General features: G+C 63.0%; 53 protein-coding genes, 1 tRNA gene and 1 riboswitch (1 of these 55 cut by a window edge). Of the genes, 27 read left to right on the plus strand and 27 right to left on the minus strand.

Going from position 1 to position 56,101, the window contains the following annotated elements:
* Nucleotides 1-889 (minus strand): tetratricopeptide repeat protein (locus tag B7G52_RS11605; protein WP_141397435.1); only part of this gene is annotated, 889 nt, incomplete at its 3' end.
* Nucleotides 890-982: 93 nt separating this feature from the next.
* Complete coding sequence (locus B7G52_RS11610; protein ID WP_096697755.1) at nt 983-1,765, minus strand: DUF4189 domain-containing protein; 783 nt, start codon at nt 1,763-1,765, stop codon at nt 983-985.
* Nucleotides 1,766-1,988: 223 nt separating this feature from the next.
* On the opposite strand from B7G52_RS11610, the gene B7G52_RS11615 reads away from it, so the two are divergent.
* The 5 genes from B7G52_RS11615 (at nt 1,989) to B7G52_RS11635 (ending at nt 5,775) form a co-directional block, all read left to right on the plus strand.
* On the plus strand, nt 1,989-2,684 hold the full coding sequence (locus B7G52_RS11615; RefSeq protein ID WP_240523416.1) for a ProQ/FINO family protein: 696 nt from the start codon (nt 1,989-1,991) through the stop codon (nt 2,682-2,684).
* A gap of 47 nt (nt 2,685-2,731) precedes the next feature.
* Nucleotides 2,732-2,965, plus strand: coding sequence for a hypothetical protein (locus tag B7G52_RS11620; RefSeq protein ID WP_096697809.1), 234 nt, complete (start codon nt 2,732-2,734; stop codon nt 2,963-2,965).
* Nucleotides 2,966-3,028: 63 nt separating this feature from the next.
* Nucleotides 3,029-4,753, plus strand: coding sequence for an ABC transporter ATP-binding protein/permease (locus tag B7G52_RS11625; RefSeq protein ID WP_096697757.1), 1,725 nt, complete (start codon nt 3,029-3,031; stop codon nt 4,751-4,753).
* A gap of 165 nt (nt 4,754-4,918) precedes the next feature.
* Entirely contained in the window at nt 4,919-5,281 is a 363-nt protein-coding gene (locus B7G52_RS11630; protein WP_096697758.1) for a hypothetical protein, read from the plus strand.
* A 62-nt stretch (nt 5,282-5,343) separates the two neighbouring features.
* Complete coding sequence (locus B7G52_RS11635) at nt 5,344-5,775, plus strand: GNAT family N-acetyltransferase (RefSeq protein WP_096697759.1); 432 nt, start codon at nt 5,344-5,346, stop codon at nt 5,773-5,775.
* 98 nt (nt 5,776-5,873) lie between these two features.
* Here the strand turns inward: B7G52_RS11635 and B7G52_RS11640 are convergent, their stop codons facing one another.
* From B7G52_RS11640 to B7G52_RS11690, 11 genes are all read right to left on the minus strand, one after another.
* Nucleotides 5,874-6,740: an alpha/beta fold hydrolase gene (locus B7G52_RS11640; RefSeq protein WP_096697760.1), complete on the minus strand. Its 867-nt coding sequence runs from the start codon at nt 6,738-6,740 to the stop codon at nt 5,874-5,876.
* Between the two features lie 46 nt (nt 6,741-6,786).
* Nucleotides 6,787-7,929, minus strand: coding sequence for an ABC transporter substrate-binding protein (locus tag B7G52_RS11645; RefSeq protein ID WP_096697761.1), 1,143 nt, complete (start codon nt 7,927-7,929; stop codon nt 6,787-6,789).
* A 29-nt stretch (nt 7,930-7,958) separates the two neighbouring features.
* Complete coding sequence (locus tag B7G52_RS11650; RefSeq protein ID WP_096697762.1) at nt 7,959-9,050, minus strand: branched-chain amino acid ABC transporter permease; 1,092 nt, start codon at nt 9,048-9,050, stop codon at nt 7,959-7,961.
* Nucleotides 9,051-9,061: 11 nt separating this feature from the next.
* Entirely contained in the window at nt 9,062-10,045 is a 984-nt protein-coding gene (locus tag B7G52_RS11655; RefSeq protein WP_096697763.1) for a branched-chain amino acid ABC transporter permease, read from the minus strand.
* On the minus strand, nt 10,042-10,767 hold the full coding sequence (locus B7G52_RS11660; protein WP_096697764.1) for an ABC transporter ATP-binding protein: 726 nt from the start codon (nt 10,765-10,767) through the stop codon (nt 10,042-10,044). Before B7G52_RS11660 ends, B7G52_RS11655 begins: the two co-directional genes overlap by 4 nt.
* Entirely contained in the window at nt 10,764-11,609 is an 846-nt protein-coding gene (locus B7G52_RS11665; RefSeq protein WP_096697765.1) for an ABC transporter ATP-binding protein, read from the minus strand. The genes B7G52_RS11660 and B7G52_RS11665 overlap by 4 nt, the downstream gene beginning before the upstream one ends.
* 184 nt (nt 11,610-11,793) lie before the next feature.
* Nucleotides 11,794-12,978, minus strand: coding sequence for a substrate-binding domain-containing protein (locus B7G52_RS11670; RefSeq protein WP_096697766.1), 1,185 nt, complete (start codon nt 12,976-12,978; stop codon nt 11,794-11,796).
* Between the two features lie 151 nt (nt 12,979-13,129).
* On the minus strand, nt 13,130-14,623 hold the full coding sequence (locus B7G52_RS11675; RefSeq protein ID WP_096697810.1) for a sigma-54-dependent Fis family transcriptional regulator: 1,494 nt from the start codon (nt 14,621-14,623) through the stop codon (nt 13,130-13,132).
* A gap of 143 nt (nt 14,624-14,766) precedes the next feature.
* On the minus strand, nt 14,767-16,269 hold the full coding sequence (locus B7G52_RS11680; protein WP_096697767.1) for a tripartite tricarboxylate transporter permease: 1,503 nt from the start codon (nt 16,267-16,269) through the stop codon (nt 14,767-14,769).
* 3 nt (nt 16,270-16,272) lie between these two features.
* The gene (locus tag B7G52_RS11685) at nt 16,273-16,794 is read right to left on the minus strand and encodes a tripartite tricarboxylate transporter TctB family protein (RefSeq protein WP_096697768.1); all 522 of its coding nucleotides are present in this window, start codon (nt 16,792-16,794) and stop codon (nt 16,273-16,275) included.
* A 141-nt stretch (nt 16,795-16,935) separates the two neighbouring features.
* Nucleotides 16,936-17,895: a tripartite tricarboxylate transporter substrate binding protein gene (locus B7G52_RS11690; RefSeq protein WP_096697769.1), complete on the minus strand. Its 960-nt coding sequence runs from the start codon at nt 17,893-17,895 to the stop codon at nt 16,936-16,938.
* Nucleotides 17,896-17,993: 98 nt separating this feature from the next.
* Here B7G52_RS11690 and B7G52_RS11695 point away from each other — a divergent pair, with 98 nt between their 5' ends.
* Genes B7G52_RS11695 through B7G52_RS11705 form a run of 3 tightly spaced genes read left to right on the plus strand, consistent with a single transcriptional unit; the run spans nt 17,994 to nt 20,581 of the window.
* Nucleotides 17,994-18,686: a response regulator transcription factor gene (locus B7G52_RS11695; protein ID WP_240523417.1), complete on the plus strand. Its 693-nt coding sequence runs from the start codon at nt 17,994-17,996 to the stop codon at nt 18,684-18,686.
* On the plus strand, nt 18,683-20,125 hold the full coding sequence (locus B7G52_RS11700; RefSeq protein ID WP_096697770.1) for a sensor histidine kinase: 1,443 nt from the start codon (nt 18,683-18,685) through the stop codon (nt 20,123-20,125). Before B7G52_RS11695 ends, B7G52_RS11700 begins: the two co-directional genes overlap by 4 nt.
* A 48-nt stretch (nt 20,126-20,173) precedes the next feature.
* Nucleotides 20,174-20,581, plus strand: a complete 408-nt coding sequence (locus tag B7G52_RS11705; RefSeq protein WP_096697771.1) for an RNA-binding S4 domain-containing protein — start codon at nt 20,174-20,176, stop codon at nt 20,579-20,581.
* Nucleotides 20,582-20,725: 144 nt separating this feature from the next.
* On the opposite strand, the gene B7G52_RS11710 is transcribed toward B7G52_RS11705, so the two are convergent.
* From B7G52_RS11710 to B7G52_RS11730, 5 genes are all read right to left on the minus strand, one after another.
* Nucleotides 20,726-23,311, minus strand: a complete 2,586-nt coding sequence (locus tag B7G52_RS11710) for a TRAP transporter permease (RefSeq protein WP_096697772.1) — start codon at nt 23,309-23,311, stop codon at nt 20,726-20,728.
* Nucleotides 23,312-23,404: 93 nt separating this feature from the next.
* Entirely contained in the window at nt 23,405-24,391 is a 987-nt protein-coding gene (locus B7G52_RS11715) for a TAXI family TRAP transporter solute-binding subunit (RefSeq protein WP_096697773.1), read from the minus strand.
* 31 nt (nt 24,392-24,422) lie between these two features.
* Entirely contained in the window at nt 24,423-25,763 is a 1,341-nt protein-coding gene (locus B7G52_RS11720) for an aspartate aminotransferase family protein (RefSeq protein WP_096697774.1), read from the minus strand.
* Nucleotides 25,764-25,768: 5 nt separating this feature from the next.
* The gene (locus B7G52_RS11725; RefSeq protein WP_096697775.1) at nt 25,769-26,677 is read right to left on the minus strand and encodes a MurR/RpiR family transcriptional regulator; all 909 of its coding nucleotides are present in this window, start codon (nt 26,675-26,677) and stop codon (nt 25,769-25,771) included.
* Nucleotides 26,678-26,759: 82 nt separating this feature from the next.
* Complete coding sequence (locus tag B7G52_RS11730; protein WP_096697776.1) at nt 26,760-27,083, minus strand: I78 family peptidase inhibitor; 324 nt, start codon at nt 27,081-27,083, stop codon at nt 26,760-26,762.
* 316 nt (nt 27,084-27,399) lie between these two features.
* On the opposite strand from B7G52_RS11730, the gene B7G52_RS11735 reads away from it, so the two are divergent.
* The 11 genes from B7G52_RS11735 (at nt 27,400) to B7G52_RS11785 (ending at nt 36,504) form a co-directional block, all read left to right on the plus strand.
* On the plus strand, nt 27,400-28,638 hold the full coding sequence (locus B7G52_RS11735) for a site-specific integrase (protein ID WP_096697777.1): 1,239 nt from the start codon (nt 27,400-27,402) through the stop codon (nt 28,636-28,638).
* A gap of 306 nt (nt 28,639-28,944) precedes the next feature.
* Nucleotides 28,945-29,163, plus strand: coding sequence for a helix-turn-helix transcriptional regulator (locus B7G52_RS11740; protein ID WP_141397436.1), 219 nt, complete (start codon nt 28,945-28,947; stop codon nt 29,161-29,163).
* 83 nt (nt 29,164-29,246) lie between these two features.
* Complete coding sequence (locus tag B7G52_RS11745; RefSeq protein WP_096697779.1) at nt 29,247-30,647, plus strand: hypothetical protein; 1,401 nt, start codon at nt 29,247-29,249, stop codon at nt 30,645-30,647.
* A gap of 124 nt (nt 30,648-30,771) precedes the next feature.
* Entirely contained in the window at nt 30,772-31,626 is an 855-nt protein-coding gene (locus tag B7G52_RS11750) for a hypothetical protein (protein WP_096697780.1), read from the plus strand.
* A gap of 144 nt (nt 31,627-31,770) precedes the next feature.
* The gene (locus B7G52_RS11755) at nt 31,771-31,995 is read left to right on the plus strand and encodes an AlpA family transcriptional regulator (RefSeq protein ID WP_096697812.1); all 225 of its coding nucleotides are present in this window, start codon (nt 31,771-31,773) and stop codon (nt 31,993-31,995) included.
* On the plus strand, nt 31,995-32,366 hold the full coding sequence (locus B7G52_RS11760) for a hypothetical protein (protein ID WP_096697781.1): 372 nt from the start codon (nt 31,995-31,997) through the stop codon (nt 32,364-32,366). The genes B7G52_RS11755 and B7G52_RS11760 overlap by 1 nt, the downstream gene beginning before the upstream one ends.
* Nucleotides 32,363-32,692: a hypothetical protein gene (locus B7G52_RS11765; protein ID WP_096697782.1), complete on the plus strand. Its 330-nt coding sequence runs from the start codon at nt 32,363-32,365 to the stop codon at nt 32,690-32,692. The genes B7G52_RS11760 and B7G52_RS11765 overlap by 4 nt, the downstream gene beginning before the upstream one ends.
* On the plus strand, nt 32,689-33,045 hold the full coding sequence (locus B7G52_RS11770) for a hypothetical protein (RefSeq protein ID WP_141397437.1): 357 nt from the start codon (nt 32,689-32,691) through the stop codon (nt 33,043-33,045). The genes B7G52_RS11765 and B7G52_RS11770 overlap by 4 nt, the downstream gene beginning before the upstream one ends.
* Nucleotides 33,035-34,966 (plus strand): AAA family ATPase, encoded by a 1,932-nt coding sequence (locus B7G52_RS11775; protein WP_240523418.1) that lies wholly within the window; start codon nt 33,035-33,037, stop codon nt 34,964-34,966. The genes B7G52_RS11770 and B7G52_RS11775 overlap by 11 nt, the downstream gene beginning before the upstream one ends.
* A gap of 175 nt (nt 34,967-35,141) precedes the next feature.
* Nucleotides 35,142-35,348, plus strand: coding sequence for a hypothetical protein (locus tag B7G52_RS11780; RefSeq protein ID WP_141397438.1), 207 nt, complete (start codon nt 35,142-35,144; stop codon nt 35,346-35,348).
* Between the two features lie 568 nt (nt 35,349-35,916).
* Nucleotides 35,917-36,504 carry a hypothetical protein gene (locus B7G52_RS11785; RefSeq protein ID WP_141397439.1) on the plus strand — a complete coding sequence of 196 codons (588 nt, stop codon included), beginning with the start codon at nt 35,917-35,919 and terminating at the stop codon, nt 36,502-36,504.
* A 123-nt stretch (nt 36,505-36,627) separates the two neighbouring features.
* On the opposite strand, the gene B7G52_RS23320 is transcribed toward B7G52_RS11785, so the two are convergent.
* The 7 genes from B7G52_RS23320 to cysS all read right to left on the minus strand — a co-directional run bounded on the left by B7G52_RS23320 (nt 36,628) and on the right by cysS (nt 43,816).
* Nucleotides 36,628-37,491, minus strand: a complete 864-nt coding sequence (locus B7G52_RS23320; protein WP_141397440.1) for a hypothetical protein — start codon at nt 37,489-37,491, stop codon at nt 36,628-36,630.
* Nucleotides 37,492-37,997: 506 nt separating this feature from the next.
* A tRNA-Ser gene (locus B7G52_RS11795) sits at nt 37,998-38,090 on the minus strand.
* Nucleotides 38,091-38,142: 52 nt separating this feature from the next.
* Entirely contained in the window at nt 38,143-39,417 is a 1,275-nt protein-coding gene (locus tag B7G52_RS11800; protein ID WP_096669822.1) for an aspartate kinase, read from the minus strand.
* Between the two features lie 228 nt (nt 39,418-39,645).
* Nucleotides 39,646-40,593 (minus strand): tRNA lysidine(34) synthetase TilS, encoded by a 948-nt coding sequence (gene tilS / locus B7G52_RS11805; protein ID WP_096697786.1) that lies wholly within the window; start codon nt 40,591-40,593, stop codon nt 39,646-39,648.
* Between the two features lie 91 nt (nt 40,594-40,684).
* A complete protein-coding gene (locus B7G52_RS11810; protein WP_096669818.1) occupies nt 40,685-41,662 on the minus strand; it encodes an acetyl-CoA carboxylase carboxyltransferase subunit alpha in 978 nt (325 codons plus the stop codon).
* 23 nt (nt 41,663-41,685) lie between these two features.
* Nucleotides 41,686-42,384 (minus strand): DNA-3-methyladenine glycosylase, encoded by a 699-nt coding sequence (locus B7G52_RS11815; RefSeq protein ID WP_096697787.1) that lies wholly within the window; start codon nt 42,382-42,384, stop codon nt 41,686-41,688.
* A gap of 55 nt (nt 42,385-42,439) precedes the next feature.
* Nucleotides 42,440-43,816, minus strand: coding sequence for a cysteine--tRNA ligase (cysS, locus tag B7G52_RS11820; RefSeq protein WP_096697788.1), 1,377 nt, complete (start codon nt 43,814-43,816; stop codon nt 42,440-42,442).
* 276 nt (nt 43,817-44,092) lie between these two features.
* Between cysS and B7G52_RS11825 the strand changes: the two genes are divergently transcribed.
* The 6 genes from B7G52_RS11825 to B7G52_RS11850 all read left to right on the plus strand — a co-directional run bounded on the left by B7G52_RS11825 (nt 44,093) and on the right by B7G52_RS11850 (nt 49,512).
* Nucleotides 44,093-45,172, plus strand: a complete 1,080-nt coding sequence (locus B7G52_RS11825; RefSeq protein WP_096697789.1) for a tetratricopeptide repeat protein — start codon at nt 44,093-44,095, stop codon at nt 45,170-45,172.
* Between the two features lie 68 nt (nt 45,173-45,240).
* Nucleotides 45,241-46,506, plus strand: a complete 1,266-nt coding sequence (locus B7G52_RS11830; RefSeq protein ID WP_096697814.1) for a L,D-transpeptidase family protein — start codon at nt 45,241-45,243, stop codon at nt 46,504-46,506.
* Nucleotides 46,503-47,111 carry a peptidylprolyl isomerase gene (locus B7G52_RS11835; RefSeq protein WP_096697790.1) on the plus strand — a complete coding sequence of 203 codons (609 nt, stop codon included), beginning with the start codon at nt 46,503-46,505 and terminating at the stop codon, nt 47,109-47,111. Before B7G52_RS11830 ends, B7G52_RS11835 begins: the two co-directional genes overlap by 4 nt.
* Before the next feature lie 6 nt (nt 47,112-47,117).
* A complete protein-coding gene (locus tag B7G52_RS11840) occupies nt 47,118-47,627 on the plus strand; it encodes a peptidylprolyl isomerase (RefSeq protein ID WP_096697791.1) in 510 nt (169 codons plus the stop codon).
* Between the two features lie 35 nt (nt 47,628-47,662).
* Complete coding sequence (locus tag B7G52_RS11845) at nt 47,663-48,454, plus strand: UDP-2,3-diacylglucosamine diphosphatase (protein ID WP_240523419.1); 792 nt, start codon at nt 47,663-47,665, stop codon at nt 48,452-48,454.
* 275 nt (nt 48,455-48,729) lie between these two features.
* Nucleotides 48,730-49,512 (plus strand): zinc-dependent peptidase, encoded by a 783-nt coding sequence (locus tag B7G52_RS11850; protein ID WP_096697792.1) that lies wholly within the window; start codon nt 48,730-48,732, stop codon nt 49,510-49,512.
* 98 nt (nt 49,513-49,610) lie between these two features.
* Here the strand turns inward: B7G52_RS11850 and B7G52_RS11855 are convergent, their stop codons facing one another.
* Both B7G52_RS11855 and B7G52_RS11860 read right to left on the minus strand, forming a co-directional pair.
* Nucleotides 49,611-52,436: a DUF349 domain-containing protein gene (locus B7G52_RS11855; RefSeq protein ID WP_096697793.1), complete on the minus strand. Its 2,826-nt coding sequence runs from the start codon at nt 52,434-52,436 to the stop codon at nt 49,611-49,613.
* 395 nt (nt 52,437-52,831) lie between these two features.
* Nucleotides 52,832-53,845, minus strand: coding sequence for a DUF748 domain-containing protein (locus tag B7G52_RS11860; protein ID WP_240523421.1), 1,014 nt, complete (start codon nt 53,843-53,845; stop codon nt 52,832-52,834).
* Between the two features lie 1,015 nt (nt 53,846-54,860).
* On the opposite strand from B7G52_RS11860, the gene B7G52_RS11865 reads away from it, so the two are divergent.
* A complete protein-coding gene (locus tag B7G52_RS11865) occupies nt 54,861-55,703 on the plus strand; it encodes a lytic transglycosylase domain-containing protein (RefSeq protein WP_240523422.1) in 843 nt (280 codons plus the stop codon).
* A gap of 56 nt (nt 55,704-55,759) precedes the next feature.
* A riboswitch (ZMP/ZTP riboswitch) is annotated at nt 55,760-55,891 on the plus strand.
* 44 nt (nt 55,892-55,935) lie between these two features.
* Nucleotides 55,936-56,101 carry the 5' portion of a serine hydroxymethyltransferase gene (glyA, locus tag B7G52_RS11870; RefSeq protein ID WP_096697795.1) on the plus strand. It continues 1,094 nt past the right edge of the window, so 166 of the gene's 1,260 nt are visible here — the first part of the coding sequence; the start codon lies at nt 55,936-55,938; its stop codon lies off the right edge, out of view.

Raw genomic sequence — 56,101 nt, forward strand, 5'->3', positions numbered from 1 at the left:
CAAGGTCTTGCAGCAGTGTCTTGAGCGCCGGCTGCACTTCCAGCACCACCCGCGCGCCCAGTGCCGCCACTTGCCGGACGTAGCGGCAGAACTGCAGGGTGTCGCCTAGACCTTGCTCGGCGTGTAGAAGTATGGTCTTGCCTTGTAGCTGCTCTTTCCCCAGCCACAGCGGCTGGCTGAAGTTTCTCGCCGCCGACAGCCCGGGCTCTTTTTTCCAGCGCCATTCGTACTTCGCCCACCCTCCGGCAAAGTCGCCCAGTATCAGGCGGCACAGCGCTTCGTTCACGTGGGCTTCGGCATGGTCGGGCTGGACCTGCAGGGCGCGGCCAAAATTCTCCAGCGCCTCCGCATGACGGTTCAGGTCCTGCAAGGCGGCGCCCCGGTTGTTCAGTGCCTGGGCATAGGCCGGCCGGAGCCTGAGCGCGCGGTCATAACTGTCCAGCGCCTCGGCATGGCGGTTCAGTGCCCGCAAGGCAGCACCCCGGTTGCTCAGGGCCTCTGCGTAGTCTGGCCGAACCAGCAATGCGCGATCACAGCTGTCCAGCGCTTCCTGCGGCCGATTCAGTTTCAGCAAGGCGGACCCACGGTTGCTGAGCACGCTGGCATTCGCAGGATGGATCTTCAGTGCCAGCTCAAACAGGACAATGGCTTCAGCCGCATGGTTTCGTTGCACGGCCATCGTTGCCAACAATTGCAGTGCATCAAAGTGCCGTGGCTGCGCCTGCAGGATTTCCTTGTACAGCACTTCCGCCTGATCGAGCTGCCCCTGCTGATGCAGGGCCACGGCCGACCGCAGCTTGACGCCCAGGGACTGGACCACCCTGCCGGACGGGTCCATGGGCGCAGGCGCAGGCCTGGCCTGCGGTAGGGGGGCTCTGCCGTGTTTCATTCACCCGGATTTTAAGTCGGGCCAGATGTGCGGGCGCTGGCACGCGGCGCAAGGCAATAAAAACCAACACCCGACCGGGCGCCCCGGCGGGTTTTACCGCCTGCTGATCACCACAGAACCGCCGGCACCCCCGGCGTCGTTGTTCTGGCCACGCATGACACTGGCATTGCTGATGGTCATGGTGTAGTTGTCGGGATCGTATTTGCCCGAACCCTGCAGGTAGACAGGATTGCTGCCCTTGATCGTGACGGTGTTTCCGCGAACCGTGATCAGCATGTTCTGCTGAATCTTCTTGGCTTGGCCCTGGTTGTTGGTGTAAGCCAGAACCATCACACCGCGATAGACGCCGTTGCCGGACTTCTCATTGACTCGCAAGGTTCCACTGTAGGGGAATCCGGCTGAGCCGGCATAGTCCACCTGCCAGTCGCCCTGCATCTGGAATTCCGTGCTGGCGGTGTTGTTGTCCTTGGACCCGGCATCCTGGTCGGACGAGGCCTTCGTGGCATCACAGCCCCATGAACGGACCTTGCAGCTTGACCCGCCCTTGGCCCGGCATTCCGACAATGCGCGCTGCTGGACGATGGAACTCGTCGCACCTGTTCCCCAACCGTAGGCATTGGAGCCCTTGGCCTGGTCTGCGGCATAGGCGCCGCATTCGGCACGGAAGCGCAGCACCACGGCACAGTCTGAACCACACTCCCGCATCGCACGCTGCTCGGCCTGGTCTGATGTCGGGTGGTTGAACGAGAATCCGTATTTTTCACCCTGCAGGCTGTCAATGGCCAGCGCGCCCGCAGCCATGGCCTGGCTACCGCCCAATGAAAGCAGCAAGGCAAAAGCGAGTCTGGCTGAGACAGCCTTAATTCCAGAAATCATGGTTGTTTCCTGTCAGAAATATTTTGAACACAACGCGCAAAAAAACGGGGTGCGCGGCAGGCCTGGCATGGGGAGATCCCTTCCGCATGACAGATCAAATTATCGATGCCCGAAGCAGTCAGAAACCGGCAACCGACAGCAATTCAGACCCCATGAACATGGGGTTTACACAGCGGCCGGGCCGTTTGGTTGACAATCACGGGTTGATCCAAAGATGACCTCCATGACCATGACCCCTTCAGAAACAAGCGCAGCCCCCGTTGAAACCGTCCTGGCGGACGAGATCACGCCAGCCGGGCAGCCCTCCAGCGCGCCGGCAGGCGAGCCCACCCCCGCAGCGGGTCGTTCGCGTTCCGTGCAACCCGTGCTCGAAAAGTTGTTCGAGCTTTACCCGCACCTCTTCGGCGCCAATTTCCTGCCGCTCAAGCTCGGCATTTTTCAGGAACTGCTGGCCGCCCACCCCGAACACTTCCAGCGCGACAGCCTCAAGGCGGCGCTGGGCATCCACACACGCTCCACGCGTTACCTGCAATGCGTGACCGCCGGCAACAAGCGCCACGACCTGCAGGGCAATGCGGGTGACGACGTGGCGCCCGAACATGTCTACCTGTCATTGCTGGAACTGTTCCGCCGCCGCCAGGCCCGCGCCCGCGAGGATCTGCGGCCCAAATTCCGTGCGCAGCTGATGGCCGCGTTCGAAGCCAGCGGCCTCACCCGCCAGGACTACCAGGCCCGGGTCCAGACCAATGACCTGGAGGCCACCGCCCTGCTCGAGGAAGCCTTTGCCGAGCGCGACCAGAGGCTGGCCAAACGCGAAGCACTGCGCCGCACGTTTGAAAGCAGCGGCAAGACCGCCGAGGAGTTTGCGGACATGTACGGCCTCGACAAACGCGAGCTCTTCGCGGCCATCAAGGTCTGACGATGGCTGGCCCCCGGGCAGGTCCGCTCGAGCGAAGGTGAATGACCATGGAAGCCCTGACGCTCAGCCGGGTCAATGACGGTGTGTACCGCGTACTCGCCGGCCAGGGTCTCCATGTGGGCAACCTCAAGCTGATTGGCGGGCAATGGAAGTTCAAGGCGATCGGTTATGGCGCCGGGGGTGAAGTCATTCCGGGCGGCGGCCCGCTGACCGAACGGCACAACACCGCCTTCGCAGCGCCCGACGAGGCCGTGATCACTGCCGTGCTGGCCCCGCCCTGAATTCATGTCCAATAGGGGCATGGACCGCCCCTCCGACATCGGCCAGCAGGCCTTGCAGCACCCATGAGCACAGAAGCACCCGGCTTCAATGCCCACCTGTGGCGACGTTTCGTTGCGATCGCCCGGCCCTACTGGCTCTCGGATGAACGCTGGCGTTCCCGGGGCCTGCTGGCCCTGCTGATTTTGCTGCTGCTGGCGCAGACGGCCGCCAGCGTGCTGTTCAACCACGAGACCGGCGAGTTCACCTCGGCCCTGGCCGCGGGCGACACCGAACGCTTCTGGGCCTCGATCTGGCGCTACACGGCCATCCTCATCGCGGCGGTTCCGCTCTACGGCCTGTACTACTTCGTGCGCGACACACTGGGCCTGCGCTGGCGCCGCTGGCTGACACACCACTTCCTGGCACGCTATTTTCATCAGCGCGCCTACTACCGGCTCAACGCCGTCGCCGGCATCGACAACCCCGACCAGCGCATTGCCGAGGACATCAACACCTTCACCCAGCAGTCGCTGTACTTCTCGATGATCGTGCTGGGTTCCCTCATCCAGCTGATCGCTTTTTCCGGCGTGTTGTGGTCCATTTCCCAGGGACTGGTTTACTTCCTGATCGGTTATGCCGTGTTCAGCACCTGGTTCACCGGCTCGGTCTTCGGCAAGCGGCTGATCGGCCTGAATTTCCGCCAGCTGCAGCGCGAGGCAGACTTCCGTTTCAGCCTGGTGCGGGTGCGCGAACATGCGGAGCCGATCGCCTTCTACGACGGAGAAGCGCGCGAGATGTCGGCGCTGCAACGCATCTTCCAGGCGGCCTACGCCAACTTCCAGCAGGTGCTGCGCTGGCAGTTCAAGCTCAACCTCTTCCAGTTCGCCCACAGCTTCCTGACGGTGGTGCTGCCCACCGTGATCATTGCAAGCGATGTGCTCTCCGGAAAGCTGGAGGTCGGCCGGGCGATCCAGGCCGCTGGCGCGTTTGCCGCCATCCTGAGTGCGCTGACGGTGATCGTCGAACACTTCGAGGGCCTGAGCCGCTTTTCCGCCGGGGTGGACCGGCTGCATGCCTTCTCGCAGGCGCTGGATGCCCAGGCCGACCAGCCCGCGGGGCCTGGCAACAACGCCCCGCCGCAGATCCGCACCACACCGGGCTTTGAGCTGGCCCTGGACCGCCTGACGGTACTCACGCCCAACCAGGAGCACCTGCTGGTTCAGGGGCTCACGCTGGCTGTTCCCCCGGGCGAAGGGCTGCTGATCGTCGGCGCCAGCGGCGCAGGCAAAAGCTCGCTGCTGCGGGTGATGGCCGGCTTGTGGAACACGGGTTCGGGCGAGGTGGTGCGCCCGGCCGGGCCGGACATGTTGTTCCTGCCCCAGCAGCCCTACCTGCCGCTGGGCGATCTGCGCTGCCAGCTGACCTACCCCCAGACCGGACGCGAGGTCTCGGACGAAGAACTGCTGTCATGGCTGGACCGGGTGAACCTGCCGACGCTGGCGGAACGATTCGGTGGTCTGGAAGCCGAGCTGGACTGGGCCAAGCTACTGTCCGTCGGCGAGCAACAGCGGCTGGCCTTCGCCCGCGCCCTGCTCGCCAAGCCGCGCTACCTGCTGCTCGACGAGGCCACCAGCGCGCTGGACGCAAGCAACGAGGAGCGCCTGTACGGCCAGCTCGCCGGCCTGTCGATCACCCCCATCAGCGTCAGCCACCACCAGGCGCTTCTGAAGCACCACCACCGGGTGCTGGAGCTGCCCGGCGACGGCAGCTGGACGCTGCATGCGGCAGCCACCTACCACTGGGCTTGAAACCCAGAATCTTGCGAGGTTTGATGTCTGGTTTGTGTATCTGAGAAAAACTCCTCTACAACAACTCTTGGCCGAATAGCAATTGACAAGGAGTCCAGCATCAAGTTAAGCCGCAGTGACTGATATATGCTGCGGTTCTTGTTGCATACATCACCTTGGACCACAATGAACCTGACGCTGAAGCTCGTGGCACTCTCATTCATTGCGATTTTTTCCTCTGCCGTTTGGCTACTGGTCGGCAGCTATGTTGGAAATTGGGTGCCTTTTTCAGAAGGAACAGAATTTGACTGGTGGGGGGCGGCCACAGGGTCGGCTGGGTCTGTCGCCGCCGCAACCGTGGCGTCGCCATTCCTGGTAATTCTCTTCGACCGGTATCGGTGGCTCGCCGCGTTGGTCGTGGTTGCGCCGTTGCTTGCCATGCAGGGCGCAAGCAACTTTTCCCTGATGGGCGCCTATTCCGCCTTCTTGTATTTTTCCTTGCTCATGATGGGCATGCGGCTATCGTCACACATTTTGAACTCGGATTGACTCATTGCTCCACTCGCCCGCTTTCGGTGTCAGCTGAATATAAACCGCGCAAAGATGACAACATGCCGCTCGCCTGGACCCAACTCATCGACAACGTCGACTGGAACGAACTCTCCGCCCTTTACCTCGCGGCGCCGCTGGGGAACAAAAATCCGGCCGACCTGAAAACTGTCTTCACGAACAGCATGTTTCGCTGCTTCGTTCATGAGGGCGGAAAACTGGTGGGAGTTGGCCGGGCGCTTGCCGATGGTGTGGACTGCGCCTACATCTGCGACATCGCCGTCCTGCCGGGTCATCAAGGCACGGGCCTGGGCAAAGAGATCGTCGCCAAACTCGTGCATCTCTGCCGTGGCCACCGCAAAATCATCCTCTACGCGGTTCCCGGCAAGGAAGGCTTTTACCGAAAACTGGGTTTCAGGCGCATGCGCACGGCCATGGCGATCTTTGAAAACCAGGCCTTGGCCATGGAGCGCGGGTATCTCGATGAGCCGTGATCCGCGCAATCTCGTTTGCGTCGGGAGCATGCATAAAATCGGGCTCCAGCCCTTTCCTCACGGGCGCCACCAGCTATTGAATCAATAGCAATCCAGACTCAGGCCGCCGCGTCGATGAATGCCGCCACCCGCTCCAGCTGGTCGGGCACGTTGAGCGCCGGCGCATGGCCGCAGCCCTCAATCTCCACCACTTGCGTCAAGCCGGCCGCACCCGGTCCTCGAGTCAGCATCTCGGCGGTGGTGTCCCGCAACACGAGGTCGGAGTCCGCGCCGCGCAGGCACAACACAGGAATTTCGAGCGCGTCGTAATGGTTCCAGATCAGGTAGTCGCCCGGGTGGTGGGTGAACTGCTGCACCATGGCCGGGTCGTAGTGCGGCGTCAGGCGGCCATCGGGCAGGCGGCGTGCCGAGGTCTCTGTCATGCGGCGCCACTGGGCGTCGCTGAGCCAGCCATAAGGCTTGTAGACCTGCCGGAAGAAGGCTTCGAGCGCCAGCATGGTTTCAAAGGCCGGCGGGTTGCCGGCGTAGGACTTGATCCGCTCGACGGCCGGGGCGGCAATCTGCGGCGCGGTGTCGTTGAGAACGAGGCTCTGGATGCGCCCCTTCATGGCGGGCTCGAACAGGCCGGATGCGCAAACCGTGCCGATGGCGCCGCCCATGGAGGTGCCGACCCAGTGCGCCTTGGCGATGTGCAGTTGCTCAAACAGGTCTGCCGCAATGCGCGCGTAAAACGCCAGCTGGTATTCACCTTTCGGGTCCGGGCTCCACTGGCTCAGGCCGCGTCCGATGGTGTCGGGACAGATCACGCGGTAGCGGTCACTCAGGTGCGCCGCCAGCTCGTCCATGTCGCGCCCGGTGCGGGCCAGTCCGTGCCAGGCGATGACGGTGGCACTGTGCTGGTGGCCCCATTCGGTGTAGTGGATCTCGCGCCCGGCGCAGGTCAAATACTCTGACGTGAATTGCATGAAGCGGACTCTCTTGTTTAATCTGTTCTCTGGGCGCGCGCCGCGGCTATTTGAGCAGCTTGCCGGTGCTGCCGATCACGGTCACTTCCACATAACGTGAGCCGATGCGGTTGGCGGGCGAATAGTTGACGACAACACCGCCAGTGTCGAAGCTGTTCATCGACTCCAGCGCCTTGACGACCTTGGCGCGTGTCGGGTTGGGGCCGGCGCGCCGCAGGGCTTCGACCAGCACCTTGGCACCGATAAACTCTTCAAAACTCGTGTAGTTGACGACTTCGGCAGGCGCGTATTTTTTCAGCAGCGCATGGTATTCACGCACCACCGGCGTGTTCGGCATGAAGGGGTAAGGCACCACCTGGCTGATGCCCAGCCCGTGGGCATTTTTCAGGCCGGCGAGCCGGACGAGTTCGGCCGGGTCCACCACCGAGATGTTGTAGAGCTGCGCGCCGCCGCCGGTCTCGCGGTAAAGTTTGACAAAGGCAGCCGTGGACTTGTTGACCGAAATCATGATGATGGCCTGCGCGTCCGACGCCTTGATCTTCTTGACCGCCTCTTCGACCTTGTCGGTGTTGCGCTCATAACCGGCTGCCACGGCCAGCTTCAGCTTGCGTTTGGCCAGCGCGTTTTCGACGCCCAGCAGGCCGGCCTTGCCGAAGCCGTCGTCCTGGTACATCACCGCGATGCGGCTCATGCCCAGCGTCGTCACCTGCTGCACCATGTGTTCTGCTTCGTCGGCGTAGCCGGCGCGCACATGAAATATCCAGGGGTTGAACGGGTTGCGCAGCGACTCGCCGCCGGTGTAAGGTGCCATCAGCGCGGCGCCTCCGACATCAAGCACGCCGTCGGTCAGCAGTTGCGTCACGTTGGCCGTGCCAGCAAAGCCAAAAAGCGCCACCACCTCGGGTTTGGCCAGCATCTCGCGCGTAAGGCGCACGGTCTCGGCCACCTTGTAGCCGTCGTCCACTACCTCGTGGCGGATCTTTGCGCCGTGTACCCCGCCCTGCGCATTGATGTGGTCGAAATAAATCTTGCCGCCCACCACCATCTGGTGGCCGGTGCTGGCCAGCACACCCGAGAGCGGCGCAACCTGGCCAATGACCAGATCAGCCGCCTGCGCGAAACCGCCCAGCCCGCACATCGCCAGTACGGCCAGTGTCTGGCGGCACCAGGTCTTCAAGCTTGTCTTCATTTTTTTGTCTCCTGCTGGTGGCCTGGTGTTCAGGTCCGGTGGGTGGGTCCCTGACTACGCACGGCCCTGAGCCGCCCCACAACGCCGGTGGGAAAGTAATACACCGATAAAACAAACAGGACGCCGAGCCAGAGCAGCCAGCGGTCGGGTGAGAGCAAGGCCGCCAGCCACGGCAGGCCGGCAGCGGCTTCGCTGCCCAGGCGCAACAGGTCCTGCAGGTAGCTCTGCGCCACCAGGAACAGGGCCGCGCCTATGGCTGCGCCGTAAATCGTGCCCATGCCGCCTATCACGACAATCAGCAACACGTCGATCATGATTTCGAACGAAAGCGAGGTGTCCGGGCCGTTGTAACGCAGCCAGAGCGCAAGCATGGCGCCGGCCACGGTGGCAAACAGGGCCGACAGCACGCTGGAGGTGGTGCGGTAGACCACCACGCGGTAGCCAATGGCTTCAGCGCGGAACTCGTTCTCGCGAATCGCCTGCAGCACGCGGCCGAAGGGCGAGTTGACGATGCGCAGCAGGCTCAGCAGCAGCACCAGCGCAATCACAAACAGCAGGTAGTAACAAAGCAGGCGACCGTCCATCGACACGCCCAGGAAAGGCTGCTCCATGAACTCGAAGCTCGGCGACAGCAGCTCGGGCACTTTGAAAGTCAGGCCGTCCTCACCGCCGGTGATGTCCGACAGCTGCGAGGCCAGCGTCTGGAAGGCGGAGGCCACGGCCAGCGTGATCATGGCAAAAAAGATGGCCTTGACCCGCAGCGAAAACAGCCCGACGGCCAACGACAGCACAAACGACAGCGCCAGCGCGCACAACAGGCCCACGGCCAGCGCCGCCCAGGTTGGGCCCAGGTGGGTGGTGGCCACCGCAATGCCATAGGCACCGATGCCGAAGAACATGGTGTGCGCAAAACTGACAATGCCGGTGTAGCCCAGCAGCAGGTCGAAGCTGGCCACCAGCACGATAAAAATCAACACCTTGGCGGCGACATTGAGCGCCTTGACGCCGGTGAAAATGAAGGGTGCAAAAGCCAGTGCCAGCAGCAGGCCGACCAGGATCACGGCCAGCACGCGGTTGCGCGGAAAGTCGCCGGAAAGAACGCGGGTGAGGAAGGTATTCATCGGGCTCGTCCTCAGCGGTTGGTCACGGGGTAGATGCCCTGCGGCCGCCACAGCAGCACCGCGGCCATCAGCGCGATGTTGGAAAACAGCGCCACCTTGGGCGCCAGGAAACCGGTGTAGTTGGCCATCAGGCCCACCAGCAAGGCGCCTATCAGCGCGCCGCCGGTTGAACCCAGGCCACCGATGATGATGACGATGAAGATCAGCACGTTGACCTGCGCGCCCATCTGCGGAATCACGTTCTGCTGGTACAGGCCCCACATCACGCCACCCAGGCCGGCCAGCGCGCTGCCAACCACAAACACGCCGACAAACAGGCGCTTGATGCGGTAGCCCAGCGACTCGACCATCTCGCGGTCCTGCACGCCGGCACGGATCAGCAGGCCGATCTTGGTGCGCGCCAGCGTCCAGGCCAGCAGGGCAAACACCACCAGGCCCACGACCACGGCGATCAGCCGGTATTTTTCAATCGCCGCGTCACCGACCAGCAACGAGCCGCGCATGGCTTCGGGCAAGGGCAGCGCGATCTGCGCCGGGCCCCAGATCACCTTGATCAGCTCCTCACCGATGATCATGCCGCCCATGGTGATGAGAATCTGCTTGAGGTGCTGGCCGTAGACCGGCCGCACGATGAAACGCTCAAACGCCAGGCCGACGGCACCGGCCACCAGCATCGCCACCAGCATGGCCGGCAGCACCGCCACCAGGTTGCGCCACAGCTCCTGCGAGCCGGTCCAGTCGCTCATGGCACCCAGCACGCTGGTGGCCACAAAGGCACCCAGCGCGATGAACACGCCATGGCCGAAATTGAGCACGTCCATCAGGCCGAACACCAGTGTCAGGCCCGAGGCGATGATGAAAATGATCATGCCCATGGCCAGACCGGCGACCGTGAGCGTGAGCCAGGTCGAGCTGGAGCCGATGAAGGGGAACACCCCCACGGCGAGCAGCGGCACGAGCGCCAGCGGTTTCCAGTCGAAATCAAGAGTTTTCATAGTGCCAGTCCAAGCAGGGATTGCTGCAGCGCCGCGTCTTCGGCCAGTTCGGCCATGGACCCGGCATGCACGACGCGGCCGTTGTCCATCACGGCCACGGTGTCGCCCAGGCGTTTGGCGAAACTGATGTTCTGCTCCACCAGCAAAATCGTCACGCCGCTGGCCTTGAGCTGCGCAAACGCATCGATCATGTTGTTGATGATGGCCGGCGCCAGGCCCTTGCTGGGCTCGTCGACGATCAGCAGTTCACGCGGCTCCACAATGGCGCGGGCCACGGCCAGCATCTGCTTTTGTCCGCCCGAAAGTTTGCCCGCCGGGTGGTTCCAGAATTTTTCGACCGCCGGAAACAGCGAGAAGATCCACTTCAAGCGCACCTCGTCCATCTGGCTGGCGCGCCTGGCGCTGCGCGCGGCCAGCAGCATGTTTTCCTTGACCGTGAGGTCCGAGAAAATGCCCATGCTTTCGGGCACGTAGGCGATGTTGAGTTCGGCAATCTGCGGCGTGCTGAGTTTCGTGATGTCGCGTCCCGCAAAACTGACGCGCCCTTGCGAGGCCTGCCACAGGCCCATGATGGTGCGCAGCGTGGTGGTCTTGCCGGCGCCGTTGCGGCCCAGCAGCATGGTGAGCTGGCCGCGCGGAATGGCCAGGTCCACCCCATGCAGGATGTGGTACGCGCCGATGTGGGTGTGCACGCCTTCGAGGGTAAGGAGGTTGCCGTTCATGTTTGCTCCCCTGTCCGTTCGGGCTGAGCTTGTCGAAGCCTGTCCTGCGCAATTGAAGACCCTTCGACAGGCTCAGGGCGAACGGATTCGGGAGCGATGCCCAGATACGCCTCCTGCACCACCGGCGAGGCAATCACCTCGGCCGGCTCGCCATCGGCCACCAGCGAGCCGTTATGCAGCACGATGATGCGGTCGGCGAGTTCGCGCACCACGTCCATCTTGTGCTCCACCAGCAAAATCGTCTTGCTTTTGTCCTGCTTGAGCTGACGGATCAGGTTCAGGATCACGGGCGCCTCGTCGGTGCTCATGCCGGCGGTCGGTTCGTCGAACATGAAGACCTGCGACTCCAGCGCCATCAGCAAGGCCACCTCCAGCTTGCGCTGGTCACCATGCGGCAGGCTGGCCACCGGCATCGCGGCCTTGCCCTGCATCGCCACGATTTCCAGGATTTCTTCGGCGCGCTGCAGCAAGGCCTTGTGGTCGCTCCAGATGCTCCACAGGTTCAGGCCGTGCCGGTGTTTGCCATGGTGCGTGGCCTGCACTGCCAGGCGCACGTTCTCAAGCACCGACAGGTTGGGAAACAGGTTGGTCAGCTGGAAAGCCCGGCCCAGGCCGGCCAGCGTGCGTGCCGAGGCGCTCAGGCCGGAGATGTCCTCGCCATTGAGAAAAACCGTGCCGCTGCTGGCCTTGAGCTGACCCGAGATCAGGTTGAAATACGTGGTCTTGCCGGCGCCGTTCGGGCCAACAATGGCCGTCAAGGTGCCAGGCGCAAAGGTGCAGCTGACAGCATTGACCGCCACGTGCCCGCCGAAGCGGATCGTGAGTTCTTTGGTTTGAAGCATATTTTTTGCACCCCAAAAACAGCGGGAGCGGCGTAGCGAAAAGTCGGACTTCCCTGCCTGTCATCCCGGACCTGAGCCGGGATCCATGCAGGCACAGCGCAATCGGCGGGTCAGTGCGACATGGATTGCGGGTCAGAGCCTGCCCCGGACTTGATCCGGGGCCCGCAATGACAATTCAGCGTAATTACCGCTTGTTCCTGATCGGGACATTCATTTCCTCAGGCTTGATCTCGCGCACGAGTTCAGGCACGCCCCAGGCAAACGCCGGGTCCACCTTGATCTTGAAGTGGTACATGCTCTGCATGGCCTGGTGGTCTTCCTTGCGGAAGTTCATCTTGCCTTTGGGCGTGTCGAAACTCATGCCCTCCATGGTCTTGATCAGGGTGTTGGCATTGGTGTCGCCCTTGCTGTTTTTCAGCGCGGTGACGACGGCCATCGCGGCGGAGAAACCACCGGCGGTGAAGAAGTCAGGCGGCGCCTTGAACTGCTTGTAGTGCTGGGCCACCATGGCGTCATTAACCGGGTTTTTCGGCATGCCGAAGTAGTAGTAGGCGGCGCCTTCCATGCCGGGGAACTGCTTGTAGGCCACCATCGCAGGCAGGATGTTGCCGCCGGTGGCGATCTCGATGCCGTGGCGCTTCAGGTCCATGTCGGCGATCTTGAACGGGTTGCCACCGGCCCAGATGATGAAGATCACCTTGCGGCCCGGCAAACCCTTGAGCTTGTCGATCAGGCGTTGGCCGCCGGCCGTGAAGTCGGTGGTCGCTGGCGGCAGGTACTCTTCGTGCACCAGCTTGCCCTTCTTGATGGCTTCCTTGAAGGCCTTGACGCCGTCGCGGCCGAAAGCCGAGTCCTGCGCCATGGTGGCAATCGTCACACCCTCCTTGTCCAGGGCCACGGCGTTGGAAATCGCGTCCTGCGAGCTGTTGCGGCCGGTGCGGAAAATGTACTTGTTCCACTTGTCGCCGGTGATGGAGTCGGCCACCGCGGGCTCGACCAGCAAAATCTTCTTGTACTCTTCAGCGACCGGCAGCATGGCCAGCGCCACGGGCGAGGCCGTGGGGCCGACAGCCAGATCGACCTTGTCATCGCCATAAGCCGCCGCCAGCAGGGATTTGCCCTGGTCCGGCTTGCCCTGGTCGTCCTTTTCGATCACCACGATTTTTTTGCCGGCCACCATCATGGTGCCGCCGGTGGCGTAGTCCAGGCCCATCATGAAACCGGTGGCCGTCTGCTTGCCATAGGCCTCCAGCGGACCGGTCTTGCTGTAGATGTGGGCGATCTTGATTTCTTTGGCCTGGCTCAGGGCCAGTGGCGAAACGAAAGCGGTGGCGAGTGCGGCAAGCGCGATCAGCGTGCGACGATGCATGGATGTCTCCTGTTGTTGGGCGATGCACCATGATTGCACATGTCGTGCCAGAAAAGAACCATTGATCTATATAGGTTTTTTCAGATTCGCCATTGAACTGTCTATTTTTAAGTCATTTTTATTGACTTAATATCAGACAATTGTCTTATTTTTATACAGGGTTATCCAGACGCTCGTACAGCTTGGCACGGGAAATTCCGAGCAGGCGCGAGGCGGCCAGCTTGTTGCCACCGGTCGCCGCCATGGCAGCAGCGATGGCGCGGCGCTCGACCTGCGCCACTTGCTCGGCCAGCGGGCGCAGCGGGTCGGAGGCGGACTCTGCGCCGTCCCCAAATTCTGCCAGCGGCAAAGGTGCAATTCGCTCGATGCCCGCCTCCTTGAGCACCTCCTCAAACTGCGCGCGGCCGATGTTGAGCGAGTCGCTGCGCATCACTGCCTGCTCCAGCACGTTGCGCAGCTCACGGATATTGCCGCGCCAGGTTTGCGCCGACAGCAGGGCCAGCGCGTCGGGCGCCAGCTCTGGCTGACGGTCGCCGCTGCGCAGCGCCATTTCCTCGCCCAGCACCTCGAGAAGCGCTGGAATGTCGGAGCGGCGCTCGCGCAACGGCGGCACCTTGATCGGCAACACGTTGAGGCGGTAAAACAGGTCTTCGCGAAACTTGCCTTCGCGCACCAGCGCGGCCAGGTCGCGCGAGGTCGCGGCAATCAGGCGTGCGTCAAACGGAATCAGTTTGTTCGAGCCCAGCGGCTCGATCTCGCCTTCCTGCAGGGCGCGCAGCAGCTTGGCCTGCAAGGCCTGCGGCATGTCGCCGATCTCGTCGAGAAACAGCGTGCCGCCGTCGGCGAGCTTGAACTTGCCGTCGCGCCCCTTGCGGTCGGCGCCGGTGTAGGCACCGGGCGCCACGCCAAAAAATTCGGCCTCCAGCAAAGTGTCGGGCACGGCCGCAATGTTGACGCTGATGAAGGATCCGCGCGCCCGGCTGGAGCTGGCATGGATGGCGTGGGCCAGCAACTCCTTGCCGGTGCCGGTTTCGCCGAGCAGCAGCACCGGGCTGGAGGTCTGGGCCGCACGCCGCGCCTGGCGCTTGACCTCGACCGCGGCCGGGCTGGTGCCGACAAAACTGGCAAACGTGTATTTGGACTGGCGCTGGCCCGGCGGCTGCAGCCTCTGGCTGGCCAGTTCGCGGCGGGCGTCGTCGAGGTCGCGGTGCAGCAGCGCGAACTTGCTGATCAGCGGTTGCAGCGTGGTCTCGGGATGATCGAACAGCACGATGCCGATGGCGCCGATGACGTCGCCGCCGCTTTCATCGCGCAACGGGATGCGGCTGACGACAAAGGTACCGGCGCGGTTGGTCAGCAGGTCGATCAGGAAAGGCTCGCCGGTTTCCAGCACGCGGCGCATCTGCGTGTTGGGAATGACCTCCTCCACCATGTGACCGACAAACTGGTCCACGGAAGAAAAGCCCAGCGCCGGCAAAAACCGCTTGTACCCCTCGTTGACCCAGACAATACGGCCGGTGCGGTCCACCAGAAACATCCCCTGGCTGATGCTGGAGAACAGCTGAAACATGGACCTTGCGGCCAGCTCCAGGATGCTCTGCGCATCGAGCGGCAAACCGTGCGGTGTGGTGTCGGTGTGTTCCATGCGCAGATGGTAGCGCGGCGTTTGGGCCACTGCCGCCGGCCAGATGCAACACACACCTTTCAGGGCGCGCATCGCTTTTTTTTGATAGCTAACTGCCCCCGTGGATAAAGGGCTGGCGGCCTATTTTTCGATAAACATCGGACTCAGGCCAGCAGCCGGCGTGCCGACCAGCGTTTGGCCAGGCGCGGCAGGATCAGTACCGCCAGTACCACCACGATCAGGATCATCGACATGGGCCGCTGCAGAAACACCATCGCACTCCCCTCACCGATCGACATGGCGTTGCGCAACTGGGCTTCGGCCAGCGGGCCCAGGATCATGCCGACCACGACGGGCGCAGTCGGGAAATCAAAGCGCCGCATCACCACCCCGAGCACACCGATGCCGTAGAGCAGGAACAGGTCAAACGCACTTTGCCGCATGCCGTAAACGCCCACCGTCGCAAAAATCAGGATGCCGGCATACAGGTAAGGTTTGGGAATCTTCAGCAGCTTGACCCACAGGCCCACCAGCGGCAGGTTGAGCACCAGCAACATCACATTGCCGATGTACAGCGAGGCAATCAGCGCCCAGACCAGGGCTGACGACGAGGTGAACAACTGCGGCCCCGGCTGGATGCCGTAGTTCTGGAAAGCGCCGAGCAAGATCGCCGTGGTGTTGGAGGTCGGAATGCCCAGTGTCAGCAGCGGAATCATGGCCGCCGTCACCGTGGCATTGTTGGCGGCCTCGGGGCCGGCCACGCCTTCGATGGCGCCGGCCGTGCCGAACTCGGCCTGGTCGCTGCCCTTGGCCAGTTTTTTCTCGGCGGCATAACTGAGGAAGGTCGGGATCTCGGTGCCGCCGGCAGGAATGCAGCCGAAGGGCGCGCCAATGGCGGTGCCGCGCAGCCACGCCGGCCAGGAACGGCGCCAGTCCCGGCCGGTCATGTGGACCCGGCTCATCTTGTTCTGCGACTCGACCACGCGGCCCTCGTAAAGCACGGCGTACATGGCTTCAGCCACAGCGAACAGGCCGACGGCCACCAGAACGATCTCGACGCCGTCCAGCAGCTCGGGCACCCCCCCGGTGTAACGCGCCTGGCCAGAAATCTGGTCCAGCCCGACGAGGCCCGCTGCGAGCCCGACAAACAGGGCCGTCAGGCCGCGCACCGTGCTTTTGCCGAGCACCGCACTGACGGTGGTGAAGGCCAGCAGCATCAGCATGAAATATTCGGGCGGGCCGAGCTTGACGGCCAGTTCCGCCACGATGGGCGCAAACAGGGTGACCATCACCGTGGCAATCGTGCCGGCCACAAACGAGCCGATGGCTGCGGTGGCCAGCGCCGCGCCGGCGCGCCCGCTCTTGGCCATGCGGTTGCCTTCCATGGCCGTGACCATGCTGGCCGTTTCCCCCGGCGTGTTCAGCAGGATGGAGGTGGTGGAGCCGCCGTACATGGCGCCGTAATAAATGCCGGCGAAGAAAATCATGGAGGCGGTGGCCTCGACCTTGGCCGTGATGGGCAGCAGCATGGCCACCGCCACGGCGGGCCCGATGCCGGGCAACACGCCGATGGCCGTGCCCAGCGCACAGCCCACAAAACACCACAACAGATTGACCGGTGTGGCCGCCGTGGCGAAGCCCTGCAACAGCTGATTGAAGATGTCCATGATTTACAACCAGCCCGATGAAGTGAGGCCTGGCAGGTTGATCGCCAGGAATTTCGTGAAGGTCCAGTACACCGGCGCGGAAATCGCAATGCCGATCAGCACGTCCTTGAGCCAGGCAACCGGCCGCCGGTCTGCCCTGCCTTCCGCACCGCGCAGCCCCTGCACGGCCAGCACAAAACACAGGGTGCAACTGAAAATGAAGCCGATGGTGGTGATCAGCGCGGCATTGGCCAGCAGACCCGCCGACACCCAGGCAAAGCCCGGCCAGTAGCCCTGGACCGCGTCCGTGGGCGCCTCCAGGGAGCGAAAGCCGCCGGTGCGCGCTTCACGCACGATGAAGGCGCCACAAATGAGCAGGGCCGCGGAAATCACCCACGGCAGAAAGTTCGGCCCGACGCCGCCATAGCCCGCCGCCGACGGGATGCTGACGGCACCTGCCGCCAATCCGAGGGCGAGCAGCACCACGCCGGCACCGACCACGGTCTGCAGACGGATTTGTGCAGAAGAAGGGGTTGCTTGTGTCATGAGTTGTCTCGTTGGAGTACGGACTGTCATCCCGGACTGGAGCCGGGATCCATGCGCATCAACTGCAGTCTTGCGTGCGCGAACATGGATGGCGGCACAAGGCCGCCATGACAAACCGAAGAGGCCGGTAGGGCAGGAACCTTAGACCATGCCCGCCTTGACCATGGTGGCACGCAGGCTGGCCATGTCATCATCGACAAACTTGTCGAAAGCGGCGCCGGTCAGCACGGCGGGCGTCCAGTTGTTTTTCTCGGAGGCTTCCATCCAGCTCTTGGATTTGACGGCCTTGAGAATCATCTCGGTCAGTGCCTGGCGCTCGGCAGCCGAGATGCCGGGTGCACCGTAAACGCCGCGCCAGTTGCCGATCACCACATTGATGCCCTGCTCCTTGAGCGTGGGCACGTTGACACCCTTGAGGCGGGTGTCGGAGGTGACGGCCAGCGCCTTCATTTTTCCGGTGTTGATGTATTCCGCAAACTCGCTGTAGCCGCTGCCACCCACGGTGACGTTGCCGCCCAGGATGGCTGCCGTGGCTTCACCGCCGCCCCGGAAAGCCACGTAGTTGATCTTGGAAGGGTCCACGCCGACTTCGCGCGCAATCATGGCCGCGGCGATGTGCTCGGTGGATCCGCGTGAACCGCCGCCCCACTTGACGCTGCCGGGGTCTTTCTTGAGCTGGGCCACGACGTCGGCCATGGTCTTGAATGGCGAGTTGGCGGGCAGCACAAACACGTTGTATTCGCTGGTCAGGCGCGCAATCGGTGTGACCTGCGACAGGCTGACAGGTGGCTTGCCGGTGATCAGGCCGCCGAGCATGACCGCACCCATGACCATCAGCGCATTCGGGTCGCCCTTGCTGCCGTTGATGAACTGGGCCAGGCCCAAGGCGCCGGCGGCGCCGCCCTTGTTGTCGTAACTGACGGTGGATGCGGCGCCCGAGTCCGTCAGGGCCTTGCCCAAGGCACGGCCTGTGGTGTCCCAGCCGCCACCGGGGTTGGCCGGAATCATCATCTTCACATTGGCGGCAGCCAGGGCCGACAGGGGGAAAGCCCCGGTGGCGGCCAGCGCGGCCAGGGATTTCAAAAAGGTATCGCGACGCATGCATGTCTCCTTGTAGTGTTGGTAACAGAGCGATGATGCGCCTTCTGTCTGTCAAACGGCTGTCCGAAAGCCCTAGGGAAAGTGCTAATGTCCTGCCCATGCTGACCACCATGAAATTGCTGCTGATCGAGGACGACCCTTCCATGCAGGCGGCGCTGCAGCGCGCCCTGGGCCGGCGCGGCATGGAGGTGCTGGGCTGCACCGACGGCCGCAAGGCGCTGGCGCAATGGACGACCGCCCAGCCCGATGTGGTGGTACTGGACCTGAGCCTGCCCGGGCTGGACGGCCTGCAGGTGCTGGAGCAGGCGCGCCGCCAGGGGCTGACCACCCCGGTGCTGATCCTGACGGCGCGCGGCACGGTGGGCGACCGCATCGTTGGCCTGAACCTGGGGGCCGACGACTACCTGCCCAAACCCTTTGATCTCGACGAGCTCGAGGCCCGGCTGCGCGCCCTGAGCCGCCGGCGCACGACGTCCAGCAGCGAGCCGGGGGCCGGCGACCACCTGGTGGGCCAGCTTCGTTATGAAAAGGAAAGCGGCGCCATTTATCACCGCGACCAGGTCCTCGAACTGACGCCGCGCGAGCTGGCCCTGCTGCAGGCCCTGATCGTCAAGCCCGGCCAGGCGGTCTCCAAGGAGAAGCTGTTCGAACTGGTGTTTCCCGGCGAGACTGATGTGCAGTACGAGGCCGTGGAGGTGGTGGTGTACCGCCTGCGCAAGAAAATGGCGCACACCGGCGTGACCCTGGTCACCTTGCGCGGCCTGGGCTATTTGCTGAAAGTGGATGCATGAGTGCAGACGCAGACAGGCCGCGGGCGGCATCCGGCGCCATCTCGCTCAGACGTTACCTTCTGCTCGGCATCCTGCTGCCGGTGGGCCTGCTGGTCACACTCAACACGGCCAGCCTGTACAGCCAGGCGCTGGGCGCGGTCAACACCGCCTATGACCGCACGCTGCTGGCCTCGGCCAAGTCGATAGGCGAGCAGCTGGACGTGAGCGGCTACGACGGGCAGTCCGAACTGCGCGTGACCGTGCCGTATGCGGCGCTGGAAGCCTTCGAGGCCGACAACCAGAGCCGGCTGTTTTACCGGGTGTCCAGCCTCACTGGCGAAATGGTGTCGGGTTATGCACAGCTGCCTTTCTGGCGCGGCCGCATTCCGGCCAAACCGCCTTACGCGGCGCTGGTCGATTTTTACGACGATGTGTATGCGGGCGACGCGGTGCGCGTCGCGGTCCTGCTGCAGCCGGTGGCCAGCTCGAACGGGCGCGGCATGGCCGTCATCCAGGTGGCTGAAACACTGGAACTGCGCACCACGCTGGCGCGAAAAATCCTGTTCGACACCCTGTGGCGCCAGGCGCTGCTGCTGGCCGTGATTGCCCTGGTGGCCGTGGTGGTGGTGCAGCGCGCCACGCGCCCGGTGCGCCGCCTCAGCGCCGAGCTGCAGGCACGGCCCGAGGGCGACCTGACGGCGATCGCCGCACCGGACGCGCCGCGCGAGCTGCTGCCGCTGGTCGACGCGACCAACGAGGTCATGGCCCGGCTGCAGCACCTGCTGGACAACCAGAAACGTTTTGTGCGCGACGCGGCGCACCAGCTGCGCACGCCGCTGGCGGTACTGAAGGTGCAGGTGCAGTCGGCGCTGCACGGCGACATGGACGCCCAGGTGGCGCTGGCCGAGATCAACCAGACCGTGGACCGCGCCACGCTGCTGGCTAACCAGATGCTGGCGCTGGCCAAGGTCGAGCAGCTGCGCCAGCAGGCGGACCTGGGGCCGGTGGACATGGACGCCATCGTGCGCGCGGTCGCGCTGGACCTGGCGCCGCTGATTGCCGAGAAGGATCTGGACTTTGACATCGAAACCAGGGCAGCCAGCGTCAATGCGCACGAATGGATGCTGGGCGAACTCTGCCGCAACCTGCTGCACAACGCGATCAAGCACAGCCAGCGCGGCGGCTCGCTGTCGGTGCGGCTCGTCACCGACACCCAGTACCTGGCCCTGACCGTCAGCGACAGCGGCCCCGGCATTTCGGGCGAACTGGCAGCACGCCTGTACCAGCCGTTTTCGGCCGGCAATGTGCGCCACGGCTCGGGCCTGGGCCTGGCGATCTGCCGCGAGATCACGCAGGCGCTGGGCGGCAGCATCACGCTGGAAAACCGCGAAGACCATGGGCGTATTGCCGGACTGGACGCGACCGTGCGCCTGCCGCTGGTACACAATGACGGGCAATGAAACACCGGCTTCCCTTTCCCTGGCATGGCGGTACACGCGAGGTGACCCATGCGTCTTGACAAGTGGCTGTGGGCCGCGCGCTTTTACAAGACCCGCTCGCTGGCGAGCGACGAAGTCGGCAAAAACCGCGTGCAGGTCAACGGCCAGGACGCCAAACCTGCACGTGAAGTGAAGGCCGGCGACACGGTGGCGATGCGGCAAGGGCCGGTCACGCGCACCGTGCTGATCCGGGGCCTGAGCCAGCAGCGCGGACCGGCGCCAGTGGCGCAGCAGCTCTACGAAGAAACACCGGAGAGCATCCAGCTGCGGGAAGCGGCGGCCGAGCAGCGCCGGCTGAACAATGAACCAGCCGGCAGCCTGGAGCACGGCCGCCCCACCAAACGCGACCGGCGCTCGCTGGACAAAGCCCAGGACAAGGCCTGGGGCGACCGTTGGAGCGCCTCGGCCGACTCCTGAACTGCTCCTTTTTTGATAGCTCCTTGCGCTTATCGGACAAGGGCTACATACCGATTTGCCTCACAAGAAGCAGCACCGACAACAGAACCTGTTTTGGCTGTTCTCCCGGCCTTGAGCCGGGGCCATGTCACCTGCAACAAGCGCCTACTTGCGCCCGCGCCGCAGGCGCAAACCCTGCATCCACCACACCAACCAGCCCAGCAGCGCCGCAGGAATGAACACCCAGTGGGTGGACGGCCGGGACGGATTCGGCAGCTTGAGTTCGACCACCTTGTAACCCTGCTCGACACCGAGCTTTTTCGCGCGGCTGCCGAACTTGACGGCTGCCACTTCCAGGTCCGTCCCGAGTTGGCTCAGTGTCACACCGCCATCGCGCAAGCGCTCCCTGCCCGTGGCGCCCTCGCCCATGGGCAAAGCCACGGTCTTGGTCTGCAGTTCACCGTCCAGCGTTTGCCCGGCAATAGCCACCACCAGCCACTCGTCCGTGCCTAACCCGTCCGCCACCTTGTAGATGTCGGCCGCCGGCGCCTTGACGTATTTCGGCGAGAACTGGTCAATCACCCAGTCGGGACGGAAGAACAGAAAGGTCGCCAGCAGCAGCACGGCCACTTCCGGCCAGGTGCAGCGGGTGCGGAACCACTTCATCGTCGCCGCAGCGAACAGCAGCGAAGCCGCCACCGCCGTCACACACACCAGCACCACATCCACCCAGGAGCCCAGGCCGATCAGCAGGATCTGCGGGTTGAAGATAAACACAAAAGGCAATACGGTGGTGCGCAGGCTGTACCAGGTGGCTTGCCAGCCGGTGGCATTCGGGTCTTCCCCGGAGATCGCTGCTGCCGCGTACGAGGCCAGGCCCACCGGCGGCGTCACATCGGCCAGAATCCCGAAGTAAAAAACGAACATGTGCACGGCGATCAGTGGAATCACCAGGCCGCTGCGCGCGCCCAGCTCCACAATCACCGGCGCCATCAGCGTAGCCACCAGAATGTAGTTGGCGGTGGTCGGCACGCCGGCGCCGATGATCAGGCAGATCGCCGCGGTCAGCAGCAACATCACCAGCACATTGCCAGCCGAGACCAGCTCGACGAAGTCGGTCATCATCAGCCCCATGCCGGTCAGCGTGATGACGCCGACGATCAGGCCGGCGCTGGCGCAGGCCACGCCTATGCCTATCATGTTGCGCGCACCCAGCACCAGGCCACGCCACAGGTCGGCCACGCCACGCTTGAGCGCAGACACGGCCGCCTCGGCCTTGCCGTCGGGCCGAAAAATGGACAGCATGAAGGGCTGCAGCACCACCATCACCATCACAGTGGCGGTGGCCCAGAAGGCCGACAGCCCGGGTGACAGTTCCTCGGCCATCAGGCACCACAGCAGCACGATGATGGGAATGAAAAAATGCAGGCCCGCGCGCACCGTCGGCCAGGGCAGCGGTAACTTCACCTCCCTGGCCAGCGGGTCGTCGATGGCGATGTCGGGATAACGCGCCGAATAGGCCATCAGCCCCACATAAGCCGCAGCGGCCAACACCGCCAGCGCCCACCCCGCCGCATCGCCTGCAAGGTACTGCACGCCGGTGATGGCGTAATACACCGCCGCGAAAGCCACCGCGGTGCCCGACAGTCCAAGCGCCCATCCCAGCGCACGCTCGCGCCAGGTCGGCTGGCGTTCGCGCACCAATGGTTTCAGGTCGTATTTGAGCGCTTCCAGATGCACGATGTAGAACAAGGCCACATAGGAAATGACGGCCGGCAAGGCCGCGTGCCGGATGATTTCAGAGTAAGGAATTCCAACGTATTCCACCATCAGGAAAGCTGCAGCGCCCATCACCGGCGGCATGATCTGCCCGTTGACTGACGAGGCAGCCTCGATGGCCCCCGCCTTGACGCCCGAGTAGCCGGTGCGCTTCATCAGCGGGATGGTGAAGATGCCGCCCGACACCACGTTGGACACCGACGAACCCGACACAATGCCATTGAGCGCCGAGGACACCACCGCCACCTTGGCCGGACCGCCGCGCAAATGGCCCAGCGTGGCCAGGGACACCTGCAACATGTAATTGCCGGCGCCCGCAATGTCGAGCAAGGTGCCGAACAGCACAAACAGGAAGATGAACTGCACCGACACGCCCAGGGCCACGCCGTAAACACCTTCGGTGGTCAGCCACATGTGCGAGATGAAACGCGACAGCGAAGCGCCCCGGTGCTGGATGACCTCGGGCATGTAGGGCCCGAGAAAGACAAAAGCCATGAACAGGCCGGTGGTCACCAGCATGCCAAAACCCATGGCGCGCCGGGTGGCCTCCAGCATGATGGCAACACCCACGACGCCGACCGCGATGTCCATGGTGGTCGGCGAACCGGGCCGGGTCGCCAGCTGGTTGTAAAAGAGAAAAAGATAGGCGCCGCAAAAAGCGCCGGCCAGCGCGAGCAGCCAGTCCGACCAGGGAATGATGCTGCGCGACGAACGCCTGAAAGCAGGGAAAGCGCAGAACGCCAGGAAGATTGCAAACGCGAGATGGATGGCGCGCGCCTCGGTGTCGTTGAAGATGCCAAAACCGACCATAAAAGGCAGCGGTGAGGCATACCAGAGCTGGAACAGCGACCATGCGCCGGCCAGAATGGCCAGACCCAGCCCGATCTTGCCACCCGGCTCACGCCCGCCCAGGTCGGCCTCCTTGACCAGTTGGTCGAGTTCTTCAAACGAATGTTTTTCGAGTTGCGCCATCAGGGCCCTCCAGGGCGTATTTTTCTGTTTTTCATTAAAAAGGGCCAGGAAACATGACGCTCCCGGCCCCCGTTCACCCACGCCGCAAGGTGTTTATTTGATCCAGCCTTTTTCCTTGTAATAACGCGCTGCACCTTCATGCAGCGGCGCGCTCAAGCCATCCTTGACCATGTTCTGCGGGTTCAGGTTGGCCAGGGCCGGGTGCAGCTTCTTGAACTCCTCAAAGTTCTCGAACAGGGCGCGGGTCACCTGGTACACCGTCTCGGGCGAGGTCTTGGCAGAAGTCACAACCGTAGCGAGTACGCCGTAGGTTGCGGTGGGCTGCGGGTTGTTCGGATACAGGCCGCCGGGAATCGTGACCTTGGCGTAATAAGGCTTGTCGGCCACCAGCTTGTCGACCACCGGGCCGGTGAGAGACACCAGTTTGGCACCACACGACGTGGTCGGGTCCTGGATGTTGGCTGAAGGATGGCCCACGGCATAGTAGAAGCCGTCGATCTTGCCGTCGCACAGGGCCGGGCCGTGTTCGTCGGCTTTCAGTTCGGAGGCCAGCGAAAAGTCGCCGAGTTTCCAGCCCATGCCGACCAGCAGCTCTTCCATGGACGAACGCGTGCCGGAGCCGGGGTTGCCGACGTTGAAACGCTTGCCCTTGAAGTCCTCGAACTTCGTGATGTTGGCTTCCTTGCGGGCCACCACGGTGAAGGGCTCGGGGTGTACCGCGAACACGGCGCGCAGGTCGCTGTAGGCGCCATCCTTGTACTGGCCCAGCCCCTTGACGGCGTTGTACTGCACGTCCGACTGCGTGAAACCGAAGTCCAGTTCGCCGGCCTTGATGGTGTTGACGTTGAACACCGAGCCGCCGGTGGACTCGACCGAGCAGCGGATGCCGTGTTTCGCGCGGTCCTTGTTGACCAGGCGGCAAATGGCGCCGCCTGCGGCGTAATACACACCGGTCACACCGCCGGTGCCTATGGTCACGAATTTCTGCTGCGCAACGGCCGGCGCAGACATCATGGCCGCGGCCATGGCCACAGCGGCACTCGCGGTGCTCAGGGCACTCAACGCAAACTTCTTGCTCATATCAGTTTCTCCAGGTTGTAAAACTTGTTTTTCAAACCGCGGCGATCGCGGCATCCATGGCCGAACCCAGACGCTCCACCACCATTGTCAGTTCGGCTTCGCTGCTGATGAACGGTGGCGCCAGCAGGACATGGTCACCATAACGGCCATCGACGGTGCCGCCCATCGGGTAAACCATCAAGCCGCGCGCCATCGCCTCCTTCTTGATGCGTGCATGCACTTTGCGTGCCGGATCGAATGGCGTTTTCTTTGCGCGGTCCTGCACCAGCTCGATGCCCCAGAACAAACCGCGGCCGCGGATGTCCCCGACATGGGGATGGTCGCCCCAGCTGCCCTGCATCAGCGTCTGCAAAAAGGCGCCCCGTGTGCGCACCTGGGCGATGAGCTGGTCGCGCTCGAACACCTGCTGCACGGCCAGCGCCGCCGCACAGGCAATCGCGTGGCCCAGGTAGGTGTGGCCATGCTGGAAAAAGCCGGTTCCATCCCGCATCGCATCGACAATTTTCTTCTGCGCCAGTACCGCACCAATCGGTTGGTAGCCGCCGCCCAAGCCCTTGGCCACGGCCAGCAGGTCGGGCGACACACCCTCTTGCTCGCACGCATGCAGGGTGCCGGTGCGGCCCATGCCGCACATCACCTCATCAAGGATCAGCAGCACGCCATACCGATCGCAGACTTCGCGCACCGCCTTGAAGTAACCCGGTACCGGCGCCAGCACGCCGGCGGTCGCGCCACCCACGGTTTCGGCAATGAAGGCGATCACGCGGTCTGCGCCTTTTTCAAGGATGGCGTGCTCGAGTTCCTGCGCCAGGCGCTGGCCATAAAGCTCCGGCGTTTCGCCGGCCCGCTGCTCGCGGTAGGGATAACAGGGCGACACATGGGTGGCCGGCATCAGGATGGGCGCGAAAGGTTCGCGCCGCCACTGGTTGCCGCCTATGGCCAGCGCGCCCAGGGTGTTGCCGTGGTAACTCTGCCTGCGCGCAATGAAATGCGTGCGCTGCGGCTGCCCGATCTCGACGAAATACTGGCGCGCCATCTTCAGCGTGGCCTCCATCGCCTCCGAGCCGCCGCTGACGAAATACACGTGGCTCATGCCTGGCGGCGCCGTCCTGATCAGCTGGGCAGCCAGTGTCTCGGCGACTTCGGTGGTGAAAAAGCTGGTGTGGGCATAAGCCAGCTTGTCGATCTGCGCATGCATGGCGGCCAGCACGTCGGGATGCCCGTGGCCCAGGCAGGACACCGCAGCGCCGCCCGAGGCATCGATATAACGCTTGCCATCGGCATCGGTCAGGTACACCCCCCGACCGCTGACGGCCACCGGCGGCGTGTGCTGCAGCTGGCGGTGAAAGACATGGGTGGAGGCTGCAGGCATGGTGCTTATTTCCTTGATGAAGAAGGAGTCATGGGCCGGCCGATGGCGGCCTTGTCGGCGCGTTCGTCCCAGTACGCGCCCTCGCTCTCCAGGCGGTCCTGCCGGGTTTGCAGGTGGGCCAGCACTTTGCGGCCGCCGCGCACCGCCACGGCGGCGGCCAGCGCTTCGGTCAATGCCAGGGCGCCGACCATGGAATGGAAATACGAGGGGCTGTCGGTCCGGAACAGCAGCGTGTGGGTGGCCGAGCGGGTGATCGGCGACAGGGCGCTGTCCGTCAGGGCCAGCACGTCGGCGCCCTGTGCCCGCGCCTTCACCACGGCCTCCACCGTCTGGCGTGTGTACGCGGCGGCAGAAGTGACCACCAGCAGGTCCCCCGGGCCGATGTCGCCGATCTGGTCGGTCAGCGTGCCGCCCAGGCCCTGCACCAGCACGCCGTTGGACGCCAGCAGGCCATAGGTGTAGTGCAGGTGCAGCGCCAGGCCATGGCTGGCGCGCAGGCCCAGAAAATAAACGCGCCGCGCCTTGAGCATGGCATCGGCCGCGGCCTCCAGCTGCACGGCCTGGTTCAGCCCGCTGACGGACGCGGTGTTGGCGTGTTGCGTTTCATTGAGCAGCGCCAGCCAGTCCTTGTCATGCCGCGCGCTGGCCTGCAGCACCTCGGCCCGCCCGGCATACCCCGCCTGCGCCGAAAAAGACTCCTGGCAGAGATGCTTGATCGCCTCAAAGCCCTGGAAACCGAGGGCCTGCGACAGCCGGCTCAGGGTCGCCGGCGCCAGCCCGGCCCGGCGCGCACATTCACGCATGGAATGCAGCGCCACTTCGCGCGGATGCGCCTCTATCCAGCGCGCCGCACGGAGCAGCTCCGGACTCAGGCCGTCAAGCGGGACGTTGGCAAACAGTGAGGAAGTCGGCATGAAACATTTGTATCAATATTTATCAAAATATAGCACAAGTGTTTCATACAACAAAACAGGCGCGGACCGCGCCCGGCAGTCCTCAGCCGCAGCGTACCCGCCGAATCACGCCGGCAGCGTCAAGCTCGAGGTTGAGCCGCTGGGCGTTGAACTCCATGGTGACGGCCTGGTTGGGACGCAGAACCCGCGCCATGTAGGAGCCCGAGCGCTGGCGCGCTTCCTCGACCACACTCGCCCCAGGCGCCTTGCCAATCGCGAACCGGGCACCGTCCGCATTGCAGGCCGTCCCCGGGGGAGCTGGCGGTATGGGGCTGGCACCCGTCGAGGGTGCACCGGGCGTGGCACAGCCGGCCAGAACGGCAAGACATGCCAGCGTCGCGCTGATCAGGGGGGACTTCAACAACATGGGGGCTCCGGAAGGTAAAACGCCACCATAACGTCTGCGCTCAGGCAGCGCCCGCATTTTTACGACTGGTTGCGACACGGCGCGCGGCACCACCTGGCGCAGGACAAAAAAAAAGCCACCTTGCGGTGGCTTTTTGTCTGGCGGAAACGGAGGCCGCCTCTATAACGACTTCCTAAAATCTCATGCCGTCTCACGCCCCCCTATTTCCCCAGTGAAGGCGGGGAATGTAGCGACTCTTTGAGGCTCTTGACGTATCATCCAATGTCATATTAAATGATGGGTGGCACGATGGGTTCCAATAATAGGCGGTTCTAAAGTGGCACGAAAAGCAAATGAAATAGGCGCGCTGGCTGCATCAAGGATTACCAAGCTCGGCATGAACTTCGTGGGGGGTGTTGCTGGCTTGGCTCTGCAAGTGCTGCCCACTGGTGGCCGTAGCTGGGTTCTGCGCATCACCATAGGCACCAAGCGCCGCGATATGGGGCTGGGGGGCTTTCCTGATGTGACGCTGGCTGGGGCAAGGGACGCCGCCCGCGCCGCCCGCGCCAAGGTCAAGCTGGGCATTGACCCAATCGATGAAGCCCGAGCCAAGGTGAGCCTGCTAAAAGCCAGCCAAGCTGCCGCTGTCACTTTCAAGCAATGCGCCTTGAGATACATCGAGGCCCACGAAGCCACATGGAAGAACCCAAAGAGCCCCGCGCAGTGGCGCAACACCCTGGAGACTTACGCCTACCCTGTCATGGGCGAGCTACTGGTGCGAGATGTTGGACTAACCCACGTCATGGCCGCACTGGAGCCCATTTGGAGCACCAAGACCGCCACCGCTACCCGAGTGCGCGGGCGCATGGAAAAGGTGCTGGACTGGGCGACGGTGCGCCAGTACAGAAAAGGGCAGAATCCCGCACGCTGGAGGGGGCATCTAGAAACGCTCCTGCCATCACCCAAGAAAATTACAAAGACCGAACATCACCAAGCCCTGCCAGTAAGCGACATGGGCGCATTCATGCAACGCCTGCGGAAAGTTCCGGGCACTGGCGCAAAGGCTTTGGAGTTCGCAATTCTCACGGCCGGCCGCTCTGGCGAAGTTCGTGGCGCTGCCTGGTCAGAGATTGACCTGGACGCCGCCGTGTGGACTATCCCGGCAAAGCGCATGAAGATGGAAAAGGAGCACCGTGTGCCGCTGTCTGATGCAGCCTTGGCATTACTGCGCGCCCAGCCCTGCATTGATGACAACCCGCTAGTGTTCCCCGCGCCGCGTGGTGGCGTGCTGTCAGATATGACGCTTACGCTGGTACTGCGCCGCATGGCTGTTTCAGCTGTTCCCCACGGGTTTCGCTCGACTTTCCGAGACTGGGCGTCCGAGCGTACCAACTACCCAAGGGACGCCGCAGAAATGGCGCTGGCCCACGCAATCGGCGACAAGGTGGAGGCCGCATATCGCCGGGGGGACTTGTTTAATAAGCGCCGCCGCATGATGGAGGACTGGGCCAAGTTCTGCGCCATGGTGGAGCCCAAGGGCGAAGTGATTCCCATGAACAATGCAAATCGAGGGTAAGAATTCTGAATAAGGATTCGAATCGTGCGTGCTGGTGATGCCTACCGGCTACTCCCTGCCCTGTTGATAACTTCACCCGTGCGGAGCTGTCTGACAGGTGCCTATATTTTCAGCAGGCGAGGGCCTCCCGCAAGCCCATGATTGCATTGAAGATTCCCTGAATGGGGAAAAATCTATGCACAATTTACACATTCCACTACGGGCGTTATGTTAAGTAATGGGTACGTTATATATCTTTTTGTACCCATTAAGGTAAATATAGGGTACACTTTGCAGCATAGTTTGACAACACAGAGCCTCCCCACCATGACACCTGAGCAATTCACGCTGGCGCTGGCCGCGCTGGGCTGGAAACAATCGGATTTTTGCCGCAAAACGGGCGTGAGTAAGAACACGCCTTCACGCTGGGTGAACGGCGAGACGCCGATTCAGTCATGGGTGCCCGCTTACCTTGGGGCTATGCAAGACCTTGCGGACCTACATGCGAAGTACGTAAAACCCGAAAGGGGTTTGCCCGACGCCTGAGCGGTACTCAGGAAAAAGACGGGGCCGAAGATGCGTCAACACCTGCCAGCCCCTAACCAAGCCAACCTGTTTAGGAGGAAAGCATGACTCTCTCTATTGTCGCCGACACGTACTCGCCCGATTCGCTGCCTGGCATCACCAAGTCTTCGCGGGGGTCCTGCGACATCTACAGCGGCACCGCCGAAGCACTCATCGCCGCCAGCATCATCGCCAGTGAGCAGCTGGAGCTCCAAAAGGGACGAGCGCCAGGTGTAACGGTGTTTCTCGCCCATGGTGAGCCGTGCCCGCCCCGCCTTCGCGCGTGGCGCGAACCCGGCTACAAGGCCATCCGACAGCAAGACGATGGGACGTACCGTGTGGAAGTCACCGCGTCAAAGGAGGTGCAGGCGTGGCGTCGCAAGGTAAAAAAGGCGGCGGAACACGAGCGCGAACAACAGCGCATCAATGAGGCGTTGGCCGAGTGCGGGCAGCAATTCCGCAACTGGAAGCTACAACATGGGTTCAGCGGTCACCCGGGCATTCCCGGCTCATGGCAGAACTCCTACGAGTGGTGGGAGGGCACCAAGGAGCAACTCCAAGAAGTGGGTATTGGTGTCGGACTGAAGTTCCCTGTCGCCACGGGCGCAACCGTATACATGTATTGCAAGTGCCCGCTTGGCTTTGATGTTCGCGTCTATCTTCCGGACAGCAGCTATGCACCTGGAAAGGCAACTGCTCGCATCTACACCGCTCAGAGCTGGTACGTCCCTCACGTCGAGGCTTCGAAGCAGTACGTCCAACACGCTCCTGGCGTGCTCCGCGAGGTGTGGGCGTTCTCCGGCTGGAGGAGCCGCGACTTCTACCATGGCAGCGCGGAGGCGTTTGTGACGGCCGGCCTTGTGCCGTCTCTCGACCTGTTCCCTGGACAGCCAGGCACGAACAAGGTCCAAGCGTCCTATTGCAAGGGATGGATTGCGGCCACGAGTTCACCACGGAGCAACTTTGAGGCGACCATCCGCAGGCGGGGCAAGAGCAACGAGTTCTGCGTGGAACTGCCGGTCACTTCGGCCGAGAGGGAAAGGCGCGAGGAAGCGTGCAAGCAACACGACCTAGAGCAGAGCGAGCGCGCCGGGGTGCTGGCTGCTGAACGGAAACAGCTTCGGCAAGGCGCAGAGCCCGAGAAGACCGTTGAGGAGTTTCGTGCGGACCGCGCCGAGAGGACGGAGTTTTCCCTGGATATCCTTTGGCAGACGGTCTTTGCCAAGTCTGATGGCGCACTGAGCTTCGACCTACGCGAAGGCAACGAGTTGCGGGATGGTCTGGCCGAAGCCTTCCAGACCATCCGCGACGCCGTGCAGGAAGCAGACATCCTGCGCGACAAGAAGCAAATTGCCGCTGCGCGGACCCGCATCAAGCTGGTGGCCGCCCGCAATGACAAGGGTTTGCAATCGCTGCTCCGGAACGCGCAGCACCTGCGCGTGGTGCAACCCTCTCCAAAGAAGTAGGGCTTCACAAGGCAGAATCAAAATTGCCCCAGCCTAGCCCGCGACTAATTACCGCTGGCGAAAAGTCGGACTCTTTCACCGACAGGCCGGGGCACCCAATGAAAGGCACTTTGAAAGGGTGCGAATGAGTCAGGAAACGAATAGCGAAAAGGTCGAATACATGTTGAGGGGGGGAACCCTGGCAGAGGCATTAACGTACCATGCCAGCCCTGAAACAGCGACGAGGCGGGCGCAATTGCTGGCGCTGCCCATAGAGGACATTGACCGGCTTTGTGCGGCTGAATTTGACGCCCAACGCAAGCGGACCGAGCAGGGGCGTTTTTACAACCAGTGGCAAGCCGAGGCCGACTATGAAACGTGGGCAAGGCTCGACCATTGGAGCCCCGACGAAGCCGTTGCCCTGCTTTTGGGCAAGAACCCTGACGTGGTTAGTTGGGGCTCCCTCAAAGACTATCGTCGCGATGATGAATTGGCTGAAGGGCAAATGCAAAGGCTCGGAATCGTAGCTGGTCAATTTAACGCTAGTCGCTACTTGGTCACACGGTATCTGGATTTTGCCTTTATCTTGAGCCGTGCCGAAGTCTTCATTCCGGTGGGCCCGTGCTCCTTCAATGTTGACCCCGTGGCGGCTTTGAACTGTGCAAGAGCGAAAAATATCCCCATTCCCGCGCCGTTGGAAGCCGCATTGGCAGGGAGAAAGCCGCGGCCCGTCCAAACCTTAGCAACCGCACCCGCGGCAGTAGTCACGCCAGAGCCCCAGCGCGAACCGGTGGTGTTTGAAAGTGCCAGCGATGCGCCGGCCAGTAAGGTTTGGACTGATGAGCGCAAGGCAGACGCCCGCGCATACCGCGAAAAGCACGGTCTAAAAAAGACTGCCGAGTACTACAGAGTGTCCCAAGCCACTATTTCAAAGCACATACCCGCCGAAAAAGAAAAGCCAACGGTGCTTGGTCCCTGGGGTGGGTTGAGAAAAAAATAACCCGCAAGGGGTTGCGAGGGGGTTGCGGTTTAGTCCGTTCCCTCAGAGCGAAAAACCGCATCCGCAAGGGGTTGCGGTTTGACCGCAACGGGGGTTGCGCCAACAAAGTTCATTCCGTTCATTCACTACATGCAACGGGGCTTCATGGCAACAATTACCGCTTCAACCTTCGACAACCTGCCCGCAACGGGCTTCATACGTCAGGCCCAACTCATACCCGATGTTGTGCCGTTCTCTTCAGCCACCCTGTGGAGAAAGTGCAAGGCTGGCAAATTTCCTAAACCGGTAAAACTGTCCGAGCGCGTTACGGCGTGGCGTGTCGGCGATGTTCGGTTGTTTCTGGACGCGCAACAGGGAGGTGCCAAGTAATGAGCAGCACCCAAATTTACCGACACCCGGACGGATTCGATATTAGCTTTGCGCCAGGGCTGCTGAATGTGACAAACGATGACGGGGACAGCGTTGCTGTTCCGATTGGGCTGCTTGGAATCACGAAGCGGGTCGGCAAGCTGAACGCCATTGGCGACGATGCCGTCAATCTGGCAGAGCAGGCCGGGGCTGGTATTGCGATTGACTACCTGAACGCGATGCTGGCCACGAGAGCCCAAGTCGAGCGCGTTGCGGCAATGCAAACCGCCATTCTTGACCTGCAACGCCTGCCGCATCCAGGGCACGCCGCAAGGGGCGCGGCTGCGGCGATGCTGAATGTGCTTAAGCGTGGTTTGGGGTTGTCTAAATGAAAACGCCCGGAACCCCTGAAAAAGAAGAACCGAGCGCTCCGAACAAGCCGAAGTTTACTGGAACCGATAACCCGCGTCACCTGCGAGCCATTGCCGCACTGTTACGCCGCCCCATGCCGCGGGAATCGCTAGACAAGGAATCTGGCGCATCCAATGGTCCCGAACTGGTGGCAGAGCTTCGCCGCCGCGGGCTCGATGTTCCGTGTGAGCGCATCCGGTTTATTGACCGTGATGGCTACCCCTGCCGTCCTGGTGTTTACAGCCTGACTATTGACGACCGCCGCAAGGTTTACCAATGGCAAGCCAAGCAAGGGGGCGCCGCATGAAGAGAATCTCTGCACCAGGCGCTGCGGGCGAGACCGGCGAACAGCTTTCATTCCTTCCGCCGCCGCCATTTAATCCGGCATGGCCAACCCGTGGAAGCTTGGCCGATAGAGCGCTGGGTATGTTGATGGATGGCCGGATGATTGACCATCCCGACTTTGAAAACAGCACGCAAAGCTGGCGACTCGGGGCCGTGGTGTTCACGCTGCGCACGCTGGGCTGGCCGATTGAGACCATCGAGATTCCTAGCCCGACAGAGCACAGCCCCGACCGGGTAATTGCGCTGTATCGCCTTGATGGAAAGTACACCGCGCAAGCCTTGGCGATGAACGGGAGGGCTGCTCGTGTTAGCTGACACCGACCGCGCCATTGATGCGCTGCAAGCCATACCACCCGACCTACCCCGTGATGAATGGGTGCGCGCTGGTATGGCCGCCCAAGCTGCCGGGCTCGACTTTGACGCCTTCAATGACTGGAGCTCCGGGGCTGGGAACTACAGCGAACAGGACGCCCGCACTACGTGGCGAAGTTTCAAGCCGGGTAAGGGTGTGGGGGCTGGAACCTTGTTCAAGCTGGCCGCAGAAAACGGCTGGCGCATTGGTGCCGACAAACCCCGAGCAAGGGCCGCAAAGCCCGTACAGCGCACCGCACGCCCTTGCGTGGCCGCTGTGGACGTGTGGGCACGCTGCGAGCCTGCAACGCCTGAGCACGGCTACCTCGTGGCAAAGCAAGGCACGCCGGACGGGTTGCGCGTGGTGCCTGCTGGTGACGCTCTGACCATTGCCGGGCAACGCATGGCCGGGGCCTTGGCTGTGCCAGTGCACAAACTTGATGGCACGTTATCGAGCCTGCAATTTATCCCGCCGCCTGGTGCTGGAAAGAAACTCAACCTGCCCGGCGGGGATATGGCCGGGGTGTTCATCGTGGGCGAACTGCTGCCCGGTGGTGCCGCCTACATCGTGGAGGGTATCGGCGCTGCATGGGTTTGCTGGAAAGCAACGGGCCGCGCGGCCGTCGTGTGTTTCGGAGCTGGCAATATTCGCCGCGTGGCTACTGACCTGCGAGCGCGTGACGCATCCGCCCGGCTGGTGCTGGTGCCTGATGTGGGCAAGGAAAGCCAAGCTGAGGCAATCGCCCGCGATGTGGGCGCCGCTGTGGTGAACATGCCTGATGGCTGGCCGAATAACGCGGACGTGAACGACCTGGCCCAGCGTGACGGGCTCGACGTGCTGGACGTGCTGCTATCGAGCGAGCCGCCCAAGCCGGAACCGCGTTACAAGCTGCTTGGCAGCGCCGACCTGCACGCCCTGCCGCCGCTGGCTTGGCGCGTCCGTGGCGTGTTGCCTGCCGAGGGCTTGGCCGCACTGTATGGGCCGAGCGCATCCGGTAAATCGTTTCTCGGGTTCGATGCTGCCGCCGCTATTGCCGAGGGCCGTCGCTGGTTTGATTGCCGTGTGGAAGCCGCGCCCGTGGTCTATGCCGCATTGGAAGGTGAAGCCGGGTTCAAGCTGCGTGTGGCTGCATGGGAAGCCCACACGGGCCGCGCCTTGCCTGCAGGCTTGTCTATGGTGCTGCAGTCGTTCAAGCTGACCGAGCCCCAGGACGTGCAAGACCTGGCCGCTGTGGTGCCTGCTGGCGCTGTGGTGTTTCTCGACACGCTGAACCGGGCCGCCCCGACTGCTGACGAAAACAGTTCAAAGGATATGGGCGAGATTCTGAGCGCCGCCAAGGAACTGCAAAGCCTGACAGGCGGGCTGGTGGTGCTGATTCACCACACGGGCAAGGATGCGACCAAGGGGCTACGCGGGCACAGTTCGCTATTCGCTGCGATGGATGCCGCTATCGAGGTTTCACGCGATGGCGACCGCCGGGAATGGCGGGTGGCCAAAAGCAAGGACGGGCAGGACGGGGATGCGCACCCGTTCAAGCTGCAAATCGAGATGCTGGGAGCTGATGACTACGGCGACGCCATTACATCGTGTGCGGTGGTGCCTGACCATGCCGCCCAGGACGTGCGAGCCGTGAAGCTGCCCCAGGGTGGTAATCAACGGCTGGTGCTGGATGCCCTGCGACCGATGTTCAAGGATGGCACGACAGGCAAGCCGGGAGCGCCGCCGCTGCGCCCGTGCATTGAACTGGAGGCCGCCGTAAGTGCTGGGGCTGGCCGGTTGACGTGCCCGACCGACCGCAGAGCTACCCGCACCAGAGAGGCAATCACGGGGCTGGTTTCCCGTGGTGTGATGGGCTTAAACGAGAGCTGGCTGTGGCTGAACTGAATAACCGAAGTTCACCGTTTTCGCCGTTTTCGGTGGATTCCGTAACCGAAGTTCTCCCCCCCCCATATAGGGGGGAGAAAGTTCGGGGATTTTTCGGGGGCTGTACCAATGCCTGATTTATTCGGCCTGGAGCAACAGCCAAAGCGAAGCACCGCGAACTTAACAAAGGTAAGCAATGAAAAAAACGCCTAATCCACAATTGGCACGGGCCATCAATCGACAAGCGCACATGCTGGCCGCGCAATCGTTCGCCGCAATTCGCGGGACGCTGGAAAAAAAGGCCCGCGCCATGCTGCAAGGGGGCCATAGCCTGGAGGAAACGATTGGGTTAATACAAGCAGAGAGGACATGGCAGGGAGACCCGACCTGTGGACGCCTCTAATTGCGGAGCATTACGCGTGTGTATGTGCCCGCGCGTGAATTATCTGACATGTACGCATAGGCGCGCGCATCCGCGCGCGAGGCAATCATTTGCTGGTCGCGCACTTTCCGCGCAATCCGCGCAAGTGCAAGAAACGTGCGCGTCCGCGCGCGAGGTAATCATTTGCTGGTGCCATCGCCCATGTGTGTGTGCCCGTGCGCGCGCGTATACAGGCGGGCTGCATGCGTTTGCGGGCGCGGGGGTGGTAACCGTTACCACTTCTGGCTTCTCACTATCCAATTCGAATAGTGAAAAGCCAGCCCAGCGCGGTCAAACTGCTATCTGCACTCACTCGTGCGAGCAGTACGCGCAGGCGTCCGCGCGCGAGGCGCCATCCATACCCGACCCTTTCGGTCCTGCTCAGTCTTGCGAAGTTGACACACCATACAGGGCAGACAGTCATTAATCAAGGTTTTGGCGTAAAACGCATGGGTTCGAAGTATGTGAGTTATTTTCAGTCCGAACACCGCCCGTCTGCGGCGTGCGGGACGGCGCAATGACAGGCAACTCGGTTAACTAAGGATTCATTATGGGCGACCCAACAACGATGGCAATGATGGCAATGGCGGCTTCGGCTGGTGGCGCCGTGCTGCAGGCTGATGCTGCCGATGAAGCAGCGAACAAGCAGCAGAACATCCTGACGGCTGGCGAAGAAGAAAACCAGCGCATCAACAAGGCCGGTGAAGAGCGGGTCAACGACTTTGCCAAGGACGTTTTCGACCCGACCAAGCGCGATGAGCGTTATGAGGACGGCGCGGCAAAACGTGAAGATTCGCTGGTTTCGGCCTTGATGAGCACCACGCCCAACGCTGGCGCAACTGGCAATGTCAGCACGGACTATTTGACCGGCAACAGCGCATCCCAAGCGGCAGGCATGGGCGAAGCGCAGAAACGCGCCAAGCTGATGGCCCGAAGTGGCGGCGGCGGGCTGATGTACGGCGCGGAAGCCATGATGGGCGGCGACTTGTCGAGTGACCTGGCGGGCCTGGCGCAGAAAACCCGGCGCAACAGCATTTACACGCAGAACGCAGCCGGACGGGTGCGCAACGAAGGCTCGCTGGCGGGCGGGCTGCTGCAAGGTGTTGGTGCGGCTGGAATGAAAATGGGTGGGACGTAATGCCAATTTCAAGCAGCCTCGGCCAGTCTCTCGGCGGCGCGCTTGGCCAGTTCGCCTTTGGTGGCGACACGCGCAAAAGCGACTTGAAAGGCATGCTGGATGGCGCGCGACTGTTAGCGCATGTTAGTTTTTGCCGCTATATATCGCACACACTTTATCTAGTTGGGCTTCTCCAACGGAACCTGGAACCACATCAACCAGTTCAAGTTTTTCTCTGGGCACATCGGCGGTCTGTGTAGATTTTCCCGCCTTGTTGTATTCAATTATTTGATATGTGGCAAGCCGACGTGATAAGCAACTAAACGCGATGCGGTGCATCTCGTAAGTCCCGGTCGGGGCATTGTATTTTTGCTCGATACCCTCGTAAACAAAGAGCTTCCCATTAACGATGTGCGGCATCACCTTGAAGTGCGACATTCGTAGCCAGACATCGAGCGCGTCACGCTTGCGGGAAAATGAACCCGTCAAGATTGATGCAACTCCTCCTGGCTTTCCCCCGTCCTCGTTGTATTCAGAAACAGGTATTTGGTAATTTCTAGGCTCCGGAGCTGCGTTTTTGCAAATGGTGTTTACGTGTGGGCGTAAAGCGGCAGCAAACAAAAGCTGACTCTTCTGCCAATCGTTGAGCTCGAGAACATCAAGTGGGGTCTTTTCCTCATTTGCACGAGCTAGAGTTTCAAATTCTGCCGGTGACCGTCCTGTGTTGTCATGGAAGGTTGTTTGAAAATTGTCGGAAATCCACGAGCCATTGCACGCAAAAAGGACACGTCCAGACCACGTAAGTGAAGGGTCGATTTGCGATACATGGAAACGAGTCTGAACAGCGTTTCCAATACGCTGCGCGTTCTGCCCTGTCCCCACGAACACTTGCTGTCCGTTATTGCCTTTCAGACTAATGAAGCCAGATTGCTGAGCGAGTGTCCCGGCTGAAAACATGAGGAACGTGCCGAGCAGAGTTAATTTTTTCATTGTGGCAGCCATTTTCATTTTGATTATCCGAACTGTCTGGTTCGCTGGCATCATCCCACAATGAACCCCGCATCATTCATGCTCTATCGTTTGTGCTGAGCTGCCACATCATTCCATCTGAAGCCCGCACCAAGTGCAGCCAGAGCGCCAAGGTTGAGTTCAAGCTGCACACCCCTGCCCTGCTTCGGGTGCGCGCAAGGGGCCGTGCAAGGGCTACGTGATAGACCATATTAAGCCGCTGGCCTGCGACGGCGCAGATGCCGCTTACAGTATGCAATGGCAGACGGTGGTTGATGGCAAGGCAAAGGACAAATGGGGAGCGCCGGGATTGCAAGTGCCAGGGGCCCCGCCGCGTGCGGGTTTTCTTACGCTTGGGCCGTGGCGGGTTAACTTCCCCGGGGATGGTCTAAAGAAATTTAGACTTTAGATTTCCGACTGGCTCACCCTGTCTCATATTAAATGATGGGTGTATCGATGGGTGCGAACGTAAAAACGGGCCCGAAGGCCCATGTTTACTAGCTAATTGGCGGAAACGGAGGGATTCGAACCCTCGATGAGGCTCTACACCCCATACTCCCTTAGCAGGGGAGCACCTTCGGCCACTCGGTCACGTTTCCTGAATTCTGTCTGAGCCCGGATTATCTCACGACTTGGACCGCTGTCCAGCAATCAGGGGCTTGCGGCGGGCTGGTCGAGGTCAAAAGCCTTGTGCAACGCACGCACGGCCAGCTCCATGTATTTCTCGTCGATCACCACCGAGGTCTTGATTTCGCTGGTGGAGATCATCTGGATGTTGATGCCTTCTTCGCTCAGGCAGCGGAACATCTTGCTGGCAATGCCGACATGGCTGCGCATGCCGATGCCGACGATGCTGACCTTGCAGATCTTGGCGTCCCCGGTGATCTCCTGCGCGCCCAGCTTGGGCAGCACCTCGGCCTTGAGCAGGTCGATGGCGCGCGCGTAGTCGTTGCGGTGCACGGTGAAGCTGAAATCGGTTTTGCCGTCCTTGCTGATGTTCTGGATGATCACATCGACTTCGATGTTGGCGTCGGCCACGGCGCCCAGGATCTGGTAGGCAATGCCCGGGGTGTCTGGCACGCCGAGGATGGAGATTTTGGCTTCGTCGCGGTTGAACGCGATGCCCGATACGATGGCTTGTTCCATTTTTTCGTCTTCCTCAAAACTGATCAGGGTGCCGGACTTGGCCTCTTCGTCGATGTCGATGTCCCAGGGCGTGAAGCTCGAGAGCACGCGCAAGGGCACCTTGTACTTGCCCGCAAACTCGACCGAGCGGATCTGCAGCACTTTGGAGCCCATCGATGCCATCTCGAGCATCTCTTCAAAACTCACGGTCTGCAGGCGGCGTGCTTCCGGAACGACACGCGGGTCGGTGGTGTACACGCCGTCCACGTCGGTGTAGATCAGGCACTCATGCGCCTTCATGGCCGCCGCCACGGCCACGGCCGAGGTGTCCGAGCCGCCCCGGCCCAGCGTGGTGATGTTGCCGCCGTCGTCCATGCCCTGAAAGCCGGTGATGATGACCACCTTGCCCGCATCCAGGTCGGCGCGCACCCGCTTGTCGTCAATCGACTCGATGCGGGCCTTGGTGTAGGCACTGTTGGTGCGGATGGGCATCTGCCAGCCGGCGTAACTGACGGCGTCCATGCCCTCGGCCTGCAGCGCGATCGCCAGCAGCGCACTGGAGGCCTGCTCGCCGGTAGCGGCCAGGGCGTCGAGTTCGCGGTGGTAGGCGTCGCTGGCCTTGGCAGGCGCCAGTTCCTTGGCCAAGCCCAGCAGGCGGTTGGTTTCGCCGCTCATGGCACTGGGCACCACCACCATCTGGTGGCCGGCTCTGGCCCACTTGGCCACGCGTTTGGCGACATTGCGGATGCGCTCGGTCGAGCCCATCGAGGTGCCGCCGTATTTATGAACGATCAAAGCCATTGCAGGGTGTCAATCAGGAGTTGGGAGTGCGGTCTTTTTGCTTTTTTGGCGGAAAGCGCTGCGAAAAGCGCCCTGACGGCAGGCCAGCAAAGCCTTCAATTATAACTAGGCCCCCACGCTCGTCACTGCGTGTACTTCGCTGCCCCCGAGGGGGCGCATTTTTCCTTGGGGCGGCCCTGCGGAAAAACATGGCCCCCACGCTCGTCACTGCGTGTACTGCTCGGCACGCTAAACAGCGTAGTGCAAATGCGCACCATCCCGTGTCACGTGGCCATTGGCCACCTTCAGGTCAATCCGGTGGCCGCGCGTGGTGCAGGCCGCCACCTGCGCCAGCAACTGGTCGAGCTGCGCCGTGCTCGGTGTGGCCTGGTGGGCGTCCAGCAGCCAGTGGCGCAGCGCGTTGGCCTGGCGCGGTCCGGACAAGAGCTGCAGGGCCTTGATCTCGGGGGGGCTGCCGAGCAGCTGCAGGTCTTCACGCGCCACCTCGAGCAGCACGGCCTGCGCCTGCGCCGCATGCCGGGCACTGCGCGCAAAGGTCTCGCGGAACTGCGGGAAGGCCTGCGCCAGTGCCGGCAGCAGGCGCGCACGGATGCGGTTGCGCGTGAAACGCTCGTCGGTGTTGCTCGGGTCTTCGATGAAGGTGGCACCGCGCCGCGCCAGCCAGGCGCGGATCCCGGGCGCCGGCACCTGCAGCAGGGGGCGGTGGTAGTCCAGACCGTCCCGCTGCCAGTGGGCGGGCATGGCGCTGAGGCCGGGCAGTCCGGCACCACGGCTCAGCGCCAGCAGCATGGTCTCGACCTGGTCATCGGCATGCTGCGCAAGCGCTATGCTTTTGATAGCTTTTTGTGCCCACTCCTCATGGGCCAGGCCCCGAAACGCTTCATAACGCGCCTTGCGGGCGGCGTCTTCCGGACTGTCGCCGGGCGCATGCCTGGCCATGACGCGCACGACCCGCAAGGGCACGTCCAGCTGCGCACAAACGGCTTCGCAGTGGCTGGCAAATCCGTCGGCAGCGGCCTGCAGGCCGTGGTGCACATGCACCGCCCTCACCTGCCCCGGCCACTTGTCGGCGCAGGCCAGCAGCAGGGCCGTGGAGTCGGCGCCGCCGCTGTAGGCCACGGCCACAGGCAGTTGCGGTGAAAAGACGCGCAGGGCGTCGTCGACGGTGGTGCTCACTGGGTAACCTTCGCCTTGCAGGCTGCGGCAGTCGCCTTGGGAACGGCCCGGCGGCGCATGTCAGGTCAGCCGCCGCGGGGCGGTGATCAGGCTATTTGGCGTCGGCCTTGGTGTCGGTGTAGCGACCATAACTTTGCAGGCGCTCGTAGCGGCGGTCCAGCAGCTCCTTGACCTTGAGGTCGCTGACCTGGCGGAAGGCGTCGTTGAGGGCGCGCTTGAGGAAAGCGGCCATCTGCTTGTGGTCGCGGTGCGCGCCGCCCACCGGTTCGTTGACGATCTTGTCGATCACGCCGAGCGCCTTCAGGCGGTGTGCGGTGATGCCCAGGGCCTCGGCGGCTTCCTCGGCCTTCTCCGAGGTTTTCCAGAGGATGGAGGCGCAGCCTTCCGGGCTGATCACCGAGTAGATGGAGTACTGCAGCATCACAACCTGGTCGGCCACCGAGATGGCCAGCGCGCCGCCGGAGCCGCCTTCGCCGATGATGGTGGTGATGATGGGCACTTCGAGTTGCGCCATTTCAAAGATGTTGCGGCCAATGGCTTCGGACTGGCCGCGCTCCTCGGCGTCGATGCCGGGGTAGGCGCCCGGTGTATCGACAAAGGTGAACACCGGCAGCTTGAACTTCTCGGCGGTTTTCATCAGGCGCAGCGCCTTGCGGTAACCCTCGGGCTTGCTCATGCCGAAGTTGCGCAGACCGCGCTCTTTGGTGTCGCGGCCCTTCTGGTGGCCCAGCACCATGCAGGCGGTGCCGTTAAAACGCGCCAGCCCGCCGACGATGCTCAGGTCATCTGAAAAATGCCGGTCGCCATGCAGCTCGACAAAGTCGGTGAACAGTTCGTTGACATAGTCCAGCGTGTAGGGCCGCTCGGGATGGCGCGCGATCTTGGTGATCTGCCAGGGCGTCAGGTCGCTGTAGATGTCCTTGGTGAGCTGCTGGCTCTTTTTGGCGAGCTGGTCGATCTCTTCGGAGATGTCGACCGCCGATTCGGTCTGCACGTAGCGCAGCTCTTCAATTTTTCCTTCGAGCTCCGCAATCGGCTGCTCGAAATCGAGAAAGGTCTTTTTGGCCATGGTCTGCTCCTCAGGCTTCTTGATTAGGGTTTCTCGGCACCCAGGACCGGCAAGGGGTCCAGCGAGCGCCAAATATACCAAGTTGCGACGCTGCAAAACGGCGCCCAGGCGGCGGCGACTTCGCGCGCATCGCTGCGGCTGACCGATTCGCCGGAAAAATAGTTCTGGCTGATGCCGTTGATCAGCCCCACATCGTCGAGCGGCAACACGTTGGGACGTGTCAGGTAAAAGATCAGGAACATCTCGGCGGTCCAGCGGCCAATGCCGCGAATCGCCACCAGTTCGGCAATGATGGCCTCGTCGTCCATTGCCGCCCAGTCCTTGACGTGCACCGTGCCGGCGTCGAAGTGGATCGCCAGGTCCACCAGGTACTCGACCTTGCGCGCGCTCAGGCCGGCGGCGCGCATGTCGTCCACCTTGAGCTTGAGCACGTTGCCGGGCGTCATTTTTTTCGGCAGCGCATCAAAACGGTGCCAGACCGTCTGCGCCGCCTTCACGGAAATCTGCTGGCCCACGATGCTGCGTGCCAGCGTGCTGAAGGCGTCCCCGCGCGATTGCAGGCAGGCGTCGCCGAACTGCGGGATCAGGCGTTTCATGACCCGGTCTTTCTTGACCAGGTGTTTGCAGGCCTCGGCCCAGTAGTCCGGCACGATGGTCAGGGCCGGCTCGGCGACATCGGCCAGTTCGGTGCTGGCCGGGCCGCTTTTTACTATCTTTTTCATAGCTGCTTGCGCCCGTCCGTCATGGGCTGAAGGCCTTTTTTAATTGAAAACCTCATCACGAACCGACCTCCCAGGTCGTTCCGGCCGGTGTATCTTTCAGCACAATGCCGCGTGCCAGCAGGTCCTGGCGGATGCGGTCGGCTTCAGCAAAGTTCTTGCCAGCCTTGGCGGCGGCGCGCTGCTGGATCAGGTCCTGGATGGCGGGCTCGTCCAGGCCGGCGCCGGCCTGCAGGAAGGCGGCCGGGTCGTTTTGCAGCAGGCCCAGGCAAGCGCCCAGGGCCTTGAGCAGCCCCGCCAACTCGGGCGACCGGGCCTTGTTGACCTCGCCGGCCAGGTCGAACAGCACGGCCATCGCCTCGGGCGTGCCGAAATCATCGTCCATGGCCGCCTTGAAACGGGCGGCAAATGGCTGCGACCAGTCGATCACCACCGCGGCCGGCTGGACCAGGTGCAACGCGGTGTACAGGCGCTTGAGCGCATTGCGCGCATCGTCCAGGTGCGCGTCGCTGTAGTTGAGCGCGCTGCGGTAGTGCGCACGCACGATGAAAAAGCGCACGGTCTCCGGGTCGTACTGCGCCAGCACCTCGCGGATGGTGAAGAAGTTGCCCAGGCTTTTGGACATCTTCTCGTTGTCCACCCGCACAAAACCGTTGTGCACCCAGAAGCGGGCCAACGGCTTGCCGTTGGCGCCTTCGCTCTGGGCGATCTCGTTTTCGTGATGCGGAAACTGCAGGTCGGCGCCGCCGCCATGGATGTCGAAGGTCTCGCCCAGGGTCTGGCAGCTCATGGCCGAACACTCGATGTGCCAACCGGGCCGGCCCTTGCCATAGCGGCTGTCCCACTGGGCATCGGCGGGCTCGGTTGGCTTGGCCGCTTTCCACAGGACAAAATCGAGCGGGTCTTCCTTGCCGTCCAGCACGGCGACACGCTCGCCGGCGCGCAGCTCGTCGAGCGACTTGCCCGAGAGCTTGCCGTAGCCTTCGAACTTGCGCACCGCGTAGTTCACGTCGCCGTTGTCCGAGCGATAGGCCAGGCCTTTTTGCTCCAGCGTGGCAATCATGCCCAGCATCTGCGGCACGTATTCGGTGGCGCGCGGCTCCAGCGTGGGTGGCTCGATGCCGAGCGCGCCGATGTCCTGGTGCATCGCCGTGATCATCTCGTCGGTCAGCGCCCGGATGGTGATGCCGCGCTCGACGGCGCGCTTGATGATCTTGTCGTCGATGTCGGTGATGTTGCGCACATAGGTGACCTGGTAGCCACTGACCTTGAGCCAGCGCTGGATCACGTCGAAGGCCATCATCATGCGGGCATGGCCGATGTGGCACAGGTCGTAAATCGTCATGCCGCACACATACATGCGCACATGGCCGGGAACCAGGGACGAAAAATCTTCTACGGCACGCGTCAACGTGTTGTAAATGCGAAGGCTCATGAAAAGTCTGGGTGTTCAGTCTGACTGGAATCGCCGGAACCGGAAGGGGGCGCTGGAGCGGGGGCGGGTCATCAGGTGCATCAGCAAGGGGGAAAGCTGCTCCAAAAGGTCTGGCGACGGGATGCCAATGGTGATTTTTCGCAGGAGCTTAAACTATACCCCTCAGATACAATCGTCCAGTATAGCCAGCCAGGAAGAGCCCATGCAGCACGCTGCACAGCCGGCTTCTTCGTTTCCTGGTTTGATACCAGCCACTCCATGCGTTCCAGAGGAAATATGTCCAAGTCAGCTTATTTTTCAAACCAGGCGCTGCCGACTGCCCTGCGCTTGCTGGCTCTGGTCGCGGCCCTGTGTGTGCCGCCCGCACATGCCGACGAGTACACCGAGGTGAACGCCCTCGTGCGTGCGGGCCAGTTGGGGGAAGCCATGGCCAGGGCCGACAAGTACCTGGCCACCAAGCCGCGCGACCCGCAGATGCGTTTCATCAAGGGCGTGATCCAGACCGAAGCCGGCAAACCGGCTGACGCGATCACCACCTTCACCAAGATCACGCAGGACTACCCGGAGCTGCCCGAGCCCTACAACAACCTGGCCGTGCTTTACGCCGGCCAGAACCAGTTCGACAAGGCCAGGGCCGCCCTCGAAATGGCCATACGCACCAACCCGAGCTATGCCACCGCGCATGAAAACCTGGGCGACGTGTATGCCAAGCTGGCCAGCCAGGCCTACAGCAAGGCGCTGCAGCTCGATGGCGGCAACAGTGCCGTGCCGCCCAAGCTGGCGCTGATCCGCACCCTGTTCACGCCGGAGGCCAAGGCCCAGAAGCCGGCTGCAGCAACACCTGCCGCGCCCGCCGTGACGGCCCAGACACCTGCCGCGCCGGCCAAACCTGCGGCAGTAACGCCAGCAGTGCCAGCAGCGCCTGCGCCTGCTGCGCCGGCAACGCCGGCCGCGCCTGCGGCACCCGCCGCACCGGTGTCGTCGCCCGCACCAGCCGCGGCCACACCGGTCAGCGCCGCCGAAAAGGAAGTTGAAGCCACCGTCAGGGCTTGGGCCAGCGCCTGGTCCGGCAAGGACATGACCGCCTACCTGGCCGCCTACGCCAAGGACTTTGACACACCGGGCAACCAGTCGCGCAAGGCCTGGGAAGAAGAGCGGCGCAGCCGCATCGTCGGCAAGTCAAAGATCAGCGTGAAGATCAACAACCTGTCGGTCGACGTCAAGGGCAGCAAGGCCACCGCCAAATTCAGGCAGGATTACAGCGCCGATGCGCTCAACATCTCCAGCCGCAAGACACTGGACATGGCCAAGGCCGGCGAACGCTGGCTCATCGTCAGGGAATCCACCGGCGGTTGATGGCCGCCCGCTGCGTGCGCACCCCTGGCACTTGCCTGACCTTTTTCACGGCCCCTGACCCCTCACTCATGCAACGGGTATCCGCCACCCTCCTCGTCACGGCACTGTCGGTGATGTGCGGTCCCGCGCCGGCCCAGGGCGTGGACAAGAGGAAGCCCCACGCCACCACCGCCTCCCCCAGCAGCGCGGCGCCGTCCCGGGCCGCCGTACGGCCGGCGGTCAAGGACGGCGAAGCCGAAGCCCGCCTGATCGAAATCTACAAGCTTGCCGGCCAGGCCAGGGGGCGCGAGGCACTGGTCAAGGCCGAGCGCCTGGTGGACGACCATCCCAATTTCCAGCTGGCCCAACTGGTCTATGGCGACCTGCTGGCCGCCCGCTCCCGCCCGCTGCGCGCGCCGGGCGACGTGTCGGACGGCACGGCCAAAGCCGGGGCCAGCACGCTGGCCGAGCTGCGCCAGGAATCCCTGATGCGGCTGAAGGCGCTGCGCGAACGGCCGGCGCCGGGCACCATTCCCTCGCAGTTCCTGGCGCTGTCGCCGCGCAACAAACATGCGATCGCGGTGGACGCCTCGCGGGCCCGGCTCTACCTGTTTGAAAACACCGCCACCGGTCTCAAGCTGGTGAGCGACTACTACATCTCGGTGGGGAAATCCGGCATCGAAAAATCCGTCGAGGGTGATTCGCGCACGCCGCTGGGGATTTATTTCGTCACCAGCAACCTGGACCCGAAGTCGCTGAAAGACTTTTACGGCTCGGGCGCCCTGCCCATCAACTACCCCAATGCGCTGGACCTCAAGCGCGGCAAGACCGGCAGCGGCATCTGGCTGCACGGCACGCCACCGGCCCAGTTTTCGCGCGCGCCACAGGCCAGCGACGGCTGCGTCGTGCTGGCCAATCCGGATCTGGAGCGCATCATCCGTACCGTAGAAGTGCGCACCACGCCGGTGGTGATTGCGCAAAGCCTGCAGTGGGTGGCGCCGCACAGCATCAAGGCCGACAGCAAGTCCTTTGAGGAAGCATTGAACAGCTGGCACCAGGCCAAGTCGGTGGGCGACCTGGCCACCCTGACCAGCCTGTACAGCAGCGACTTCAGCAGTTACGGCAAGACCCGCGACGACTGGGCGGCCCAGTTGCGTACCGAGACCAACAAGCGGCGCGGCCGCACGGTGCAGCTCAAGGACGTGTCTTACCTGCGCTGGACAGACAGCACCGACACCATGGTGGTAACCTTTGGCGAGGTGCTCAGCGGCTCGCGCACAGGCCCGGTGCGGCGCCAGTACTGGATGCGCCAGGGCAAGCAATGGAAAATATTTTTTGAAGGAGTGGTTGGATGACTTTCAGCAACAAGGCCATCGGCCGGCGCGCCTGCCTGGCGATCGCAACACTGGCCCTGGTGGCCGGGCAGGCCTGGGCGCAAGGCGCGGCCGGCGCACCCAAGGTCAGGTTTGCGACCAGCGCCGGCGATTTCGTCGTCGAGGTCTATCCCGACAAGGCACCAAAAACAGTCGCCAATTTTCTTCAGTACGTCCGGGACAAGCACTACGACGGCACGGTGTTTCACCGCGTGATCGACAACTTCATGGTCCAGGGCGGCGGCTTCGATGCCAGCTATGCGCAAAAATCCACACGGCCGCCGGTGGTGCATGAAGGGCGCGAGGCGCTGGCCAAAGGCGGCGACAAAAACGTGGTCGGCACGCTGGCCATGGCGCGCACCAACGACCCGGACTCGGCCTCGTCGCAATTTTTCATCAATGTCAGAGACAATGACTTCCTGAACCCGAGCGCCCAGTCGCCGGGCTACACGGTGTTCGGCAAGGTGGTCAGCGGCATGGACGTGGTCGGCAAGATCAAGGCCACACCCACCGGCCCGGGCGGCCCCTTCCCGAGCGACGTGCCCCGAACACCCATCCTCATCAACTCTGCAACCCTTGTCAAATAACCCATCATGAGCAATCCCAAAGTCGAACTCCACATAGCCGGCTACGGCCTCATCACCCTTGAACTCGACCAGGACAAGGCACCGAAATCGGTGGCCAACTTCCTCAGCTACGTCAACAAGGGCCACTACAACAACACGGTGTTCCACCGCGTGATCCCGGGCTTCATGGTCCAGGGCGGCGGTTTTGAAGTCGGCATGAAACAAAAGCCCACCGACGGCGAGATCGAAAACGAAGCCAGCAACGGCCTGAAAAACGACCACTACACCGTGGCCATGGCGCGCACCAATGCGCCGCATTCGGCCAGTTCGCAGTTTTTCATCAACGTGTCCGACAACGCCTTTCTGAACCACACCGCGCCCAACGCGTCGGGCTGGGGTTATGCGGTGTTCGGCAAGGTGGTGGGCGGCACCGATGTGGTCGACAAGATCGCCGCCGTGAAGACCGGCCGCAAGGGCTTTCATGACGACGTGCCGCAAACCGACGTGGTGATTGAAAAAGCCGTCGCGCTGGCCTGATTCCCGTCTGGACTGAGCGCGTTCAAGTTCAGCCCGTGAAAATCCCGTCGACCGTTCCCCGGATTGCGGAGCTCCATGCGCCGCCTTCCTGGGGCACGGTCGATTTCATTTCCGACCTGCATCTGCAGGCGGCCGATGTCGCCACGTTTGCCGCCTGGCGGGACTACATGGAAAGCACGCCGGCCGACGCGGTGTTCATTCTGGGCGACCTGTTTGAAGTCTGGGTCGGTGACGATGCGGTCGATGTGGCAGCAGGCGCTCAAGACAGTTTCGAAGACCGCTGCGCCCGCCTGCTGGGCCAGACGGCTGGCCGGCTGGCACTTTTTTTCATGCACGGCAACCGCGACTTCCTGGTCGGCCCGCGCCTCATGGCGCTGTGCCACACCACCTTGCTGGCCGACCCGACCGTGCTGGCCTTCAACCAACAGCGCTGGCTGCTCTCGCACGGCGACGCCTTGTGCCTGGGCGATGTGGACTACCTGCAATTTCGCCGCGAGGTGCGCAGCCCCGCCTGGCAACGCAGCTTTCTGGCCAGACCGCTGGCCGAGCGGCAGGCCATCGCACGCGGCCTGCGCGAACAAAGCGAGGCGCGCAAGCAGTCCGGCGCCCCTTATGCCGACGTGGACGGCAGCGCGGCCCGCGAGCAACTCGAAGCCGCCAACGCCCAGATCCTGATCCACGGCCACACCCACCGGCCGGCGGTGCACGACCTGGGGCACGGCTACTCACGCGTGGTGCTCAGCGACTGGGACGCCGCCGCCGCCGTGCCACGCGCGGAAGTGCTGCGCCTGACGGCCGCCGGCCTGCGCCGCATCCCGCTGCTCTAGGGCCTGTCCACACTATTTATGCGAGATGCGTTGCGAGTCAAAAAGGCCATGCGCGAGGCGCAAAATGCAGCCGGGCTGGAGCCCGGCAAGGCTTTGCAACGCTGCGCATGGCCTTTTTGGCCGCAACCCGAAGGGAACGTGGTTAAAACAGCACCACTCGTCGTTGCACTCCTAGCCCAGCCGCCCAGGCTGAGCGTCGTCGTGCGCCTAGATTGGCGCTGTTTTAACCACGTTCGCACTTGTATAAATAGTGTGAACAGGCCCTAAGCCACCCCATGCTGAACTGGTTGCGCCAGCTGTTCGGACGCACGCCGCGCGCCGACACCATTCCCGACACGCTGTGGCAGGCCACGCTGGCCGCCTATCCTTTTCTGGCCGAGCGGCCGGTGGCAGAGCGGCTGCAGTTGCGCCGCCTGGTCGGTGAGTTTCTGGCGCACAAGGAATTTACCGGTGCGCACGGCCTGGTGGTCACCGACGAGATGGCGGTAGCGATTGCCGCGCAGGCCTGCCTGCCGGTGCTGCACCTGGGACTGGGCTGGTACAGCGACTTTGTCGGCATCGTGGTTCACCCCGGGCAGATGATCGCGCGTCGCGAAAGGCAGGACGCCAGCGGCGTCGTGCACCGCTACAGCGAGGTGCTGTCCGGCGAAGCCATGGAGCGCGGCCCGGTCACGCTGAGCTGGCAGGACGTGGCCTCGGCCGGCGCGCTGGCCGGCCACGGCTACAACGTCGTGATCCACGAGTTCGTCCACAAGATCGACATGAAGGACGGCACCGCCGATGGCTGCCCGCCCCTGCCCTCGCGGGCCGCGCACAAGGCCTGGCACGAGGTGATGCAGCCGGCTTACGACGCTTTTCGCGAACAGGTCACGATGGCCGAACGTTTCGGCGGCGAGCCGCCGTGGCTGGACGCCTATGGCGCCACGGCACCGGCAGAATTTTTTGCCGTGAGCTGCGAAGCCTACTTCGTGAACCGCGAGCGCTTCACGCAGGACTTTGCGGCACTGACCGCGCTGTTTGACCAGTTTTTCAAGCGCAATCGGCCTGCAGCCCTTTAAACACGGACGCAGTCAGCTATTTAATTGATAGCAAACCGTGGCAATTCCAGGCGCCGCGCCGAGGCAGCTCCAAGCGACACCGCAAGGATCCCGCCCTCTCAGCGCTTGATCAGCGCCTTCAGCACATTCTGCAGACGCCGCACATGCGCCGCGTCATACGGCGCGGCCAGCACTTTGGCCGCATCGTCACCCCAGGTCTGCGCCGGCGCCGGGTCGTTGCGTTTGGTCAGCAGCACCAGCTGCAGCATGCGGCGCGCGCTGATGTGTTCGGCCGGGGTCGGCAGCTCGGCGGCGATTTCCAGGCGCAGCAGGGTTTCTGCGGCATCACCCTTGGGCGCCGACGACAGTGCCTTCATCCACGCGCTGCGTGTGGCCGGCGTCACCAGCTTGCCCAAGGCCTGGGCATCAGGCAGCAGCGCGGGGTCGCGTTTTTCCCAAGCCGTCAGCAGGTTGGTCAGCACTTCGCCGTGCGCCTGTTCGGACAACTTGCGCAAGGCCTGCTGCGCATGCTCAAAAGCTTCGCGCTGCGCGCGGAAGGCTGCGTCGCCCAGCCGCGGGCCACGCTCTTCGTAGGCTGGCCTGTCACCGAAACGGCTTTCGCGCTCGGGGCGGTAGGGCTCGAACTTGTTGTCGGCCGGCCGGTTACCGCGGCCGTCGGGCTTGCCGCCACCGGGTCGTGCGTCCTTGCGGTCGCCAAACTTGCCGCCGCGGCCTGCGGGGGCAGCTTCGGCCTTGCGCATGCCGGGGCGGTCATCGCCGCGCATGGCCACCACCGGTTTGGCGGGTTTGGGCGGCGGCGCGGCCGGTGCTGGCGCAGCTTCTTCTGCTTCCGCAGCGGCTTCGGCGGCAAGCTCGGCAGCGGTTTCAGTCTCGGCCGGGGCCTCCTCTTTTGCTACTGTTTCAGGAGCAGCTGGCGCAGGTGCATCGGGCGCTGACGCCTGATTGGACTCCGCTTCCTGAGGTGCTTCGGCCGCTGCAGGCGCAGGCGCTGCCGCGGCAGCCGGTGCCGCCGGCTTGAACTGCCCGCGCAAACCGGCTTCGAGGTCGGCCATCGCGGTGCGAATTTTTTGCACATCGCCGGTGGCGTTGGCAGCGTCGAGGGCTTTGGACAGCTCGAGCACCAGGCGGTCATGCTCACCCAGGGCCGACGCGGCTTTTTCACGCTCGGCGGTCTTGCGCTGGAAGGCGTCGTCGATCGGCTTGCGGAAAGCGTCCCAGAGTTTTTGCTCCTGCTTGCGCTCGATCGGCACCGCCTGCGCTTCGTGTTGCCAGCGCTGCTGCAAGGCCTTGACGGCGTCGATGTGCAGCTGCGGCTCGGCGCCCAGCACCTGCGCTTCCTCGATCATGGCCTTGCGGTGTGCCAGGCTTTCGGCGCGTGCGGCTTTCAGCGGCGCATCGGCGGCATCCATCGCGGCCTTCCACTGCGGCTGGATCTCGGCAAAGGCTTTTTCACCCAGGTGGCCGGCGGCCGTCCACTTCTCGACAAAACCATTGAGGCTGCGGATCTGGTACTTCCAGTCGGTGTTGCCCTTGTTGGCCTCGGCCCAGGCCTGCACCTCGTCGATCAGCGCGCGGCGCTCGGCCTTGACGGCTTCGCTTTGTTCCTTGACCTTCTCGAGCCAGACCTCGACCACCTTGTGGGCTTCGTTGCAGGCGTCGTCAAACCGCTTCCAGAGCGCGTGGTTGGGGATGCCGCCCTGGTCGCTGGTTTTCCAGAGTTCGCGCATGGCGCGCAGCGCCTCCTGCTGCTTGCGCCCGCCCAGGGGCTTGGCGACCAGCGCTTCGGCCTTGGCCACCAGCTCCTCGCGGATCTGGTCGGCACGCCAGCGCTGCCAGCCTTCGAGTTCGCCGGCCGCCGTCAATGCGGCATGTGCCGCGGCTTCGAGCGCGCTGTCGATGTTGCGAATGTTTTCCTTCAGCGCCTGGCGCAGCTCGGCCGCGACCTTGGGCGTGGATTTGCCATGGCCTTCGGTGACTTCATGCTCAAGCTTGGCGAGCGCGGCCTGCACGACGGCCGCTGATTTTTCACGCATGTCCTTGAGCACGGCGGGGTCGATCTTGACCTTGGGCGCACGCGCGGGCTGCTCACCGGCAGCGGCGTCGCCGCCACGCGGCGCGCCGCGTACGCTGCGCAGTTCATCGGCCCAGACCGGTACCGCCGGCAGCGGTGCGGCGGCGTCTTCGGCGGCCGCGACGGCCAGCGACAACGCGCCCTGAAAGGCTTCCCACACCGCCAGCAACTGGCCACGCGAGGCGTCGAGCAGCGGCGGGAACTTGGCGTCCACGCTGGGCCAGTTGGCGTCCTGCGCGAGTTCGTCGGCCTGGGTCTGCCAGTGCGTCACGTCGGCGCGCAGGGCTTCCCACACGCCTTGTGCGTCGCGCCAGGGTTTGGTCGACAGCACTTCAATGCGCTGGGCAATCAGCACGGCGGCCTCGCGCTGCACCTGGGTGCGGTGCTGCAGGTCTTCAATCGTCTTGACGCGCTCGGCCAGCTGGGCTTTCAGCCCGGCCAGCGGCTCGCGCGACAACGGTGCACCGGCCTTGGCGGCATCACGCTGCCAGGCCAGGGCGTCGGCCATGTTGAGCTTTTTCAGGGCCAGCAGGGCCTGGCCCTTTTCAGCCCACTCGGCCGCCGCGGTCTCCTGGCTTTTCAGGCGCTTGGCTTCGTCAAGCCTTTCCTTGAGCGGCTTGGCCGCGCCCTTGTCGCGGTTGGCCAGGTCCTTGTAGACCTCGGCCATCTGCTCGGCCGAGGGACCGGTGGCCAGCCACTCGCGAATGCGCGCGGTGCGTTCGCCCGACGTGGGCGCGGAGAAAGCCCCGCCCGTCAGGCCATCGAGCGGATGGCTATCGGCGCTCTTGGTGGAAGGCGTTTTCACGGCGGGTGTTTCGGGCTTGGCAGATTTGGACATGGGGAAACGCAGCATATGGATAAGTAGGACCGGCGAAGCGGGGGATCTTCAGGGATCAGGACATTGCAGGTCTGCCCTTGGGGCTTTACAGCCTGCCGGCATCAGCAGGCTCAGGGCGGGACCGGCGTAAAAAAGAGGAGCCGCAGGACAGATATCCGCGACCCCGACCCAAGCTTCAGAAATAAAGCAATGCGGCTATTTTCGCTGTTTTTAAGGCCTCGCCAAATTAAGTTCGGCGCGCGGTGTCCATTTGGCGTCTGCGGGCGCGTTTTTGGGCGCGCCCAGGAAGAGCCTGCCGGGCGAAACACCCCCGGCGGCGAGGTAGTCCCTGACCGCCACGGCCGCCCGGGCGGCAGGCATGGGTGCAGCAGGGCCACTGACAGGTCCGGCGGCCGGCTTCGCCGCTTCCTTTACATTTTTTGGCCCACAGCCCTTTCTGTACTGTCGTCGGTAGCTCCGTTTTTGATAGCAAATTTATCGCCAGGCGGCAGCAGGTTCAGGCGCCCTGCCCAGTCGCGGCTCATGTTGAGGGTGGGCGCGCTCAGGGTCACCGCGGACAGTTTGACCTTGCGCTCCAGCGGCCGGACGTCGTCGAGGCCGACCTCCAGCCAGTCAAACGCGAGCAACTCCCGGCGACCGGCCCGGGTTTCGAGCAGGCGCACCTGCTCCGCCGTGGCGGTGCCCGACAAACGCACCACGGTGCCCGGCGCCTGCTCAAACGCCAGCTTGATGTCGGCATGGAGCACCGCGCTGTCCAGCCTGAAAGGCAGGCTTTCCGGCCTGTAGGCCAGATAAGGACGCAGGTCCAGCCCGCGCAGCGCCAGCGTGGCGTCGGTCTTGTGGGTCTGGGAAAAAGGGGTACCGACGGCCGCGGTGTCGAAACGGCTGCCATTGAGCCTGAAAGCCAGGTGTGGCGAGGTTTTGACCTCGCGCCGGGCGCGCAGGTTGCTCAGGAAAGGTAACGACAGACGCAGGTCGCGCACCACAGGTGTCCTGCCTGCCGGAAGGTCGGCAAAGTCAAGCTGGCCGTCGCTGAGGACGAGGTTGTAGAGGGCAAAGCGCAGCGGGTCGCTGGCCGGCGCATTGGCCACAGGCTTCAGTCGCGCGAGGATGTCGTCCACGTCATAACGGCCCTGGCCCGGATGGGTGAGCGACAGCGCCAGGCCATCGGCCTCGATGGCGTCGGCGACCGGTGCAAACCGCAGCAGCGACTGCATTTCTGCATCTATATAGAGACGCGCAATTTTCAGTTGGGGCGCCCCTGGGGAAAGCAGGCTGCTTTCCGGCCCCGCAGCAGGTGCTGGCGGGCTGGCGGCTTTGGCGATGGCCAGCTCGCTGAGGGTGAGCTCCAGCGACCACGGACGGAAGTCCACTGCGCCCACCGTGAGCTGCCGGCCCAGCTTTTTCAGAGACCGCTTTTTCAAGTTGCGACTTCGGCACCCGAGGCACCAGGGCATAGGCCAGCGCCCAGAGCAGCAACAGGCCATCCACGGCCCAGGCTGCGCGGTGATGCCAATGTGGCGAACGCAGCATGCCCCCTGCTTTGCCGGGAAGAGACTTGAAGAGACTGGAGAGTCGGGAGGGATTGCGTTTCAGTTCATGGCCGGGCTCAGGCCTTGAGTCTTTAACGCGCAGGGGCAAAAGGTCGATGGCTGATTGCGTGAAAAGGCCAGCCCCAAAATAAAAACCCCGGGCAGCGAGGCCGACCGGGGTTGACGGCGGGCGTGATGCTCATGCCGTCGGGCTTCGCAAAGAAGAGAAGATCGTCTCCAGTGCGATGAGGGCAAGTGATTGCTCTCAGTTTGACCGGGGTTGGTTACCCGGCTGATGCTTGAGGTACTCAAGCAACTGCAGGTTAAACCTCAGGCGCCCTCGGCGCAAGTCGAAATTTGTAATCAAAAATCAGCCCCCGATTGCCATTTTCTTGGGGTTTACAGCTTTGCGTCCTTGTCCTACATGACCATGCGTCATTTTCCGCATCGCCCTCCAAAACCGTCCTGCTTGAATGCTCCGGCACTTTCTCTGAAAAACGTTGCAAGCGCTTGAGTTAAAAGCCATTACTGTCAAAAAATACAGCCTTCTTCTCCAAAAAATGCGCCCACTTGACGACCTAGAGCGAAACCCCAAAAAGCCGCGCAAATGGGAGAAATAAGGAAGCTTGACACCTTATTTGAGTTTTTAATGCACTAATATGCATATTAAATTAATTTGATATTCTTGACAAGGTATTAAGCGCACTCTTAGAATCCGCCGTCCCCCCAAAACTACGGGACAACCCGAATCCGCTGCCGAACCCGGCAAAGTCAGACAAGGGGTCAACACCCCCAAGGCAAGGCCTTGGTTTGATGGCGACCCAATCAAAGCGCACGGCTCAAAAAGTCGATGTGCATAGAAAGGAGTGCTATGACAGCGCTAGGACAATCCACCCCCGCATCGGTTATGCGGACGCTTCAGAAAAACGTGGGCAACAGTCTGGCAAACATTGCCGACGACATTGCCCAGGGCTTTTTTGAAATCACCCACAACAGCTTCGCACTCGTCGGCCTGGCCGTCGTGTTTGCAGTGATCACGCTGACCGCCCGTCCCGACCTGCGTGAGGCCGGCGAATCCCGACTGATGAGCTGGCTGCAGGAGCGCCAGGAAGCCGCGATTGGCTTCACCGAACCTGATGCGATCGACCGGGCCACGGCCGCCAACCCCAAGGACCTGCCCCGGCAACAGGCTGCGGTGGCCTTCTGGCTCAGCCGCAAGTATGGCGTGGCGCCCGAGCCACTGAGCGTGCTGGTCGCGGAAGCCTTCGAGATCGGCCAGAAAGCCAAGCTCGACCCGACGCTGATTCTGGCCATCATGGCCATCGAATCGGGCTTCAACCCGTTTGCGCAAAGCCCGGTGGGCGCCCAGGGCCTGATGCAGGTCATGACCAACATCCACCACGCCAAGTACGAGAACTTCGGCGGAAAACTCGCCGCCTTCGATCCGGTCACCAACCTGCGGGTAGGTGTCAAGGTGCTGCAGGAATGCATCGCCCGCGCCGGTTCGGTGGAAGCCGGCCTGAAGTTCTATGTGGGCGCAGCCAATCTGGAAAGCGATGGCGGTTATGCCGCCAAGGTGATGGCCGAACACGCCCGTCTGCTGGCTGTTGTCAGTGGCCGTGCGCCGGCCTACATGCCGACCGTTCGCCCGCCGCTGGCCATTCCAGCGTCCCTGCCTGCGAACACAGACGCTGACGACCTGCCCAGTGGCAAGGCCAGCGACAAAGTCGCCAGCCTCGCGAACTCCTGAGCGCGGCCCGGCTTTTGACAGGCCGGTCGTCAGCCAGGCGCCGGGTCCGTTACACTAAGGGTGTGCGCGACTGGCGATAGGCAGCTCCTGTTTTGCAGGGCGACTGCTGACGTGGGATACCACTGGGAAGCGCACCGCTGGACTCAAGCGATGACCACAGCGTTCAGCCGTTCGCCTGGGCAGCCCTTGTTTCATTCATCCAATGACAGGGACCACGTCTTGAAGGACTGCCATGTACGACCGCACCATTCTTGTGGAACAAACCGACCCGGAGCTGTGGGCTGCCATCGTTGCTGAAAACGCGCGCCAGGAACACCACATCGAGCTGATCGCCAGCGAAAACTACGCCTCGCCCGCCGTCATGGCCGCGCAGGGCTCGCAACTGACCAACAAATACG

The sequence above is a fragment of the Polaromonas sp. AER18D-145 genome (assembly GCF_002379095.1).
Taxonomy (GTDB): Bacteria; Pseudomonadota; Gammaproteobacteria; order Burkholderiales; family Burkholderiaceae_C; genus Polaromonas.

What these genes read in the sequence shown, in the direction of transcription:
- B7G52_RS11610 (WP_096697755.1), bottom strand. Translation starts at nt 1,765, where the DNA reads ATGATTTCTGGAATTAAGGCTGTCTCAGCCAGACTCGCTTTTGCCTTG.
- B7G52_RS11615 (WP_240523416.1), top strand. Translation starts at nt 1,989, where the DNA reads ATGACCATGACCCCTTCAGAAACAAGCGCAGCCCCCGTTGAAACCGTC.
- B7G52_RS11620 (WP_096697809.1), top strand. Translation starts at nt 2,732, where the DNA reads ATGGAAGCCCTGACGCTCAGCCGGGTCAATGACGGTGTGTACCGCGTA.
- B7G52_RS11625 (WP_096697757.1), top strand. Translation starts at nt 3,029, where the DNA reads ATGAGCACAGAAGCACCCGGCTTCAATGCCCACCTGTGGCGACGTTTC.
- B7G52_RS11630 (WP_096697758.1), top strand. Translation starts at nt 4,919, where the DNA reads ATGAACCTGACGCTGAAGCTCGTGGCACTCTCATTCATTGCGATTTTT.
- B7G52_RS11635 (WP_096697759.1), top strand. Translation starts at nt 5,344, where the DNA reads ATGCCGCTCGCCTGGACCCAACTCATCGACAACGTCGACTGGAACGAA.
- B7G52_RS11640 (WP_096697760.1), bottom strand. Translation starts at nt 6,740, where the DNA reads ATGCAATTCACGTCAGAGTATTTGACCTGCGCCGGGCGCGAGATCCAC.
- B7G52_RS11645 (WP_096697761.1), bottom strand. Translation starts at nt 7,929, where the DNA reads ATGAAGACAAGCTTGAAGACCTGGTGCCGCCAGACACTGGCCGTACTG.
- B7G52_RS11650 (WP_096697762.1), bottom strand. Translation starts at nt 9,050, where the DNA reads ATGAATACCTTCCTCACCCGCGTTCTTTCCGGCGACTTTCCGCGCAAC.
- B7G52_RS11655 (WP_096697763.1), bottom strand. Translation starts at nt 10,045, where the DNA reads ATGAAAACTCTTGATTTCGACTGGAAACCGCTGGCGCTCGTGCCGCTG.
- B7G52_RS11660 (WP_096697764.1), bottom strand. Translation starts at nt 10,767, where the DNA reads ATGAACGGCAACCTCCTTACCCTCGAAGGCGTGCACACCCACATCGGC.
- B7G52_RS11665 (WP_096697765.1), bottom strand. Translation starts at nt 11,609, where the DNA reads ATGCTTCAAACCAAAGAACTCACGATCCGCTTCGGCGGGCACGTGGCG.
- B7G52_RS11670 (WP_096697766.1), bottom strand. Translation starts at nt 12,978, where the DNA reads ATGCATCGTCGCACGCTGATCGCGCTTGCCGCACTCGCCACCGCTTTC.
- B7G52_RS11675 (WP_096697810.1), bottom strand. Translation starts at nt 14,623, where the DNA reads ATGGAACACACCGACACCACACCGCACGGTTTGCCGCTCGATGCGCAG.
- B7G52_RS11680 (WP_096697767.1), bottom strand. Translation starts at nt 16,269, where the DNA reads ATGGACATCTTCAATCAGCTGTTGCAGGGCTTCGCCACGGCGGCCACA.
- B7G52_RS11685 (WP_096697768.1), bottom strand. Translation starts at nt 16,794, where the DNA reads ATGACACAAGCAACCCCTTCTTCTGCACAAATCCGTCTGCAGACCGTG.
- B7G52_RS11690 (WP_096697769.1), bottom strand. Translation starts at nt 17,895, where the DNA reads ATGCGTCGCGATACCTTTTTGAAATCCCTGGCCGCGCTGGCCGCCACC.
- B7G52_RS11695 (WP_240523417.1), top strand. Translation starts at nt 17,994, where the DNA reads ATGCTGACCACCATGAAATTGCTGCTGATCGAGGACGACCCTTCCATG.
- B7G52_RS11700 (WP_096697770.1), top strand. Translation starts at nt 18,683, where the DNA reads ATGAGTGCAGACGCAGACAGGCCGCGGGCGGCATCCGGCGCCATCTCG.
- B7G52_RS11705 (WP_096697771.1), top strand. Translation starts at nt 20,174, where the DNA reads ATGCGTCTTGACAAGTGGCTGTGGGCCGCGCGCTTTTACAAGACCCGC.
- B7G52_RS11710 (WP_096697772.1), bottom strand. Translation starts at nt 23,311, where the DNA reads ATGGCGCAACTCGAAAAACATTCGTTTGAAGAACTCGACCAACTGGTC.
- B7G52_RS11715 (WP_096697773.1), bottom strand. Translation starts at nt 24,391, where the DNA reads ATGAGCAAGAAGTTTGCGTTGAGTGCCCTGAGCACCGCGAGTGCCGCT.
- B7G52_RS11720 (WP_096697774.1), bottom strand. Translation starts at nt 25,763, where the DNA reads ATGCCTGCAGCCTCCACCCATGTCTTTCACCGCCAGCTGCAGCACACG.
- B7G52_RS11725 (WP_096697775.1), bottom strand. Translation starts at nt 26,677, where the DNA reads ATGCCGACTTCCTCACTGTTTGCCAACGTCCCGCTTGACGGCCTGAGT.
- B7G52_RS11730 (WP_096697776.1), bottom strand. Translation starts at nt 27,083, where the DNA reads ATGTTGTTGAAGTCCCCCCTGATCAGCGCGACGCTGGCATGTCTTGCC.
- B7G52_RS11740 (WP_141397436.1), top strand. Translation starts at nt 28,945, where the DNA reads ATGACACCTGAGCAATTCACGCTGGCGCTGGCCGCGCTGGGCTGGAAA.
- B7G52_RS11745 (WP_096697779.1), top strand. Translation starts at nt 29,247, where the DNA reads ATGACTCTCTCTATTGTCGCCGACACGTACTCGCCCGATTCGCTGCCT.
- B7G52_RS11750 (WP_096697780.1), top strand. Translation starts at nt 30,772, where the DNA reads ATGAGTCAGGAAACGAATAGCGAAAAGGTCGAATACATGTTGAGGGGG.
- B7G52_RS11755 (WP_096697812.1), top strand. Translation starts at nt 31,771, where the DNA reads ATGGCAACAATTACCGCTTCAACCTTCGACAACCTGCCCGCAACGGGC.
- B7G52_RS11760 (WP_096697781.1), top strand. Translation starts at nt 31,995, where the DNA reads ATGAGCAGCACCCAAATTTACCGACACCCGGACGGATTCGATATTAGC.
- B7G52_RS11765 (WP_096697782.1), top strand. Translation starts at nt 32,363, where the DNA reads ATGAAAACGCCCGGAACCCCTGAAAAAGAAGAACCGAGCGCTCCGAAC.
- B7G52_RS11770 (WP_141397437.1), top strand. Translation starts at nt 32,689, where the DNA reads ATGAAGAGAATCTCTGCACCAGGCGCTGCGGGCGAGACCGGCGAACAG.
- B7G52_RS11780 (WP_141397438.1), top strand. Translation starts at nt 35,142, where the DNA reads ATGAAAAAAACGCCTAATCCACAATTGGCACGGGCCATCAATCGACAA.
- B7G52_RS11785 (WP_141397439.1), top strand. Translation starts at nt 35,917, where the DNA reads ATGGGCGACCCAACAACGATGGCAATGATGGCAATGGCGGCTTCGGCT.
- B7G52_RS23320 (WP_141397440.1), bottom strand. Translation starts at nt 37,491, where the DNA reads ATGAAAATGGCTGCCACAATGAAAAAATTAACTCTGCTCGGCACGTTC.
- B7G52_RS11800 (WP_096669822.1), bottom strand. Translation starts at nt 39,417, where the DNA reads ATGGCTTTGATCGTTCATAAATACGGCGGCACCTCGATGGGCTCGACC.
- B7G52_RS11810 (WP_096669818.1), bottom strand. Translation starts at nt 41,662, where the DNA reads ATGGCCAAAAAGACCTTTCTCGATTTCGAGCAGCCGATTGCGGAGCTC.
- B7G52_RS11815 (WP_096697787.1), bottom strand. Translation starts at nt 42,384, where the DNA reads ATGAAAAAGATAGTAAAAAGCGGCCCGGCCAGCACCGAACTGGCCGAT.
- cysS (WP_096697788.1), bottom strand. Translation starts at nt 43,816, where the DNA reads ATGAGCCTTCGCATTTACAACACGTTGACGCGTGCCGTAGAAGATTTT.
- B7G52_RS11825 (WP_096697789.1), top strand. Translation starts at nt 44,093, where the DNA reads ATGTCCAAGTCAGCTTATTTTTCAAACCAGGCGCTGCCGACTGCCCTG.
- B7G52_RS11830 (WP_096697814.1), top strand. Translation starts at nt 45,241, where the DNA reads ATGCAACGGGTATCCGCCACCCTCCTCGTCACGGCACTGTCGGTGATG.
- B7G52_RS11835 (WP_096697790.1), top strand. Translation starts at nt 46,503, where the DNA reads ATGACTTTCAGCAACAAGGCCATCGGCCGGCGCGCCTGCCTGGCGATC.
- B7G52_RS11840 (WP_096697791.1), top strand. Translation starts at nt 47,118, where the DNA reads ATGAGCAATCCCAAAGTCGAACTCCACATAGCCGGCTACGGCCTCATC.
- B7G52_RS11850 (WP_096697792.1), top strand. Translation starts at nt 48,730, where the DNA reads ATGCTGAACTGGTTGCGCCAGCTGTTCGGACGCACGCCGCGCGCCGAC.
- B7G52_RS11855 (WP_096697793.1), bottom strand. Translation starts at nt 52,436, where the DNA reads ATGCTGCGTTTCCCCATGTCCAAATCTGCCAAGCCCGAAACACCCGCC.
- B7G52_RS11865 (WP_240523422.1), top strand. Translation starts at nt 54,861, where the DNA reads ATGCGGACGCTTCAGAAAAACGTGGGCAACAGTCTGGCAAACATTGCC.